This window comes from Streptomyces sp. NBC_00207 (genome assembly GCF_045160965.1).
GTDB lineage: Bacteria > Actinomycetota > Actinomycetes > Streptomycetales > Streptomycetaceae > Streptomyces.
On the sequence record NZ_CP130715.1, the window covers coordinates 4,302,703 to 4,358,467 of the forward strand.

The 55,765-nt window shown below is 72.6% G+C and carries 51 protein-coding genes (2 of these 51 running past the window's edge); 28 read left to right on the forward strand and 23 right to left on the reverse strand.

Going from position 1 to position 55,765, the window contains the following annotated elements:
- Positions 1-1,534, reverse strand: partial view of an APC family permease gene (locus OG472_RS20295; protein ID WP_401608402.1) — the 5' portion only. 32 nt of this gene lie to the left of the window's left edge; only the first 1,534 of its 1,566 coding nucleotides appear in the window; its start codon is at positions 1,532-1,534; its stop codon lies off the left edge, out of view.
- Positions 1,535-1,846: 312 nt separating this feature from the next.
- Here OG472_RS20295 and OG472_RS20300 point away from each other — a divergent pair, with 312 nt between their 5' ends.
- The 3 genes from OG472_RS20300 (at position 1,847) to OG472_RS20310 (ending at position 5,609) form a co-directional block, all read left to right on the forward strand.
- Entirely contained in the window at positions 1,847-2,533 is a 687-nt protein-coding gene (locus tag OG472_RS20300) for a hypothetical protein (RefSeq protein WP_405830603.1), read from the forward strand.
- A gap of 94 nt (positions 2,534-2,627) precedes the next feature.
- Entirely contained in the window at positions 2,628-3,716 is a 1,089-nt protein-coding gene (locus OG472_RS20305; protein WP_405830605.1) for a DNA alkylation repair protein, read from the forward strand.
- A 54-nt stretch (positions 3,717-3,770) separates the two neighbouring features.
- Positions 3,771-5,609: a hypothetical protein gene (locus OG472_RS20310; RefSeq protein ID WP_405830607.1), complete on the forward strand. Its 1,839-nt coding sequence runs from the start codon at positions 3,771-3,773 to the stop codon at positions 5,607-5,609.
- Between the two features lie 70 nt (positions 5,610-5,679).
- On the opposite strand, the gene OG472_RS20315 is transcribed toward OG472_RS20310, so the two are convergent.
- The 5 genes from OG472_RS20315 to OG472_RS20335 all read right to left on the reverse strand — a co-directional run bounded on the left by OG472_RS20315 (position 5,680) and on the right by OG472_RS20335 (position 12,196).
- Positions 5,680-7,146: an aldehyde dehydrogenase family protein gene (locus tag OG472_RS20315; RefSeq protein ID WP_405830609.1), complete on the reverse strand. Its 1,467-nt coding sequence runs from the start codon at positions 7,144-7,146 to the stop codon at positions 5,680-5,682.
- Positions 7,143-8,882 (reverse strand): amidohydrolase family protein, encoded by a 1,740-nt coding sequence (locus OG472_RS20320; RefSeq protein WP_401608391.1) that lies wholly within the window; start codon positions 8,880-8,882, stop codon positions 7,143-7,145. The genes OG472_RS20315 and OG472_RS20320 overlap by 4 nt, the downstream gene beginning before the upstream one ends.
- A gap of 312 nt (positions 8,883-9,194) precedes the next feature.
- On the reverse strand, positions 9,195-10,316 hold the full coding sequence (locus OG472_RS20325) for an LLM class flavin-dependent oxidoreductase (RefSeq protein WP_030706821.1): 1,122 nt from the start codon (positions 10,314-10,316) through the stop codon (positions 9,195-9,197).
- 122 nt (positions 10,317-10,438) lie between these two features.
- Positions 10,439-11,224, reverse strand: coding sequence for an SDR family NAD(P)-dependent oxidoreductase (locus tag OG472_RS20330; RefSeq protein ID WP_401608859.1), 786 nt, complete (start codon positions 11,222-11,224; stop codon positions 10,439-10,441).
- A gap of 24 nt (positions 11,225-11,248) precedes the next feature.
- Complete coding sequence (locus OG472_RS20335; RefSeq protein ID WP_405830611.1) at positions 11,249-12,196, reverse strand: LLM class F420-dependent oxidoreductase; 948 nt, start codon at positions 12,194-12,196, stop codon at positions 11,249-11,251.
- A 146-nt stretch (positions 12,197-12,342) separates the two neighbouring features.
- On the opposite strand from OG472_RS20335, the gene OG472_RS20340 reads away from it, so the two are divergent.
- The 3 genes from OG472_RS20340 to OG472_RS20350 all read left to right on the forward strand — a co-directional run bounded on the left by OG472_RS20340 (position 12,343) and on the right by OG472_RS20350 (position 14,597).
- Positions 12,343-13,257 carry a hypothetical protein gene (locus tag OG472_RS20340; RefSeq protein ID WP_405830613.1) on the forward strand — a complete coding sequence of 305 codons (915 nt, stop codon included), beginning with the start codon at positions 12,343-12,345 and terminating at the stop codon, positions 13,255-13,257.
- Between the two features lie 55 nt (positions 13,258-13,312).
- Positions 13,313-13,855, forward strand: coding sequence for a DapH/DapD/GlmU-related protein (locus OG472_RS20345; RefSeq protein ID WP_405834890.1), 543 nt, complete (start codon positions 13,313-13,315; stop codon positions 13,853-13,855).
- Positions 13,856-13,919: 64 nt separating this feature from the next.
- Positions 13,920-14,597 (forward strand): hypothetical protein, encoded by a 678-nt coding sequence (locus OG472_RS20350; RefSeq protein ID WP_405830615.1) that lies wholly within the window; start codon positions 13,920-13,922, stop codon positions 14,595-14,597.
- Here the strand turns inward: OG472_RS20350 and OG472_RS20355 are convergent.
- Genes OG472_RS20355 through OG472_RS20365 form a run of 3 tightly spaced genes read right to left on the reverse strand, consistent with a single transcriptional unit; the run spans position 14,569 to position 17,383 of the window.
- The gene (locus OG472_RS20355; protein WP_405830617.1) at positions 14,569-15,366 is read right to left on the reverse strand and encodes a L,D-transpeptidase family protein; all 798 of its coding nucleotides are present in this window, start codon (positions 15,364-15,366) and stop codon (positions 14,569-14,571) included. The genes OG472_RS20350 and OG472_RS20355 overlap by 29 nt on opposite strands.
- A gap of 26 nt (positions 15,367-15,392) precedes the next feature.
- Complete coding sequence (locus OG472_RS20360) at positions 15,393-16,721, reverse strand: sensor histidine kinase (RefSeq protein WP_405834892.1); 1,329 nt, start codon at positions 16,719-16,721, stop codon at positions 15,393-15,395.
- On the reverse strand, positions 16,721-17,383 hold the full coding sequence (locus tag OG472_RS20365; RefSeq protein WP_401608372.1) for a response regulator transcription factor: 663 nt from the start codon (positions 17,381-17,383) through the stop codon (positions 16,721-16,723). Before OG472_RS20365 ends, OG472_RS20360 begins: the two co-directional genes overlap by 1 nt.
- A gap of 90 nt (positions 17,384-17,473) precedes the next feature.
- On the opposite strand from OG472_RS20365, the gene OG472_RS20370 reads away from it, so the two are divergent.
- The 5 genes from OG472_RS20370 (at position 17,474) to OG472_RS20390 (ending at position 21,630) form a co-directional block, all read left to right on the forward strand.
- The gene (locus tag OG472_RS20370) at positions 17,474-17,968 is read left to right on the forward strand and encodes a hypothetical protein (protein ID WP_401608370.1); all 495 of its coding nucleotides are present in this window, start codon (positions 17,474-17,476) and stop codon (positions 17,966-17,968) included.
- Positions 17,965-19,071, forward strand: coding sequence for a peptidoglycan-binding protein (locus OG472_RS20375; protein WP_405830619.1), 1,107 nt, complete (start codon positions 17,965-17,967; stop codon positions 19,069-19,071). The genes OG472_RS20370 and OG472_RS20375 overlap by 4 nt, the downstream gene beginning before the upstream one ends.
- 5 nt (positions 19,072-19,076) lie before the next feature.
- On the forward strand, positions 19,077-19,769 hold the full coding sequence (locus tag OG472_RS20380; protein ID WP_405830621.1) for an ABC transporter ATP-binding protein: 693 nt from the start codon (positions 19,077-19,079) through the stop codon (positions 19,767-19,769).
- Positions 19,769-21,031 (forward strand): ABC transporter permease, encoded by a 1,263-nt coding sequence (locus OG472_RS20385; RefSeq protein ID WP_405941847.1) that lies wholly within the window; start codon positions 19,769-19,771, stop codon positions 21,029-21,031. The genes OG472_RS20380 and OG472_RS20385 overlap by 1 nt, the downstream gene beginning before the upstream one ends.
- Before the next feature lie 155 nt (positions 21,032-21,186).
- Positions 21,187-21,630 (forward strand): NUDIX hydrolase, encoded by a 444-nt coding sequence (locus tag OG472_RS20390; RefSeq protein ID WP_383571251.1) that lies wholly within the window; start codon positions 21,187-21,189, stop codon positions 21,628-21,630.
- Between the two features lie 144 nt (positions 21,631-21,774).
- On the opposite strand, the gene OG472_RS20395 is transcribed toward OG472_RS20390, so the two are convergent.
- Positions 21,775-22,635, reverse strand: coding sequence for a trypsin-like serine protease (locus OG472_RS20395; protein WP_401608360.1), 861 nt, complete (start codon positions 22,633-22,635; stop codon positions 21,775-21,777).
- A 161-nt stretch (positions 22,636-22,796) separates the two neighbouring features.
- On the opposite strand from OG472_RS20395, the gene OG472_RS20400 reads away from it, so the two are divergent.
- Positions 22,797-23,075, forward strand: a complete 279-nt coding sequence (locus tag OG472_RS20400; RefSeq protein ID WP_401608357.1) for a hypothetical protein — start codon at positions 22,797-22,799, stop codon at positions 23,073-23,075.
- Positions 23,076-23,080: 5 nt separating this feature from the next.
- On the opposite strand, the gene OG472_RS20405 is transcribed toward OG472_RS20400, so the two are convergent.
- A complete protein-coding gene (locus OG472_RS20405) occupies positions 23,081-23,581 on the reverse strand; it encodes a GNAT family N-acetyltransferase (RefSeq protein ID WP_405830626.1) in 501 nt (166 codons plus the stop codon).
- Between the two features lie 106 nt (positions 23,582-23,687).
- On the opposite strand from OG472_RS20405, the gene OG472_RS20410 reads away from it, so the two are divergent.
- Complete coding sequence (locus tag OG472_RS20410) at positions 23,688-25,016, forward strand: ricin-type beta-trefoil lectin domain protein (RefSeq protein ID WP_405941848.1); 1,329 nt, start codon at positions 23,688-23,690, stop codon at positions 25,014-25,016.
- Between the two features lie 60 nt (positions 25,017-25,076).
- Here the strand turns inward: OG472_RS20410 and OG472_RS20415 are convergent, their stop codons facing one another.
- A complete protein-coding gene (locus tag OG472_RS20415) occupies positions 25,077-25,634 on the reverse strand; it encodes a DUF3995 domain-containing protein (RefSeq protein ID WP_405830629.1) in 558 nt (185 codons plus the stop codon).
- A 207-nt stretch (positions 25,635-25,841) separates the two neighbouring features.
- On the opposite strand from OG472_RS20415, the gene OG472_RS20420 reads away from it, so the two are divergent.
- Entirely contained in the window at positions 25,842-27,083 is a 1,242-nt protein-coding gene (locus tag OG472_RS20420) for an MFS transporter (protein ID WP_405830630.1), read from the forward strand.
- 37 nt (positions 27,084-27,120) lie between these two features.
- Here OG472_RS20420 and OG472_RS20425 read toward each other — a convergent pair whose 3' ends face one another.
- Positions 27,121-28,347, reverse strand: coding sequence for an amidohydrolase family protein (locus OG472_RS20425; RefSeq protein ID WP_405830632.1), 1,227 nt, complete (start codon positions 28,345-28,347; stop codon positions 27,121-27,123).
- A 132-nt stretch (positions 28,348-28,479) separates the two neighbouring features.
- On the opposite strand from OG472_RS20425, the gene OG472_RS20430 reads away from it, so the two are divergent.
- From OG472_RS20430 to OG472_RS20445, 4 genes are all read left to right on the forward strand, one after another.
- Entirely contained in the window at positions 28,480-31,536 is a 3,057-nt protein-coding gene (locus OG472_RS20430) for a BTAD domain-containing putative transcriptional regulator (protein ID WP_401608343.1), read from the forward strand.
- Between the two features lie 173 nt (positions 31,537-31,709).
- On the forward strand, positions 31,710-31,928 hold the full coding sequence (locus OG472_RS20435) for a hypothetical protein (RefSeq protein ID WP_401608341.1): 219 nt from the start codon (positions 31,710-31,712) through the stop codon (positions 31,926-31,928).
- Positions 31,929-32,082: 154 nt separating this feature from the next.
- Positions 32,083-32,808 (forward strand): methyltransferase domain-containing protein, encoded by a 726-nt coding sequence (locus OG472_RS20440; RefSeq protein WP_405941849.1) that lies wholly within the window; start codon positions 32,083-32,085, stop codon positions 32,806-32,808.
- Between the two features lie 96 nt (positions 32,809-32,904).
- Positions 32,905-33,693 carry a hypothetical protein gene (locus OG472_RS20445; RefSeq protein ID WP_401608337.1) on the forward strand — a complete coding sequence of 263 codons (789 nt, stop codon included), beginning with the start codon at positions 32,905-32,907 and terminating at the stop codon, positions 33,691-33,693.
- A 24-nt stretch (positions 33,694-33,717) separates the two neighbouring features.
- Here the strand turns inward: OG472_RS20445 and OG472_RS20450 are convergent, their stop codons facing one another.
- On the reverse strand, positions 33,718-35,364 hold the full coding sequence (locus tag OG472_RS20450) for a FadD3 family acyl-CoA ligase (protein ID WP_405941850.1): 1,647 nt from the start codon (positions 35,362-35,364) through the stop codon (positions 33,718-33,720).
- Positions 35,365-35,458: 94 nt separating this feature from the next.
- Here OG472_RS20450 and OG472_RS20455 point away from each other — a divergent pair, with 94 nt between their 5' ends.
- The 3 genes from OG472_RS20455 (at position 35,459) to OG472_RS20465 (ending at position 37,881) form a co-directional block, all read left to right on the forward strand.
- Positions 35,459-36,610, forward strand: a complete 1,152-nt coding sequence (locus OG472_RS20455; RefSeq protein WP_401608333.1) for a lipid-transfer protein — start codon at positions 35,459-35,461, stop codon at positions 36,608-36,610.
- Positions 36,611-36,682: 72 nt separating this feature from the next.
- Entirely contained in the window at positions 36,683-37,108 is a 426-nt protein-coding gene (locus tag OG472_RS20460; RefSeq protein ID WP_401608857.1) for a Zn-ribbon domain-containing OB-fold protein, read from the forward strand.
- On the forward strand, positions 37,105-37,881 hold the full coding sequence (locus tag OG472_RS20465; protein ID WP_405830639.1) for an enoyl-CoA hydratase/isomerase family protein: 777 nt from the start codon (positions 37,105-37,107) through the stop codon (positions 37,879-37,881). The genes OG472_RS20460 and OG472_RS20465 overlap by 4 nt, the downstream gene beginning before the upstream one ends.
- Here the strand turns inward: OG472_RS20465 and OG472_RS20470 are convergent, their stop codons facing one another.
- Positions 37,882-38,484, reverse strand: a complete 603-nt coding sequence (locus OG472_RS20470) for a hypothetical protein (RefSeq protein ID WP_405941851.1) — start codon at positions 38,482-38,484, stop codon at positions 37,882-37,884.
- Positions 38,485-38,767: 283 nt separating this feature from the next.
- Here OG472_RS20470 and OG472_RS20475 point away from each other — a divergent pair, with 283 nt between their 5' ends.
- A complete protein-coding gene (locus OG472_RS20475; protein ID WP_405941852.1) occupies positions 38,768-39,292 on the forward strand; it encodes a hypothetical protein in 525 nt (174 codons plus the stop codon).
- A 105-nt stretch (positions 39,293-39,397) separates the two neighbouring features.
- On the opposite strand, the gene OG472_RS20480 is transcribed toward OG472_RS20475, so the two are convergent.
- The 3 genes from OG472_RS20480 to OG472_RS20490 form a co-directional block, all read right to left on the reverse strand.
- Positions 39,398-39,895, reverse strand: coding sequence for a peptidylprolyl isomerase (locus tag OG472_RS20480; protein WP_382541910.1), 498 nt, complete (start codon positions 39,893-39,895; stop codon positions 39,398-39,400).
- Between the two features lie 68 nt (positions 39,896-39,963).
- On the reverse strand, positions 39,964-42,363 hold the full coding sequence (locus OG472_RS20485; RefSeq protein WP_401608323.1) for a PQQ-binding-like beta-propeller repeat protein: 2,400 nt from the start codon (positions 42,361-42,363) through the stop codon (positions 39,964-39,966).
- A 193-nt stretch (positions 42,364-42,556) separates the two neighbouring features.
- Positions 42,557-43,351, reverse strand: a complete 795-nt coding sequence (locus OG472_RS20490; RefSeq protein ID WP_405830644.1) for a VOC family protein — start codon at positions 43,349-43,351, stop codon at positions 42,557-42,559.
- A 284-nt stretch (positions 43,352-43,635) separates the two neighbouring features.
- Between OG472_RS20490 and OG472_RS20495 the strand changes: the two genes are divergently transcribed.
- On the forward strand, positions 43,636-44,283 hold the full coding sequence (locus OG472_RS20495; protein WP_150257890.1) for a TetR family transcriptional regulator: 648 nt from the start codon (positions 43,636-43,638) through the stop codon (positions 44,281-44,283).
- Between the two features lie 67 nt (positions 44,284-44,350).
- Here OG472_RS20495 and OG472_RS20500 read toward each other — a convergent pair whose 3' ends face one another.
- Both OG472_RS20500 and OG472_RS20505 read right to left on the reverse strand, forming a co-directional pair.
- Complete coding sequence (locus tag OG472_RS20500; protein ID WP_361764214.1) at positions 44,351-44,833, reverse strand: nitroreductase family deazaflavin-dependent oxidoreductase; 483 nt, start codon at positions 44,831-44,833, stop codon at positions 44,351-44,353.
- Positions 44,833-46,095: an acyl-CoA dehydrogenase family protein gene (locus tag OG472_RS20505; RefSeq protein ID WP_405941853.1), complete on the reverse strand. Its 1,263-nt coding sequence runs from the start codon at positions 46,093-46,095 to the stop codon at positions 44,833-44,835. The genes OG472_RS20500 and OG472_RS20505 overlap by 1 nt, the downstream gene beginning before the upstream one ends.
- 194 nt (positions 46,096-46,289) lie before the next feature.
- Between OG472_RS20505 and OG472_RS20510 the strand changes: the two genes are divergently transcribed.
- The 4 genes from OG472_RS20510 to OG472_RS20525 all read left to right on the forward strand — a co-directional run bounded on the left by OG472_RS20510 (position 46,290) and on the right by OG472_RS20525 (position 53,086).
- On the forward strand, positions 46,290-47,483 hold the full coding sequence (locus tag OG472_RS20510) for a thiolase C-terminal domain-containing protein (RefSeq protein ID WP_405941854.1): 1,194 nt from the start codon (positions 46,290-46,292) through the stop codon (positions 47,481-47,483).
- Positions 47,484-47,746: 263 nt separating this feature from the next.
- Positions 47,747-48,067 carry a CU044_2847 family protein gene (locus tag OG472_RS20515; protein ID WP_405941855.1) on the forward strand — a complete coding sequence of 107 codons (321 nt, stop codon included), beginning with the start codon at positions 47,747-47,749 and terminating at the stop codon, positions 48,065-48,067.
- The gene (locus OG472_RS20520; RefSeq protein ID WP_405941856.1) at positions 48,064-52,323 is read left to right on the forward strand and encodes a trypsin-like peptidase domain-containing protein; all 4,260 of its coding nucleotides are present in this window, start codon (positions 48,064-48,066) and stop codon (positions 52,321-52,323) included. The genes OG472_RS20515 and OG472_RS20520 overlap by 4 nt, the downstream gene beginning before the upstream one ends.
- A gap of 31 nt (positions 52,324-52,354) precedes the next feature.
- Positions 52,355-53,086 carry a pyridoxal 5'-phosphate synthase gene (locus OG472_RS20525; protein ID WP_405941857.1) on the forward strand — a complete coding sequence of 244 codons (732 nt, stop codon included), beginning with the start codon at positions 52,355-52,357 and terminating at the stop codon, positions 53,084-53,086.
- Here OG472_RS20525 and OG472_RS20530 read toward each other — a convergent pair.
- The 3 genes from OG472_RS20530 to OG472_RS20540 all read right to left on the reverse strand — a co-directional run bounded on the left by OG472_RS20530 (position 52,981) and on the right by OG472_RS20540 (position 54,805).
- Complete coding sequence (locus OG472_RS20530; protein ID WP_405941858.1) at positions 52,981-53,502, reverse strand: Zn-ribbon domain-containing OB-fold protein; 522 nt, start codon at positions 53,500-53,502, stop codon at positions 52,981-52,983. The genes OG472_RS20525 and OG472_RS20530 overlap by 106 nt on opposite strands.
- The gene (locus OG472_RS20535; RefSeq protein WP_319726867.1) at positions 53,499-53,951 is read right to left on the reverse strand and encodes a DoxX family protein; all 453 of its coding nucleotides are present in this window, start codon (positions 53,949-53,951) and stop codon (positions 53,499-53,501) included. Before OG472_RS20535 ends, OG472_RS20530 begins: the two co-directional genes overlap by 4 nt.
- Positions 53,952-54,034: 83 nt before the next feature.
- Positions 54,035-54,805, reverse strand: a complete 771-nt coding sequence (locus tag OG472_RS20540) for a maleate cis-trans isomerase (RefSeq protein ID WP_405830654.1) — start codon at positions 54,803-54,805, stop codon at positions 54,035-54,037.
- 147 nt (positions 54,806-54,952) lie between these two features.
- On the opposite strand from OG472_RS20540, the gene OG472_RS20545 reads away from it, so the two are divergent.
- Positions 54,953-55,765, forward strand: the 5' portion of a protein-coding gene (locus tag OG472_RS20545) for a flavin-containing monooxygenase (protein ID WP_405941859.1). Its footprint extends 366 nt past the window's final position; 813 of the gene's 1,179 nt are visible here — the first part of the coding sequence; it begins with the start codon at positions 54,953-54,955; its stop codon lies beyond the right edge, outside the window.

The window sequence follows — 55,765 nt, forward strand, 5'->3', positions numbered from 1 at the left end:
TCGTCAGGACCTCGCCGCGGAAGAAGGCGGGGCTGCGGCGCTCGGTGACGAACATGACGACCAGGCCGAGGGCCAGCAGGCCGACGCCGATGACGAAGACGTTGCCGACGCCGAGGCCCGGGATGGTGGAGCCGGAGCCGTAGGACGGGTCCCAGGCGTCGTAGAGGGTCTTGAAGAAGACCGCGGCCAGCAGCAGACCGCCCAGGACCGGGAAGACGCCCTTGAAGAGCAGGTCGCGGGTGGAGCGGCGCAGCTCGGCGCGGAAGTACCAGGCGCAGGCGAAGGCCGTCAGTGAGTAGTAGAAGCAGATCATCAGGCCGAGCGCGAAGATCGTGTCGGTCAGGACGTTCTCGCTGACCAGGGTCATCACCGTGTAGAACGCGCCGGTGGCGACGCCCGCCATGACGGTGGCGCGGCCCGGGGTCTTGAACTTCGGGTGGACCTTGGCGTAGGAGGGCGGCAGGGCCTCGTACGTCGACATGGCGAGGACCGTGCGGGCCACCGGGATGAAGGTGGTCTGCAGGGAGGCGGCGGCGGAGGCCAGGACGGCCACGAAGAGCAGGATGCCGAGGACCGGGCCCATCACGGGGCCGGCGAGGGCCGCGAAGACGTTGCCGGAGGTCTCCTCGTTGGCGAGGCCGAGGCCCTCGCCGCCGGAGCCGACGGCCATCTGGGCGGCGACGCCGGTGGCCAGGTAGGAGCCGACCAGGACGACCATCGCGATGAGCGAGGCACGGCCGGGGGTCTTCGTGGAGCCGGTGGTCTCCTCGTTGGTGGCCAGGCACGCGTCCCAGCCCCAGTACATGAAGATCGAGAGCGAGAGTCCGGCGGTGAAGGCCGCCATGGACTCGACCGCGAAGGGGTTCATCCAGGACCAGGAGAAGTCCAGGCCGGTGTCGAAGGTGCCGGCGGAGGCCTTCTGGAAGGCCATCGCGACGAAGATCGCGAGCACGAGGAGCTGGAGGCCGACCAGCGCGTACTGGACGCCCTTGGTGGCGGTCATGCCCCGGTAGCTGATGGCGGTCGCGACGGCGATCAGCGTCAGGCAGGTGGTGATGTGGACGAGCTTGTTGTCGTCCAGGGCCGCGATCGACTCGTTGCCGGTGATCTCGCCGGCCAGCAGCCAGAAGTACGAGGTGGCGACGCCCGCGAGGTTGGAGAGGACGATGATCGTGGCGATCACCAGGCCCCAGCCGCACATCCAGCCGATCCGCGGGCCGAAGGCCTTGACGGTCCAGGTGAAGGAGGTGCCGCAGTCCGGCATGGCCTTGTTGAGCTCGCGGTAGGCGAAGGCGACCAGGAGCATCGGGAGGAAGCCGGCGAGGAAGATGGCCGGCATCTGCAGGCCGACCTCGCCGGCGGTCGAGCCGAGGGTCGAGGTCAGGCAGTAGACGGGGGCGACGGTGGAGATGCCGATGACGGCGCTTCCCACGAGGCCGACGGAGCCCTTGCCGAGGCCCTTGCCGCGAACGTCGCCCTCGGCGACGCCGCTTACCGTGTCTCCGGCCCGAGGCCGAACGTCCAGCTGAGTCATGAGTCAGGACGTTAGATGGTGCGTTTTCCACATCTGGAGGATCGAAGTCCGGAATCCGACCACCTCGAACGCCTTCGAATCCCGAGGTCCGGACCGTTCACAAACGCTTAATACAAGGTTCATCTCTCCCTCGAACCACGCTTCAGCAGGCTCCCGGGGAAAGCTTTCGGCATGCGGAAACCGCAGCCATGTCCGTTTTGAGCGTTTTCAAACTTTCCCGTGCGAGTTTTCCGCCACCTGGTTTGCCGCGGACATGATCACCGCCCTAGAGTCGCCGCCGTTCAAGGTCATTTACCGGGGGATACAGCACACATGCGTTTCAAGCCACTGATCATCACCGTCACGGCCGCCACGGCCCTGCTCTCGCTCACCGGCTGCGGAGGCGGCGACAACCCGACGCTCGGCGGCATCGGCGGGGATTCCGTCGCGACGGGCGGAGACAACGCCTACAACGGCACCGGCGACGGCGGCCCCAACGAGGGCACGCTGGAGAACCCGACGAAGAACGGCGGCGTCAACGGCAACGCCCCCAAGGACGGGACCGCGTTCCAGAAGCTCCCCAAGGCGGCGACCATGGCCGCCGCGGCCCGCTTCGTCGACCGGTTCACCGACTGCGACCCGATCAAGCCCATCACCCCGGGCAGCAGCGGATCGAGCACGGGCCCGGACGAGAAGTTCATCAAGTCCGCCACCGTCATCGAGCGCGGAGGCTGCGACGGCGGCCGCACCACGATCTACATGATCAAGGACGCGAAGGCCTTCCAGACCGCCTTCAAGGCCGAGACCGCCGCGCACGGCGGGAACCCCAACGGCGGCATCGTGATCGGGCAGGACTTCGCCATGGGATCCGTGGACTCGGACTCCATGAGCGCCCTGCTGAAACCGCAGGCCGGACTCCTGATGCTGAACTGCCACGAGGGCTTCACCGCACCGAGCGGCTACCGGAAGGAACCGGCCCTGGTGAAGGGCTGCGTCCTCACCGACTACTACGTGGACTGAGCGGGCGCCCCGGCACGACCGGGCTTCCGGGCGCGGCGGCGACCGCCGCGCCCGGAAGCCCCCGGACCGGGCCGGCATCCGCAAGACTGTCCCCATGCCCACGGCCGATGAGCTCCTCAGCGCGGAAACCGTCAGCACCCTGGCCCGGCTGCTCGCCCGGGCGGGCGGCCGGGCGTCCTCGCCCGCCCTGCGCGCCCGCGCCGGCGCGCTCGACGGACTCACGTTCAGCGGGCGCGTCGGCGCCGTCCGCGACGCCGTGCTCGCCGACCTCCCCGAGGACTGGCCCGGCTTCGAGGCCGTCGTGCGCACCGCCCTCGCCGACCCCGGCTTCGAGGGCTGGATGACCTTCCCCGTCAACGAGGCCGTCGCCGTCCGCGGGCTGGAGGCGTTCGAGCCCGGGCTGGCCCTGCTGCACGACCTCACCTCCCGGCTGACCGCCGAATCCGCCGTACGGCCCTTCCTGCGCGCCGACCCGGCCCGCGCCCTGGCCGTCGTACAGAAGTGGACGGACGACCCGGACCCGCACGTACGGCGCCTCGCCAGCGAGGGCACCCGGCCCCGGCTGCCCTGGGCCCCGCAACTGCCCGCCTTCGTCGCCGACCCGCGCCCGGCCCTGCCGGTACTGGACGCCCTCTACCGCGACGAGTCCGAGTACGTCCGCCGCTCCGTCTCCAACCACCTCAACGACATCAGCCGCGACCACCCCGCCCTCGCCGTCGAGACCGCGGCCCGCTGGCTGGCCGGGCCCACGGGCACGACGGACCGCGTCGTACGGCACGGCCTGCGCACCCTGATCAAGGCCGGGCGGCCCGAGGCGCTGACCCTGCTCGGGCACTCCCCCGACGTGCCGGTCACCGTGCGCGGGCCCGAGGTCACCACCCCGCGGGTCGCCGTCGGCGAGTACCTCGTCTTCGACTACGCGGTCACCAACACCGGCACGCTCCCGGCCGAGCTCGTCGTCGACTACGTCGTGCACCACACGAAGGCGAACGGCACCCGCACCCCCAAGGTCTTCAAACTCCTCACCCGCGCCCTGGCCCCCGGCGAAACCCTCGGCGGCACCAAGCGGCACTCCTTCAAGCCGATCACCACCCGCCGCTACCACTCGGGCGAGCACCTGGTGCAGCTCCAGGTCAACGGCCGGGTCCGCGGCGAGGCCGGATTTTCGTTGGACGCCGGATGATCACTGCGGCATGCTGCCCGTCATGACCTACGGAATCGAGTCCCACCCCGCCCGATGAGCGTCCGCGACGAGCGCGAGCCGCTCGCCCCCCGGACGACGTCCCTGTACGACTACGCCCTCTTCCGCCACGGCATCGAGCCGGACGGCCGGGTCCCGCGCCGCGGCTACCCGCTGCCCGAGGGATCCCCGCCGGAACCCGGCCGCCCGCGCCTGACCTGGAAACAGGTGCAGGCCGAAGTGAGGGCCGCGCTCACCCCCCTGCTGGCCGACCCCGACCCGGTACGGGCCGCCGAGGCCGTCCACCGGTGGGCCGACTCGCTCGACCTGCCCTCCCGCACCCTGCAGGCGGCCGCCGCACTGCTGCCGAGCACGGACGACGAGGACGCAGCCCGGCGCACCGCCCGGCAGCTGACCCGTACCGGCACCACCCCGGCCGCCGTCAGCGTCGGCCTCGGCCTCCTGACCCGCCTCGGCGAACCCGAGGACGTGCCCTGCCTGAAGGTCCTCGGCATGCTGAGCAGCTTCGCGCCGGCGGCTGCCGACGCGCTCGACCCGCTCGACCGGCAGGCGGCCGCCCTGCTGGCCCTCGCCTACCGCAGCAGGGACGACGCGCTGACCCCGCTGATCGACGCCGCCGCCGGCGGCGACCAGGAAGCGGTGCGGACCGCGCTGATCGGCCTGGCGGACCAGCCACGGGTGATGTGGCTCGGCCGGCGGATCGCCGAGGCCGCGGACCTGCACGGGCTGCTGCGCGCCCGCCCCGTGGACCCCGAACTCCTGGCCCTGACGGGCCGCCTGCTGCACCGGATGTCCCGTGACGTGGGGCGCCGGGCCGAGATCCTCGACTACCTGCCCGCGAGGTCCGTTTACGCGCACTTCGTCGGGTACGCCGACCGGCTGCCGCCGACCCCGGAGCTCCACGAGCTGCTCCTCTCGATCGCCCTCGACCTGCACAGCGGGCCGGCCGCACTGCTGAACTGGCGGCCCCACCGGCGGGAGGCGCTGCTCGGCGGCCTGGAGCGGCTGCTGGCCGGGCCCGCGTGGGCCCTCGCGCCCGACGCACCGCCCGGGAGCGAGGGCACCGCTCCGGCAGTGGAGCGGCGCCGCGCGGACTGGATCCGGCGTACCACCCGCAAGCCGTTCGCCGGTACGTCGGCCACGGACCCGCACCCGCGCTGGGAGGTGGTCGTGGTCCACGACGCCGCGGATTCGAACTCCGTCGAGACCCGGATCCTGGTGGACGGGCTCCCGCTGCTGCCCGCGCTGTTCGCGAAGGGACCGGGCCTGCCTCCCGAGTCCCTGGTCGACGGCGGCGAACTGCGCGCCGGACCGGAGCCCCGGGAGGTGCAGCTCGCCGAGGCGGAGTGCACCGAAGGCTGCTGCGGGGCGCTGTACGTGACGGTCCGCCGGGACGGCGACGAGGTCGTGTGGGACGGCTGGCGCGGGGCGGTCGGACCGCCGCCACCCGCGTACCGCTTCGACGCCGCCGCCTACGACGCCGAGGTCGACCGCGCCGAGCGGGACCACTCCTGGTGCTGGCCGGCCCGGCGCACGGCACGGCTGATCGCCGCCGGTCTGCGGGAGCGGCCGGAGCTGCTGCGGCGGTGGGACCTCGGCCTCATCTGGGTCGGGACCGACTGGGGTGAGCCGCACACGACGGTGGCGCGGTTCGTGTTCTCGCCCCCGGGCGGCGCCGAGGACCCGCACGGGCAGCCGCTGCGGCTGTACTTCGACTGGCGGCTGCCCGACGAGGACGACGTCCTACCGCAGGAGCGGGCGGCCGCCGCGCTGGAACGGATCGCGAGGTCCGACCCGAAGGGCTTCGCCCAACTCCAGCGCGGCAGCAGCGAACTCGCCGCGTCCCTCGGCTACAGCTGGGGGCAAGCCGGGTAGGCAGGCAAGTCCGGGGTCCGGCCGGGGAGTTCCCCCCGGCCGGACCCCGGACCGCCGTACCCGCCGGGCCTCAGCCCGTCCAGACGATCGACTGGATCTCGCTGTACGCGTGCAGCGCGTACGAGCCCACGTCACGGCCCACCCCGCTGCGCTTGAAGCCGCCGAACGGGGCCTCCATGTTGCGGCCGATGGTGTTCACGCCCACCCCGCCCGCCCGCAGCCGCCGCGCCACGCGGAACGCGCGCGCCGAGTCCCCGGACCACACGTAACTCAGCAGGCCGAAGTCGCTGTCGTTGGCCAGCCGGACCGCCTCGTCCTCGTCCCCGTCGAAGGGGACGACCACGACCACCGGGCCGAAGATCTCCTCGCGGACCACCCGCATGTCGTTCGTGCAGTCGACGAGGAGGGTCGGGGCCGCGTAGAAGCCCTTGCCGCCCTCCCCCACCACCGGGCGCTCGCCGCCGTACGCGACCCGCGCGCCCTCCTTCTTCCCCAGCTCGACGTACGACTCCACGCGGTCCCGGTGCGCCGCCGAGATCACCGGGCCCACCACCGTGCCGGCCGCCGCCGGGTCGCCGACCTTCATGAAGGCGAGGTAGCCGGTGAGCTTCTCGATCAGCCGGTCGTAGACGGAGCGGTGCGCGATCACCCGGGTCGGGGCGGTGCAGATCTGGCCGGAGTAGAAGGAGAAGGTGGTGCCGATGCCCATGACGGCCGCGTCCAGGTCGGCGTCCCCGAAGACGATCGCCGCGCCCTTGCCGCCGAGCTCCATCAGCTGCCGTTTCATGGTGCGGCCGCAGACCTCCGCGATGCGCTGCCCGACGGCCGTGGAACCGGTGAAGGACACCATGTCCACGTGCGGGGAGTCCACGGCTGCCTCGCCGACCTCCACCGACCGGCCGCCCACGACGTTCACCACGCCCGCCGGCACCCCGGCCTCGTGCAGGGCGTCCGCCATCCTGAACACCGACAGCGGGTCCTGCGGGGCCGGCTTGACGACCACCGTGTTCCCCATGGCCAGGGCCGGGGCCACCTTGCCGGCCGGGTTCGCCCACGGGTTGTTGTACGAGGTGATGCAGGTGACCACGCCGACCGGCTGGCGCACCTCCAGCGCGCCCAGGATGCTCGCCCGCCCCATCGGGCCGGCCTCCGTGACCTGCGGCGGGAGGCCCTTCTCGACGGGTTCGAGGGCCCCGCGCGCGTACCGGCGGAAGCGGGCCACCCCGACGCCGACCTGCATGCCGCGCGCGATCCCCGTGGGCGCGCCCGTCTCCGCTTGGGCCAGGGCCGTCCACGGCTCGAACTCCCGCTGCATGATGTCCGCGGCCCGGTCGAGGATCGCCGCCCGTTCCTCGGGCTTCGTACGGGACCAGCCTTCGAAGGCCTCGGCCGCGGCGCGGGCCGCTTCCTCGACCTGCCCGCGCGAGGCCTCGGGGGCGAGCCCGACCACCGACTCGTCCGCCGGGTTGACCACGTCGTAGTGGCCGCCGGCCGGCTCCACCCACTCGCCGCCGATGTACAGGGGTTGTGCGTTCAACGGGTGCTCACCGTCCTCGTGTCCCGGCCGGACCGGAGCACGATGCCCGGAACGGCCCCCGTCACCTGGTCGTCGCGGATGGTCTCCACGCCGTTGACCCGTACCGAGACGATGCCGATGGCCCGCGCGTCCAGCCGCGGGCTGTCCCCGGGCAGGTCGTGGACGAGCGTCGCCGGGCCCGCCTCGATGCGTTCGGGGTCGAAGAGGACCAGGTCCGCGTGGTAGCCCTCGGCGACTCGGCCGCGCTCGCGCAGCCCGAACAGCCGGGCCGGGTCGTCGGTGAGCATGCGTACGGCCTGCTCCAGCGGCACCAGCTTGCGGCCGCGCAGGCAGTCGCCGAGGAAGCGCGTCGTGTACGGGGCCCCGCACATCCGGTCCAGGTGGGCGCCGGCGTCGGAGCCGCCGAGCATGACGTCCTCGTGCTGCCAGGTCTCGGCGCGCAGCGCCCAGCTGGCCGGGTCGTTGTCGGTGGGCATCGGCCACAGGACCGTGCGCAGGTCGTCGTTGGCGCAGATCTCCACCAGGCAGTGGAACGGGTCCTGGCCGCGCTCGGCCGCTATGTCGTTGACGACGCGTCCGGACAGGCCCTCGTTCTCCTTGCTGTACGTGTCGCCGATGACGTACCGGCCGAAGTTCGCGAGGCGCCGGAAGACGCCGGCCTCCTTGCTGTCGGCACGGCGCAGCATCTCGGCGCGTACGCCGGCGTCGCGGAGCTTCTCGATCCGCTCGGGGACGGGCAGGCCGAGGATCTCGCCCCAGCCGGGAATGAGGTTGAGCGCGCAGAAGGTCCCCAGGGACATGTTCATGGGGGTGAGGATCGGCATCGTCAGCGCGACGATGCGGCCGCCGGCCTTGCGGGCGCGCTCGCTGGGGATCAGCTGGCGCGGGACCCGCTCGGGGACGGAGGCGTCGATGGTGAGGACGTTCCAGTTCAGGGGGCGGCCGGCGGCCGCGCTCATGTCGACGAAGAGGTCGATCTCGTCGTCCGAGAACTGGTCGAGGCAGCCGGCGACGATCGCTTCGAGCTGGGTGCCCTCGTGTTCGGCGACGGCCTCGGAGAGCGCGAGGAGCTCGGCGGGCCTGGCGTGCCGGGAGGCGACGGGGGCGCCGGAGCCGTCGGAGTGGGTGGAGGACTGGGTGGTGGACAGGCCCCAGGCGCCGGCGTTCATGGCGTCGTGGAAGAGAGCGAGCATCTGCTGCATCTGCTCGGGGGTGGGCTGCCCGCCGACGGCGTCCTCGCCCATGACGTGGCGGCGCAGGGCGCAGTGGCCGACCATGAACCCGGCGTTGACGGCGATCCGGCCCTCCAGCGCGTCGAGGTACTCGCCGAAGGTGGACCAGGTCCAGTCGACGCCCTCCTCCAGGGCCTTGAGGGCCATGCCCTCGACCTTGCTCATCATGCGGCGCGTGTAGTCGGCGTCTTCCGGGCGGGCCGGGTTGAGCGGCGCCAGGGTGAAGCCGCAGTTGCCACCCGCGATGGTGGTCACGCCGTGGTTCATGGAGGGCGTGGCGTAGGGGTCCCAGAAGAGCTGGGCGTCGTAGTGCGTGTGGGGGTCGACGAAGCCGGGGGTGAGGACCAGGCCGGTGGCGTCCTCGCCGGTACGGGCCTCTTCGGTGACGCTGCCGGGCGCGGCGATCACGGCTATCCGGCCGTCGCGTATCCCCACGTCTGCGACGCGGGCGGGGGCGCCGGTGCCGTCCACGACGGTCGCGCCCTTGATCAGGTGGTCGAGCATGACGTCCCTTCTGCCGGTGTTCGCGTTGCGGCCGTACTGGATCCGCCTCAAGCGTCGGCGGGGCTGTGCCTGCCGGCGCGCACGGCGCCGTTGCGGGGGCTCCGCCCCCGAGCCTCAAACGCCGGCGGGGCTGAATTACCCAGCCCCGCCGGCGTTTGAGGCGCGGGGTGTGGGGCGGAGCCCCACGAGACGGCGCCGCGCCCGCGTGCCCCGGCCGGAGGCCGCCGGGCGGCCGCGGCCTCGGCATGACCTCCGGCCGGGGCCGGTGCGGGACGGCGGTCCGGGAAGACGCCGTCCCCGTTTCCCCGCCGGTCAGACGGCCTGGCGGAAGCGGGTCGTGCGGTGCACCGGGTCCGTGTCTATTTCCGGGATCACGTGCTCGCCGATGAGCTTGATCGTGGTCATCGTGTCCTCGTACGAGACCCCGGTCGGCAGACCGAAGGAGAGCTGGTCCGCGCCCGCCTGCTCCCAGCGCTTGCACTGGGCGCGGACCTCCGACGGGTCACCGCAGATGAGCAGTTCCTCCGCGATGAGCAGCTCGATGATCTCCGCGTTGTACTCCGGCAGGGTCTCGGGCCACTGCGGGATCGCCTCCGGCCGCGGGAAGGTGTCGTGGTAGCGGAAGACCAGCGACTGGAAGCGGTTCATGTTCGCGTTGACCGCGATCTCCACCGCCTTGTCGTGCGTCTCCGCACAGATCGCGGTCGACGTGACCATCACGTTGTCGTTGACGAAGGCGCCGATCGCCTTGGCCTCCCGGATCGCCGTCTTGTACTGGTCGAGGACCCACTCCATGTCCGAGACCTTCTGGACGCTGAAGCCGAGGACGCCCAGGCCCTTCTTCGCCGCCATCGCGTACGAGGACGGGGACCCGGCGGCGTACCACATGGCCGGGTGCGCCTTCCCGTACGGCTTGGGGAAGATCTTCCGCGGCGGCAGGGACCAGTGCTTGCCCTGGAACCCCTCGTACTCCTCCTGGAGGAACATCTTGGGGAATTCCGCGATGGTCTCCTCCCAGATCTCCTTGGTGCCGTTCATGTCCTCGATGCCGGGAAGGAAGCCGAGGATCTCGTGGCTGCCCGCACCGCGGCCGGTGCCGAATTCGAAGCGGCCCTTGGAGAGGTGGTCGAGCATGGCGACCTTCTCGGCCACCTTGACCGGGTGGTTCACCGGGGCGAGCGGGTTGAAGATGCCGGAGCCGAGGTGGATGCGCTCGGTGGCGTGGGCGAGGTACCCGAGGAACACCTCGTTCGCCGACAGGTGCGAGTACTCCTCCAGGAAGTGGTGCTCGGAGGCCCAGGCGTACTTGAAGCCGGACTTGTCCGCCTGGATGACGTACTCGGTCTCCTCGATCAGCGCCTTGTGCTCTGCCTCGGGGTCGACCTTGGACCGCGCCTCAGGCACGTATCCCTGCACAAAGAGCCCGAATTCCAAGGGGTTCACCGTCCTTTGGTTTCTGACGTTGCGTCAGATTCGATGTCTCGACTGTTCCATCGCGGGGGCGGGAGCGTCAATACCTGACGCTCCATCAGATAGACCGGCAGCCCGGCAGACCGCTACAGGATGCTGACGCCCGCCATCCAGCCACCGTCGATGACGAACGGCTGGCCGGTGATGTACGAGGAGTCCTCGCCGGTCAGGAAGAGCGCCAGCTTGGCGATCTCCTCCGGCTGCCCGACCCGCCCCATCGGGACCACCCGCTTGTAGAGCTCCGCCATCGCGTCCCTGGCCTCGTCGGTCATGTTCGCCGGGTCCAGCAGCCCCGGATTGGCCATCGGGGTGTCCACCGCGCCCGGGCACATCGCGTTGACCCGGATCCCCTTGGCCGCCAGCTCCAGCGCGGCCACCCGGGTGAGGCCGAGGATGGCCGCCTTGGTGGCGGCGTAGGTGCCGACGTACGCCATGCCCGTCAGGCCCGTGTACGAGGAGGTGTTGACGATGGTGCCGCCGCCGGCCGCCTCGATCTCGGGGGCCACCGTCTTGATGCCGAGGAAGGCGCCGACCTGGTTGACCTGGACCACCTGCTGGAACTCCTCCAGCGGGGTCGAGGTCAGCTCGTTGAAGCGCAGGATGCCCGCGTTGTTGACCAGCCCGTCGATCCGGCCGAAGGCCTCCTTCGCCGCGGCGACCGCGGCCTCCCAGTCCTCCTCGCGGCTCACGTCCATCCGCACGTACCGGGCCCGGTCCTCGCCTATGTCCTTGGCCACCGCCGCGCCCTGCTCGTCCAGCACGTCACCGAGGAGCACCTTGGCGCCCTCGGCGGCGAAGAGCCGGGCCTCCTGCTCGCCCTGGCCGCGTGCCGCGCCGGTGATGATGACGACGCGCCCGTCCAGCTTGCCCATGGTCATGCTCCTGATCGTCTCGGCCTAGTCGTTGAGGAGGGGGCCGACCTCGGCCCCGAAAGCGGTGATCTGGTCGGTCAGTTCGGTGCGGTCGCGGCTGCGGAAGCGCACCTGGATCTGGTCCACGCCGAGCGCCTTGTACTCCCGCAGGGACTCCGCGAGCGCCTCCGCCTTGCCCGTGAGGGTCCGGCGGCCGGTGTCCCAGCCGGGCTCGCCCACGTACAGCGCCTCGGTGATCGCGCCGATCTCGCAGGGGCCGGCAACCCCGGCCCCGGCGCGCAGTTCCCTGATCCGGGCGATCTGCGCGGGGAGCTTGTCGCGCGGGTCCCCCTGCGGGAGCCAGCCGTCCCCGCGGACCGCGGCCCGGCGGACGGCGGCGGGCGAGGAACCGCCGACCCACACGGGGATCCGCTCCTGCGCGGGCCGGGGCAGCTGGCCGAGGTCCCTGAAGGAGAACAGCTCGCCCTCGAACTCCGGGTACTCCTCGGGCCCCAGCGCCGCCCGCAGCGCGTCCAGGGTCTCGTCGAGCACGGCCCCGCGGCGGGCGAAGTCCACGCCGAGGATCTCGAACTCCTCCTGGACGTGCCCCGCGCCGACGCCGAGGATCAGCCGGCCGCCGGAGAGGTGGTCGAGGGTGGCGTACTGCTTGGCGCTGATCAGCGGGTGGCGCAGGCCGAGGATGGCGACGTGGCTGAGGAGCCGGACGTTCTCGGTGATGCCGGCGAGGAAGGAGAGGGTGGCCACGGGGTCGTACCAGATGGTGCTCATGGGGCCGGCGAGCCGCCGCGGGATGGCCACGTGGTCGCAGGTGGCCACGTACCCGAAGCCGGACCGGTCGGCGGCGCGCGCCACCTCGGCGAGATCCGCGGCGGTGGCCGTCGCCTCCCAGGGCTCGGCGTAGATGGTGCTCTGCGACTGGATCGGGAGCTGCATCCCGTAGACCAGCCGACCTTCAGGAAATACGCGCGCCATGGCGGGCCCGCCTCGCCTTCGTCTGCCGATTCGTCATATCGGTGCCGGGCCATCGTCGTAGCTGACGGTCCGTCAGGCAAGGGGGCGGACGTCGGGGCCCGGCCTGCGCCGGGCCGATGTCGGTGGCGTCCGCTTCAATGCCTGCCATGGACGAACAGGAAGAACTCCTCTCGGCCGTCCACCACCTGGCCTGGCCGGGTACGGGCGATCTGCAGTGTGACGAGCCAGGACATCCGGCGGGCCACGTGTGCCTGGCGCCTTCGGAGGCGTGCGACCTCGACGCGCTCCAGGAGGCACTCGGCGGACGGTACGGACGCCCGCGCAATCTCGCCATGGACGGGTACGCCGATCCGACCGTGACCGGGCGGACCGGACTGCCGCTGCTGACCCCGTTCGGCGACCGCATCGTGGAGATGCGCGCCTGGGCGCACGCAGGCCGCTGGATCGGCTGCGGCACCGCCCGCTTCGACGACGGCGTACGGCTGGTGGCGCTGGTCGCGGAACGGGAGGATCCCTCCGCGGACATGGCGGAGGTGACGTCCTGGGTGGACGGGGTCGTCGCCGTCACGGGATGGGACACGGCCCGCGCCCGCACGATCGACTGGGCTTCGGTCGAGACCCGGATCGGGACCGCGCTGCCCGGCGACTACAAGCAGCTCGCGGAGCTGTTCGGGCACGGCGCCTTCGACGGCTACCTCCAGCTGCACACACCCGACGCCCGTTTCAAGAGCGACGACATCGTCCTGCACACCGAGTGGCTGGGCGAGTGGGCCAGGACGCACCGCAGCGGCCTGTGGGAGCCGTACGAGGTCTACCCCGCGCCCGGCGGGCTGCTGGAGTGGGCCGGCTCCGAGCAGGCGGACCAGTTCTACTGGCTGACCGAGGGCCCGGACCCCGACAGGTGGCCCATCCTGGTGAAGGAGGACATCCCCGACTCGTGGCAGCGGTTCGACGGGACGACCGCCGAGTTCGTCTACCGCCTGCTCACCGACCGGCAGCATCCCTTCTCGACGGCCCGGTACTTCGACATCCACTGGTTCGAGAGCCACGGGACCCCCTAGATGATTGAATCCGGCGAGTCCTGTTCAGCCACCGGCACGCAGAAAGGATCGCGGCATGTCCGGCGACCGTCTCATGCGCATCCAAAGCGCCGAGTTCCGGGCCATGGCCGAGCGGGTCCTGCGGGTCACCGAGCTCACCTCCCGCCTGAACGTCCTGCCCTTCGACGACGAAGCGGGCAAGGCGGAACTGTTCGAACAGATCCTCGGCAAGCCACTGCCGCCGAGAGTCACGATCTATCCGCCCTTCTTCACGGACCACGGCCTGAACCTCGACCTCGCCGAGCGCGTCTTCATCAACCAGAACTGCACGTTCCTGGACTATGCCGGCATCCGTCTCGGCGAGCGCGTGATGATCGGACCGAAGGTCACGTTCATCACCAGTGGCCACCCTGTTGATCCCGGAGAGCGGCGCCTGTACCTCACCGGCGCGCCCATCGACGTGGCGGAGAACGTGTGGATCGGTGCCGGTGCCACGATCCTGCCCGGCGTCAGCATCGGCCGTGACGCCGTGATCGCCGCCGGCGCGGTCGTGGCCGATGACGTTCCGCCGGCAAGCCTGGTGACCGGGGGCAAGGCAACCGTGCGCCGAACGTGGTGACGGCCTCTTCGGAGCCACGCCGCGAGCCTGGCACGATCGGCAGGACACCCCTAGGGTGCGGCGGATGGACCTGATGCTCACGCTGGTCAGCGGGATCGCCTGGACGGTCGTGTACGTGGAGGCGATCCGCGTCGGGTTGCGGGACCGGACGTACGCGATGCCCGTCGCCGCGCTCGCGCTGAACTTCGCCTGGGAGTCGACCTACGCGTTCCACGAGTTCACGGCCGGGATCTCCGCGCAGGGCGTGGTGAACGTGGTGTGGGCGGCGGCCGACTTGGTGATCGTCTACACCTACCTGCGGTTCGGCCGGGCCGAGCTGCCGGACTTCGTGACCCGGCCGCTCTTCGCCGCCTGGTCGGTCCTGGTGTTCGGTACCGGATTCGCCGTGCAGTGGCTGTTCCTCGCGCACTTCGGGATGCACGACGCGACCCGGTACTCGGCCTTCCTGCAGAACTTGCTGATGTCCGGCCTGTTCATCGCCCTGTACGCCGCCCGGCAGGGGCCGCGCGGGCAGTCCCTGACCATCGCCGTCGCCAAGTGGCTGGGGACGCTGGCCCCGACCCTGCTGTTCGGGGTGGTGGAGGACTCCCCGTTCATCCTCGGCCTGGGGATCCTGTGCAGCGTCTTCGACCTCGCCTACATCGGGCTGCTGCTGCGGCCCCGGCCCGGCGGCGAGCCCGGTGACCGGAACCCGAACCGGTTCCGGCCCGGGGTCAGAAGCCTTCCGGACCCATCACGATGACCGGCTTCGCCGCCGGGTCGAGGGTCTCCAGGACCTTCTTCATGGCCTCCTTGGGGATGCCGACGCAGCCCTGCGAGGGTCCGTCGTGGTCCACGTGGAGCCAGATGTTGCCGCCCTTGTCCTCGCCCTCCGGCATGACCGGGTCCAGCGGGGACTTGCCCGGCCTGCGGTTGAAGTCGATGGCGACGACGTAGTCGAAGGAGCCCGCCAGGGACTCGCCGTTCACCCCGCGGCCCGAGGCGACGAAGGCCCGGTTCTTGTCGTACGGGAGCCGGGTGCCCGGCGGCTTCGGCAGCAGGCCGCCCGCGTCGGTGAGCGGGAAGACGCCCTGCGGGGAGGTCAGGTCCCCGTACGTGCGCTCCGCGGACCAGCCCTTGGCCCCGTTGCGCGCCGGCCACCGCTCGGCCTGCACCCAGTCGGCGCCGGCGGCCGGGCGGGTGTAGAGCGCGGCGGTGGACTCCGAGGAGTCGCCGGCCTTGCCGGTGACCAGGATGAGCTGGCGGGAATCGGCCGGGATCCGGGCCCGGGTCTGCTCGCTGATGCCGGTCAGGCCCTGCAGGGCGGAGCGCTGGACGTCGCGGGCGGCGCGCTCCGCGCCCTGCGGGCGGGCGTCCGTGCGCGCCTGCGGCGCGGCCTCGGCGGACGTGTCCGGGTCCTGGGCGACGTACACCCAGCCGACCGCGAAGGTCGCGAGACCGAGCGTGGCGGCCAGGGCCAGACGGCGGGGCGTACGGGGGGCGCGGGAGCGGGCTCGGGCGTGCTTGCTCATTAAACCGACCGTACAGCAGGCGGTCTTCAGAGGCGGGGTGCCTGCGGTGTGCATGTGCCGCCGGACACCGGGAAGCGGACACGGACCGTCAGACCGCCGTCCGGGCCCGGGTTGGCCTCGGCCATCAGCTCCGCCCCGTGCGCCCGCACGATCGACGCCGCGATCGAGAGGCCCAACCCGGCGCCCTCACCTGCGGTGTGCTGCCGCTCGGCGCGCCTGCGGAAGGGCTCCAGGAGGCCCGGCACGTCCGCCGGGTCGATCACCGGACCCGTGTTCGAGACCGTCAGTTCCCCCTCCGGGGAGGTCGCCACGGTCATCCGGCCTCCGTCCCGGTTGTGACGTACTGCATTGATCATCAGGTTCCGCAGGAGGTGGCCGAGCAGTGCCCGGTCGCCCGTCACGGTCAGCGGTGCGAGGGTCCGTACGACGGTCAGCCCCTGCTGCGGGCAGGCCGCCAGCTCGGCCGCCGCGAGCGCCGCCAGGTCCACCTGCCCGGTCGTCTCCAGCCCCTGTTCCGACACGGCGAGCAGCAGCAGCGACTCGATGAGGTGCTCGCTGGAGTCCGCGACGCCGATGAGCTTCTCGCGGATCCGGGCGACCTTCTCCGGCGGCGGGTCCCCGGCCAGCCCGATCTCGGCGGCCGCCCGCTGCACGGCCAGCGGGGTGCGCAGTTCGTGCGCCGCGTTGGCAGCGAACCGCCGTTGGGCGGAGACCAGTTGCTCCATCCGCCCCAGCATCGCGTCGAAGGTGTCGGCCAGCTCCTTGAGCTCGCCGGGCGGGGCGTCGAGGGAGATCCGCTCGTCGAGGTTCTCCCCGGACAGGCGGCGCGCGGTCCCGGTGATCACGCCGACGGGGCGCAGCACCCGGCCGGCCATCCACCAGGCGAGCCAGATCGACAGCACGGCGAAGACGGCCAGGGCGAGGAGGGAGTACGTCAGCAGCCGGTGCCGGGTGGCATCGGTGACGGCGTCCGAGAGGTTCTGGGTGAACGCGTAGCCCTTGAGCTCCTCGGGGGTGGGCGGCTCGCCCGGGGGCCGCCGCTGCGCCGGTTCCCAGCTGCGGCCGACGTCGGCCCGCGGGCCGGGCGAGGCCGTACCGGGCGCGGCACCCGGTGAGGTCCCGGGCGAGGGGAGGACGTAGGCCGGGCTGACCGTGCGGACGGCCCCGCTGACACTCGCGTAGAGGCCCTGGCCGACCAGGACGTAGACCAGCGCCACCAGTCCGCCGCCCGCGAGGAGCAGCAGCGAGCCGTAGAGGGCGGTGAGGCGGCCGCGCTCGGTGCGCAGGACTCCCCCGGCCGGGCGACGATTCTTCGGGCGACGGCTCGTCGGGCGAGGGGTCTTCGGGCGGCGCATCACGACGCGGCGATCCGGTAACCGGCGCCCGGCACCGTCTCGATCAGCGGCGGCTCGCCCAGCTTGGCGCGGAGCTTGCTGAGGGTGACGCGGACGGCGTTGGTGGAGTAGCTGGTGTCCTCCTCCCACACCTGCTCGATCAGGTCGTCGTTGCCGACGACGGCGCCCTCGGCGCGCAGCAGGGCCTCCAGTACGGCGAACTCCTTGCGGGACAGCGCGAGCCGGTGCCCGTCGCGGGTGGCGCTGCGCCGGGCGGTGTCGACCGCGATCCCGGCGCGCTCCAGTACGGGCGGCAGGGCGGGGCGGGCGCGCCGGCCGAGGGCCAGCACGCGGGCGAGGAGCTCGTCGTAGGCGAAGGGTTTGGTGAGGTAGTCGTCGGCGCCGAGCCCGAGGCCCTCCACGCGGTCCCGTACGGTCCCGGAGGCGGTCAGCATCAGGACGCGGGTCAGCAGCCGCTCGCGCACCACCTGCCGGCAGACCTCGTCGCCGTGCAGGCCGGGCAGGTCGCGGTCCAGGACCATGACGTCGTACTCGCCCAGGCGCAGGCGCCGCAGGGCCTCCAGGCCGTCGCTCGCCTCGTCGACGGCGAGCGCGTCGCGGCGCAGCCCCTCGGCGATCATCTCCCGGAGGAATTCCTCGTCCTCCACCACCAGTACGCGCATGGCGTCCTCTTTACCGGAGGGCGGTGTTTCGCCGTCGTAAGCAGGGTGCGAGAGGGAAGCGAAAGGCCCTTTCACCGCAGGCTCGGGCCCATGAAGCGATCCCTGATCATGACCACGGCCGCGGTCGTCACCGGGCTGACCCTGTTCGCCACCGCCTGCGCGAACGACTCGCCGGCGGGGAAGAACGACGCCTCCGCAGGCGGTGGCGGCGGGAACAGCGGCGGCGCCGGCGCGGACGCCGACCGGGCCGTGAAGATGCGCCAGTGCCTGCGCGACCACGGGATAGAGGTGCCCGACCCCGAGCCCGGCCAGGACCCGCGCGGGATGACGCTCGGCGGGGGCGCCGACCCGCAGAAGATGCAGGAGGCCATGAAGGCCTGCGGGATGGGCGGACCGGGGTCGGGCAAGGAGCCCACGCAGGAGGAGAAGGACCAGGAGCTCAAGTGGATCCGGTGCATGCGCGAGAACGGGGTCGCCCTCAAGGACCCTGAGTACAACGGCGGCATGAAGAGCGCCACCGAGATCCCCAAGGGTCAGGAGAAGGCCTTCGAGGAGGCCCAGAAGAAGTGCGAAACGGCCCGATGAGGAAGCGCGCCACGTGGCTGCTGGGGTCACTGGCCGCCGTCCTGGCCGTCTCGGGCGCCGGCTACGCCGTGATCGCCCAGCCGCAGCGCGGCGCCGGCGGGCAGGAACAGCGCGAGGCCGGCGGCCTGCCGCCGGCCACGGCGCCGGTGCAGCGCGGAGACCTGAGCTCGGGCCTCCAGGTGGAGGGCACCCTCGGCTACGCGCAGGAGCGCAAGCTGAACGCGGGCGGGCCGGGCGTGCTGACGTGGGTCGCCGCCGAGGGCTCGGCGGTCGAGCGGGACGGGAAGCTGTACGAGGTCAACGGCAGGGCGGTGCGGCTCATGTACGGGTCCACGCCGATGTACCGGCCGCTGAAGAGCGGCGACAAGGGCGAGGACGTCAAGCAGCTCAAGCGGAACCTGCAGGCGCTGGGGTACGGGACCGGGCTCGACCCGGAGGACGGCGTCTTCACGGCGGGCACGGCGACGGCGGTCAAGCGGTGGCAGAAGGCGCACAAGACGGCGGAGACGGGCGAGGTCGCCAAGGAGGACATTGCCTTCGCGTCGGGGCCGCAGCGGGTGCGCAAGGGCGACTCGGCGGTCGGTGACGAGCCGGGCCCCGGCAAGCCGGTGCTGACGGTGACGGGCACCGAGCGGATCGTCCGCTTCCAGATCGACGCGGCGAAGGCGGGAGCGGCTAAGCCCGGCGACCTGGTGACCGTACGGCTGCCGGGAGGTGCCACCGCCACCGGGAGGATCGATTCCGTGGGCGGGACGGCCGCTCCGGACGACAAGAACGGCGGCGCGGGCGGCGGAGGAGGCGGCGGCGGCGATCAGAAGGCCAAGGTCGAGGTGTCCGTCACCTTCGACAAGCCGGCCGAGGTCAACGCCCCCGACCGGTCCCCGGTGACCGTCGGCCTCACCGGCGAGACCCGCAGGGGCGTGCTCTCCGTACCGGTCAACGCCCTGCTCGCCCTCGCGGGCGGCGGCTTCGGCGTCCAGGTCGTGGAGGACGGCAGGGCCCGCGAGGTCCAGGTCGAGCTGGGCATGTTCGGCAACGGCCGGGTCGAGGTGACCGGCGGCGCCCTCAAGGAGGGCATGCAGGTGGGGATCCCGACGCTGTGACGCACATGGAGACAGTGGTGGAGCTGACCGGCGTCACCAAGGAGTACCCCGGCGGGGTCACCGCCCTGCGCGCGGTCGACCTCACCGTCACCGCCGGCGAACTCCTCGCCATCGTCGGCCCGTCGGGCTCCGGCAAGTCCACCCTGCTGCACATCGTCGGCACCCTGGACCGCCCGACGGCGGGCGGCGTGCGGATCGCCGGGCACGACATCGCGGCCCTCTCGGACCGATCGCTGTCGGCGCTGCGGTCCCGGCACGTCGGCTTCGTCTTCCAGTCCTTCCACCTGGTGCCGGGCATCAGCGCACGGGCCAACGTCGCCGAAGGGCTGCTCTACAGCGGCCTCTCGCGCGCCGAGCGCGGCCGCCGGGCGGCGCAGGCCCTGGAACGGGTCGGCCTCGGGGACCGGATGGACCACCGGCCGCACGAGCTGTCCGGCGGGCAGAAGCAGCGCATCGCCATCGCCCGGGCGGTGGCGGGCGCACCGGACCTGCTGCTCGCCGACGAGCCGACGGGCGCACTGGACACGGCGTCCGGGGAATCGGTGATGGAGCTGCTGCACGAGCTGAACCGGGAAGGGGCCACGATCGCCGTGATCACCCACGACAACGAGATCGCGGCAAGCCTGCCGCGGCAGGTGCGGATCCGCGACGGGCAGATCGTCGCGGACGTACGGAACCGGGCGGGGGCGGGGGCGTGATGGGCCGCACCAGGACACGTACGGACGCGGGTACGGGTACGGGCGCAGGCGCGGGCAGGGGCAGGCGGGCGCGGAAGCCGACCCCGCCGAGGCTCTCCCCGCGGGACGTCCTGCACGTCGGATCGGCGGGCCTGCGCTCGCGCCCGATGCGGGTGTTCCTGTCCGCGCTCGGCATCGCCATCGGCATCGCGACGATGATCGCGGTGGTCGGCATCTCCTCCTCCAGCCAGGCCAAGCTGCTGCGCGAACTCGACGCCCTCGGCACGAACATGCTGGTCGCGACGCCCGGCAAGGGGATGTTCAGCGGCCAGGACACCAAGCTGCCCAAGGACGCCCCCGGCATGGTCTCCCGGATCGCGGGGGTCGAGTCGGTGGGCACCACCGGTGACGTGGCCGAGTCCGTCCGCCGCTCGGAGAACATCCCGAAGGAGGAGACGGGCGGGGTCGTCCTCAAGGCGGCCAAGGACGACCTGCTGGGCACCCTGCGCGCCGGGATGGCCGACGGAACCTGGCTCAACGGGGCCACCGGCCGCTACCCGTCGGTGGTCCTCGGGCACGTCTCCGCGCGCCGGCTCGGCATCACCGGACCGGGCCGGCAGGTCTTCATCGGCGGCCGGTACTTCACGGTGATCGGCATCCTGAAGCCGGTCCCGCTGGCCCCGGAGATCGAGCGCTCCGCGCTGATCGGCTGGGACGCGGCCGAGCAGCTGCTGGGCTTCGACGGCCACCCGACGGCCGTGTACGAACGGTCGGCGGACGACCGGGTGGCGGCGGTCAGGAAGCTCATCGCCCAGACGGCCAACCCGCAGACGCCGAGCGCGGTCGCGGTCACCGACCCCTCGGCGGCGCTGCAGGCGAAGGCGGCCACGGAGGGCGCGTTCAGCACCCTGCTGCTGGGACTGGGCGGGATCGCCCTGCTGGTGGGCGGGGTCGGCGTCGCCAACACCATGATCATCTCGGTGCTGGAGCGGCGCCATGAGATCGGCCTGCGCCGGTCCCTGGGCGGAACGAAGGGGCAGATCCGGATCCAGTTCGTGACGGAGTCACTGCTGCTGTCCGGCCTCGGCGGCCTGGCCGGCATCGTCCTCGGCGGCGCGGCCACGGCGGTCTACGCCCGCGCCGGCGACCTGCCCTGGGTGGTCCCGCTCTGGGCGGTGACCGGCGGCTTCGCCTGCACCCTGGCGATCGGCACCCTGGCCGGTCTCTACCCGGCGGTGCGGGCGGCCCGCCTGTCGCCGACGCTGGCGCTGGCGGCGGCGTAGGGCGGCGGTTCCGGGTGGTGGCGGGTGGTGGCGGGTGGTTCCAGGTCGTGGCGGGTGGGGAGCCACGGCCCGGGGGACGGGTGGCGGAGGAGCGGGGGAAAGACGGTGACGCCGAGCCCGTCCCCCGGAGCCGATCACCGACGTACCCTGAGTCGATGAGACGAACTCCACGTCACGCGGCGCGCGTTGTCATCCTGTCCCCGGCCGGATCGGTGTTCCTCTTCCGCGAGGACAACGTGGAGGTCGGCATCCACTGGCTGCCGCCCGGCGGCGGCATCGATCCCGGCGAGAGCCCCGAGGAGTGCGTGCGGCGCGAGCTGCGCGAGGAGACCGGCTGGACGGACCTGGAGCCGGAACGGCTGCTGTGCACCTGGGAGCACGACTTCACCCACCAGGGCATCCCGGTCCGCCAGCACGAGCACATCTACCTCGCCCGCGGACCCCACCGCGAACCGGTCCTGGAGGCCCCGGGAATCCACTGGCAGTGGCTCCCCGCGGACCGCCTCGCCACCCTGGGCGAACCCCTGTGGCCCCCGCGCCTCCCGGACCTCCTGGCGAACGCCCCGGCGGAACCGGTCCACCTGGGCCTGCTGGCCTGACCGGCGGCGTCAGCCGGTACCGAGCGGTCCCAGCGGCCCGGCCTGCCCGGTGTCGAGCCGGTGGCCGGCCCGGATGCAGCCCTCCGGAAGCAGCCCGGCGAGGGGAACGATCCGGGCTGCATGGTCGTCTCCTGCGCCTTCGTCCTAGCGGGCGGCCGGGGCCTTGGCCGTGGCCTTCCCGTACAGCGAGGCCGCGTATTCGCCGAGGACCGTGCTGGTCGACACGTCGTCGGTGTCGCCGCCCGTGAGGATGCCGATGATCTTGCCGTCCCGGGCGATCCACGCGCTGCCGCTCGTGCCGCCGGGGAAGTCGGCGCAGTCGAAGCGCTGTTGGGTCGGGCTCTCGCGGACGGCGACCGCCGTGCAGGTGCGGGGGATCTTGCGGTCGGCGGGATAACCGGTGACCGTGACCTCCTCGCCCGCGCGCCCGCTGGTGTCGAGCACGGCCGCGCCGGTCACGTCCTCGATCGTGCGGCCCTTGGCATCGGGGGCGAGGCGGGCGAAGGCGAGGTCGTAGTCGTCGTCGGTGCCCTCCGCCCAGCGGTCGTCCTCGAAGACCTGCTCGATCTTCCAGGTGCCGTACGGGGCCATGCCGTTGGCGTACGCAGGTGCGAAGACGGCGGTTCCGTCGCCCTGGTCGCCTTCGAGCAGACAGTGCCCGGCAGTGATGATCATGTTCCGGCCGGGGCTGTGCACCACGGTGGCCGTACAGAAGTGATCACTGTCCAGTCCGTCCGTGAACAGGGCCCCGGTGAAGGCCGCGGGACCACCGGGCGGGGGCGTGACGGCAGGCGGCAGGGTGGCTCCGGGCGGGGTCGAAAGCTGCGGCTTCGCCGCTTGCGATCGCGATGTGGCCGTCGGCGACGCCGTCGGCCCGGCCTTCGCGCGCACGGGCGCGGCCGCCCCCTCGGGCGGCGGCACAAGCTCGGCCACCGCGGCGGAGGCCCCAAGAGCCGCCACCGCACACAGCACCGCCGTCACGACGGTCCGCTTGTCCACCGGCATGATGATCCTTCCGATTTGCCCTGGCGAAGCATGCCTTGGGGGCAGGGCCGGGTGCAAGGGGCGGGGTGTCGCGGGAGCCTGCGTCCGCCCCGGCGGGGACCGGGCTTGGACGTCGGTTACTGTGACCCGCCGACAGCACGGGGCACCCGGGAGGAAACACGGTGAAGACCAGACGATGGCTCGGCGGCATGGTGGCGCTGCTCGCCCTCACCGCCTGTGCCGGCGAACAGGCGGTCGACGAGACCAGCTACAAGGACGGCTACGCGTACATCGGGACGCTGGGCGAGACCCTTTCCGTGAAGGACCGGGAATCCGCCGAGGCGTCCTGCAAGAACGCGCTGCCGTCCTACGAACTCGCCAATCCTGAACCCGGGCGCGTCGCGGCGGACTGGATCGCCGGCTGTACGGACGCCGCCCTCGCCCACAAAGCCCGCTTCTGATCCGTTCACAGGCGTCGTGCGTACGCCCCGAGGTCGCACGCGAAGCGCAGGCCGGGGCGGCCGTCGAGCTGGATTCCGCCGGTGGGCACGAAGCCCGTGCGGGCCAGTACGGCCCGGGAACCGGGGTTGTCGAGCGTCGTGACCGCCCGCAGCCCGGTCAGGCCGTACTCCGTGACCGCGAGGCCGCACGCCTCGCGCACGGCCGCCGTGGCCAGGCCCCGCCCGGCGGCCTTCTCGGCGATCCGGTAACCGAGCTCGGCCGAACCCTGCGCCACGTCGACGAGGTTGACCCGCCCCACCACCTCGCCGCCGTCCTCCACCAGTACGTGGAAGTGGCACAGCCCCGCGTCCTGCTCGGCCATCAGCGCCCGGTGCCGCTCGTCGAAGTGGGCGAAGTACTCGTCGCCGCGGTCGGGAACGGATGCCGCGAAGTACGCCCGGTTCTCCCGCTCGAACGCGAGCAGGGCCGGGGCGTGGTCGAAGCGCAGGGGCTGGAGACGAGGCATGCCCCGATGCTAGTCCGATCACCAACTCGGAAGTTTGCACGGTCATTTGGCCTCTTGGTCTAATCGTCGCTCCGATTCCTGATGAGAGGGCGACGAACACTTGCGTTTGACAGGCAAGCACCGGATATCCATGGTGGCCGCGGCGGCCGCGGCGGCGATCGTGGGAAGTCTGCAGCTCTCCCCCACCGCGTTCGGCACCGAGGACACCGGCGAGACGGCCCCGCCCGCGGCGGGGGCACCGGATTCCCCCGGCTCCATCGACGCGCACGACTCCCACGCGGAGGACTCCGCCACCCACGGCTCCGACGGCACCGTCTTCAGGGACGGCGTCATGTCGTTCGGGACGGAGCCTCCGAAGGCCGCCGCGAGGTCGGCCGCAGCGGCCGCTCCCACACCGCCGTCGGGCGAAGGGTGGAAGCTGAGCGGCGCCACCAAGTGGCTGCAGACCGGCTACACGATCAGGTTCTACGACCAGAAGTCCGCCGACTGGCTGGCCCCGTACGTGCAGGCCTCCGCCGCGGACCTGCGCCGCATCACGAACCTGCCGGTCTCCGTCGACACCAGGCCGGTCGGCTGGGACTACGTCCGCCCCAAGGGCGAGGTGGTCGTCGGCGTCGCCCACCGTCCGTGCGTGCCCCCCGCAGGCGAGGGCAGCATGGGCAGCACGGGCTGGAAGGTGGTCCGCGACGGCTCGGGCACCGCCAACCTCAGCTGCGGCTTCACCAGCTCGTCCGTGGCCGAGACCGTGACCAGCGGCCACGCCTACATAGACGACGAGTTCTTCACGGCGGCCGGCAAGCCGACCGCCGCCATGGGCGAGACGTACATGCGCAACCACGTCAGCCACGAGCTCGGGCACACGCTGGGCCTGACGCACGCCAACCGCAGCCTGGACAAGGGCGACTGCGTGAAGGGCACCGACTCGGGCCAGTTCCCGGTCATGTGCTCGCCCACGTACGCGTACCAGGACAAGCGGGCGGGCACCTACGTCCAGCAGTTCGACGTCCAGGGCCTGCGCCGGCTCGCGGCCGGCGCCGGCGCCGCGCTGTCCCCGCAGGGCCGGGTGACCGGGATCGGCTCCAAGTGCCTGGACGTCAAGGGCGGCAAGGCGGCCAACGGGACGCAGATCCAGCTCTACACGTGCAACGGCTCCGCCGCGCAGTCGTGGATCCTGGGCAAGGACGGCACGTTCCGCGCCTTCGGCAAGTGCCTGGACAACGCGCGCAACGCGAGCACCAACGGCAACAAGATCAGCCTCTACGACTGCAACGGCACGGCGGCCCAGCGCTGGTCCGTCAACGCCAAGGGGCAGATCGTCCACGTGGCGTCCGGCAAGGTCCTCGACGTGACCGGCGGCGCGACCGCCAACGGCACCGTGGTCCAGCTCTACACGGCGAACACGAACAAGCGCCAGGTCTGGGTCACCCCGAAGTAGCTCCGCCCCGCACCCACGGCACAGGCCGCCCCGCGTCACCGCGGGCGGCCTGTCCTGCTGTCAGGAGGTGCGGGAGTCCGGGGTGCCGGGCACGCGGTCGCGCAGGCGCTGCCACGCCGCGATGCCGAGCGTGATCCCCCAGAGGAGGAAGAGGGTGTACCAGAAGAGCCCCCAGGCGGCCTGGGGATGGGCGTCCTTGGCGGCGAAGGCGGGTGCGGAAACCACGCGGCCGGCGGCGAGCAGGTACTGCATCGCGAAGTACGTGAAGCCCCACAGGGTCATTCCGATCGAGGCGAGCCCCGCCGGTACGGCGGTCAGGGCGGCCGGGATGCGCCGACCCCACGGGCTGACCAGGGCGAGGGAGAGGACCGCGCCGAACACCGCGACCGCGCCCATCACCCAGTAGCCGATCGCGGCCTCCATGTTGTCCCTCGGGGCCGAGGCGAAGTCGCCGGGGAACATGGCCGCCACCCCGGCGCCCCACCAGAAGTGCGGGGCCGCGTAGCCGAGTGCGGCGACGGCGGCCGTGTAGCCGGGCCAGGTGCGCCGCCGGGCGGGCGGCGAGGCCTTCGCCGCGGTCGTCGCGGTGGTGGCGAAGCCGGCGGTCACGGTCTCCATGAGGTCCCCCGGGGGTGCTCGGTTCGGTGGGGCGGTCCAGGTTTCCCCGCCTGGATCCAGCTTCTCCGCACGGGCACCCTCCGCGGATCGCGCGGCGGCACGACCCCGCTCTCCCCCGTGCGGGGGAGCCCCTTCCCCTGAACGGGGTACGGGAAATAGGGCGGTTGCCCGATCCCGGCACCCCCTCCTCAGACGCACGCTGGTCCGGTGAGCAGTCGGGGAGCGGGACGGGTCCTGCGGGACCGCAATGCGGGGCTGTACCTCGCCGGGGTGGTGGTCTCGGGGTTCGGCACGACCTCGATGTGGCTGGTGGCCGGGGTCTGGGTGAAATCGCTGACCGGGTCGGACGCCCTCGCGGCGCTGACGGTGTTCGCCCTGTGGGCGCCGGTGCTGGCCGGGCCGGCCCTGGGGGTGCTCGCCGACCGGCTGCCGCGGCGGCCGGTGCTGGTCGGCGCCTGCCTCGTGATGGCCGCGGTGCTGCCCGTGCTGCTCCTGCTCGATTCGGCGGACCGGGTGTGGCTGCTGTTCGCCGTCCTGCTGGTGTACGGGGTCTGCGGCACCCTCCACGAAGCGGCGGAGGCGGCCCTGGTGCCGCAGGCCGTCGACGGCCGGCTGCTCGGGGACTTCAACGGGCTGCGGATGACGGCGAACGAGGGCGTGAAGCTGCTCGCGCCGCTGCTGGGCGCGGGCCTGTTCGTCCGCTGCGGCGGGGCGTCGGTGGCACTGCTCGACGCGGTGACGTTCGCGCTGGCGGCGGGCATCTTCGCGCTGCTGCGGGTCCCGGAGGAGAAGCCGGAGCGGATCACGGGACCCGGCGGTTTCGCGGCGCTGCTGGAGGGCGGGCGGCAGCTGTGGGGCTCGCACGTGCTGCGGCCCCTGGTGCTGGCCGGCGCCGCGGTGATGTTCCTGGCGGGTCTGAACGGGGCGGTGATCTACGCGGTCGCCGACGGCGTGCTGGGGCGCGCACCCACCTACGTCGGGGTGCTGTACGCGGTGCAGGGCGCCGGTTCCGTCCTGAGCGGCCTGGCGGCGGGCCCGCTCCTGCGGCGGCTGCCGGACCGGGTGTTCACGGCCGCGGGAGCGGCCGTGTTCGCACTGGGCGTCGGGGCGAGGGCGCTGCCGTACGACGCGGCGGCGCTTGCGGGCAGTGCGGCGATCGGCGCGGGGCTGCCGTGCGTGCTGGTCGCCGTGCTGACCGCGGTGCAGCGCGAGGTCCCGAACGCCGTCCTGGGCCGCGCGGCCGCCACGGCCAACACCCTGGTCTTCGTACCGAACGCGCTGGCCCTGGCACTGGGGGCCGCACTGGTGGCCCTCGTGGACGTACGGGTGCTGCTGCCGGTGCTCACGGTGGCGGGCCTGGCCGTGGCGCTGCTGCTGGTGGCCGCGCGGCCGGGGGCGGGGGCGGAGCCGCGCGGCGCCGGTGCGCGCCGTGCGGCCGGTCGGTCCTAGCGGCCGGCCGCTCCCGACGGCCGGCCGGTCCCGGGGGTCACGCCCCGGGTCCCGCCCACAGGCCGTCCGCCGTGAGCCCGAGGAGGACGATCGCGTTGCCGCGCACGATGCGGTCGACCACGTCCGGTGCCAGGTGGCCCATCTGCGCCTCGCCGACCTCGCGGGACTTCGGCCAGGTCGAGTCGGAGTGGGGGTAGTCCGTCTCGTAGAGGACGTTGCCGACGCCGATCGAGTCGAGGTTCTTCAGGCCGAAGGCGTCGTCGAAGAAGCAGCCGAAGACGTGCTCCGCGAAGAGCTCCGACGGCGGGCGCAGCACCTTGTCCGCGACTCCGCCCCAGCCCCGGTTCTCCTCCCAGACCACGTTCGCCCGTTCGAGGATGTACGGGATCCAGCCGATCTGGCCCTCCGCGTACATGATCTTCAGGTTGGGGAAGCGCTCGAACTTGCCACTCATCAGCCAGTCGACCATCGAGAAGCAGCAGTTGGCGAAGGTGATGGTGGAGCCGACCGCCGGCGGGGCGTCCGCGGACGTGGACGGCATGCGGGAGGAGGAGCCGATGTGCATGGCGATGACCGTGCCGGTCTCGTTGCACGCCTCCAGGAAGGGGTCCCAGTCGTCCGTGTGGATGGACGGGAGGCCCAGGTGCGGGGGTATCTCCGAGAAGGCGACGGCGCGCACGCCGCGCGCAGCGTTGCGGCGGACCTCCGCGGCGGCCAGGCGGGCGTCCCAGAGCGGGATCAGGGTGAGGGGGATGAGGCGGCCGCGGGCGTCGGGGCCGCACCACTCCTCGACCATCCAGTCGTTGTAGGCCCGTACGCCGAGCAGTCCCAGCTCACGGTCCTTGGCCTCGGTGAAGGTCTGGCCGCAGAAGCGGGGGAAGGTCGGGAAGCACAGGGCCGACTGGACGTGGTTGACGTCCATGTCGGCGAGGCGGTCGGGAACCGAGAAGGACCCCGGGCGCATCTGCTCGTAGGTGATGACTTCCAGTTTGATCTCGTCGCGGTCGTACCCGACGGCCGTGTCGAGGCGGGTGAGCGGCCGGTGCAGGTCCTCGTACACCCACCAGTCGCCGATCGGGCCGTCGTCGCCCTTGGCACCCATGACGGGGGCGAACTTGCCGCCGAGGAAGGTCATTTCCTTCAAGGGGGCGCGGACGACGCGGGGGCCGGTGTCCTGGTACTTGGACGGGAGCCGGTCCCGCCAGACGTGGGGGGGCTCAACCGTGTGGTCGTCCACCGAGATGATCTTCGGGAAGGTCTCCATGGCTCATACGGTAGCGCCGATCTGACGAACCGTCAGCTAGTTGGTCCGTGATCGGCCATGGACGGGCTGACGTGTACGCGCAAGACAGGGCAGACTGACCCTTACAACGAACGGAAGGCAGGGGGACGACAGATGGACGGCGTACCGGCCATCCCGCACCCGCGGAAGCATCCCGAGGGAGCCCGGCCCACCAGCACGTCCAAACACCCGGCGCCGAGCCCGGCCCCGGACTCCGCCCCGGCCGCCACCGCCCCCGCCGCAGCCGCCTCCCACGCCGCCCCGGCCGAGTCCCGCTTCGCCGTCCTCGGCCCCGTCCGCGCCTGGCGCGGCGCCGAGCTCCTGCCCTCCGGCACCCCCCAGCAGCGCGCCCTGCTCGCCGTCCTGCTGCTGCGCGACGGCCGCACCGCCACCGCGCCCGAGCTCATCGACGCCATCTGGGGCGAGGACCCGCCGCAGCAGGCCCTCGCCACCATCCGCACGTACGCCTCCCGCCTGCGCAAGGTCGTCGCCCCCGGGCTGCTCGTCACCGAGTCCGGCGGCTACGCCATCCGGCTGCGCTCCGCCGCCACCCTCGACCTCGGCGTCGCCCGCAGCCTCGCCGCCGACGCCGACGCCGCCCGGGCCGCCGGCGACCGCTCCCTCGCCCGTACGCTCCTCGCCCGCGCCCTCGACCTCTGGGAGGGCGAGCCCCTCGCCGGGATCCCCGGCCCGCACGCCGAGACCGAGCGCACCCGGCTCGCCGAATGGCGCCTCCAGCTGCTGGAGACCCGCCTCGATCTCGACCTGGAGGTCGGCCACCACGCCGAGGCCGTCTCCGAGCTCACCGCCCTCACCGCCGCCCACCCGCTGCAGGAACGCCTGCGCGAGCTGCTCATGCTCGCCCTCTACCGCAGCGGCCGGCAGGCCGAGGCCCTCGCCGTCTACGCCGACACCCGCCGCCTCCTCGCCGACGAACTCGGCGTCGACCCGCGCCCCGAACTCTCCGCGCTCCAGCAGCGCATCCTGAACGCCGATGCCGATCTCGCCCGCGCGGAAGACCCGGCCCCGGCCGCCGCGACCGTCCACGTGAGGCCCGCCCAGTTGCCCGCGACCGTTCCCGACTTCACCGGCCGATCCAGCTTCGTCGACGAGCTCGGCAGCATCCTGTCCGGCGGCGCCCAGGACCAGGTCATGGCCGTCTCCGCGCTCGCCGGCATCGGCGGCGTCGGCAAGACCACCCTCGCCGTGCACGTCGCCCACGCCGCCCGCCCGCACTTCCCCGACGGACAGCTCTACGTCGACCTCCAGGGCACCGAGGCACGCCCGGCGGAACCGGAGGCCGTCCTCGGCTCCTTCCTGCGCGCGCTCGGCACCCCCGACACCGCCATCCCCGACTCCCCCGCCGACCGGGCCGCGCTCTACCGCTCCACCCTCGACGGGCGCCGCGTCCTGGTCCTGCTCGACAACGCCCGCGACGCCGCCCAGGTCCGCCCGCTGCTGCCCGGCACCGCCGGCTGCGCCGCCCTCGTCACCAGCCGGGTCCGCATGGCGGGCCTCGCCGGGGCCCATCTCGTCGACCTCGACGTGATGAGCCCCGAGGAGGCCCTCCAACTGTTCACCCGGATCGTCGGCGAGGAGCGCGTCCGCGCCGAACGCCAGGCCGCCCTCGACGTCGTCGGCGCCTGCGGCTTCCTGCCGCTCGCCATCCGCATCGCCGCCTCCCGGCTCGCCGCCCGCCGCACCTGGACCGTCTCCGTCCTCGCCGCCAAGCTGGGCGACGAGCGCCGCCGCCTCGACGAGCTCCAGGCCGGCGACCTCGCCGTCAAAGCCACCTTCGAGCTCGGCTACGGCCAGCTGGAACCCGCCCAGCAGCGCGCCTTCCGTCTCCTCGGCCTCGCCGACGGCCCCGACATCTCCCTCTCGGCGGCCGCTGCCGTCCTCGACCTCCCCGAGTACGACACCGAGGACCTCCTCGAAGCCTTAGTCGACTGCTCCCTGCTCGAATCCGCCGCCCCCGGCCGCTACCGCTTCCACGACCTCGTACGCCTCTACGCGCGTGCCTGCGCCGAACGCGACGAGCAGCCCCCGGGCGGGCGCGAGGCGGCCCTGGACCGGCTGCTGGACTTCTACCTGGCCACGGCCTCCGGGGTGTACGCCCTGGAGCGCCCCGGCGACCGGCTGCCCGCCCACCTGTCCGACACCCACTACCCCGGGCTGGTCTTCGCCGAGCCGCGCGCCGCCCTGGACTGGCTGTACGCCGAGGCCGACCCGCTGCTGGCGTGCGTACGGCAGGCAGCCGTACGGGGCGGCGAGACGCTGGTCCTGCGGCGGGCCGTGGACCTGCTGTGGGCGGCCAAGGACCTCGCCGAGTCGGGGGCCAACTCCAAGCAGTACGAGTCGGCCGCCGTCGCCCTGCGCGACGCCGGCCAGGCCGCCAAGGACCCGTACGCGGAGGGCCGCGCCCGCACCACCCTCACCAACGTCCACCTGGTCGCCGGCCGGTTCACCGCGGCCGACGACGAGGCCCGCCAGGCCACCGCGCTCGCCCGCGAGGCCGGCGACCCGCTGCCCAGCTGCTGGGCGCCCAACGACCGCGGGATCATCGCCCTGTACGAGGGGCGGCACGCGGACGGCGAGCGGTACCTGCTGGAGGCCATCGAGAACTTCCGCGCCGACGCCAACAACGTCGGCGAGGCCAGCGCCCTGTGCAACCTGTCCCGCATCCACGTGGAACTGGGCCGCCTCACCAGCGCCATAGACCTCGCCCAGCAGGGCATCGCCATCTACGACCGGATGGGCCTGACCCTGCGCCTGGCCAACGGCCGCTACGCGCTGGGCATCGCGCTCACCCAGGCGGGCCGCCTCGGCGAGGCCCTCGCCCAGCTCACCGAGGCGCTGTCCCTCTTCCACGAGAACCGGCAGCCGCTGTGGGAGGGCGTGACCCACTTCCGGCTCGCCGTGGCCCACCTGGCGGCCCGCCGTCCCACCCTGGCCGCCTCGCACGCCGAGCAGGCGATCGCGCTGCGCGGCATCGGCGGGGAGTGGCGCCGGGCGACCGTGCTGACGGTGCTGGGCAAGGCGCTGCGGCGGCTGGGGCAGACGGACCGGGCGCGGGCGTGCTGGCGCGACGCGGAGGCCGTCTTCCGGCAGCTGGGGTCCACCGAACTGGCCGAGGTACAAGCCCTGCTAGCCTCGGAGATCGCGGCCTGACCTGCGGCGATCCCCGTTGAACGAGGCGTTCATCGTTCGTTTATCGCCCTTCGGCACGATAGGTGCATCGACCCGGCGCGTCGGGGGGGCACCCGGGCCGGTTGGAGGACTACCCGCTCGGCGGTCATCGGGGGAATCGCCGAGCGGGCCCTACCCATCCATCAGGAGAACCGATGACGACGAACGAGAACATCCTGCCGGCCGACGGTGACAGCAAGTCGCTCGACAACCACGCCCCGGGCGTCGACGTCGAGACTCTGGACAACCACGCCTCGGGCATCGAGATCAAGCCGCTCGACCCGGCTCCGGCTCCGGCTCCCGTGCCGATCCCGGCGACGCCGGCCGAGGAGATCCAGACGCTGGACAACCACGCGTCCGGTCCGCGCCCGTAACACGCACACCGCACCACGCAAGAACGCAAGACGTACGGGGGATTCAACGGGGGAACGGCGGTCGCGGTGGCCCGGAGGGGGAGCCACCGCGACCGCCGCACGTCTGCGTCCGGTCGTCCGCACCGGGCTCCGGCCCGCGGCATACGCTGGGGGTGTGTTCTCCTCCCACGGACCGAGCGTCCGCGAACTCGCCGTGCAGGGCCTCTCCTCGATCGAGCGCGGCTACGACCTGCTCGCGCCGAAATTCGACCGGACGCCCTTCCGCACCCCTGACCGCATGCTCGACGCCGTGGAGGAGACCCTCGCCCAGCGGGAGGGATCCTTCGGCGCCGGGCTCGACGTCTGCTGCGGCACCGGCGCCGCGATCGGCATGCTGCGAAGGCTGTGCCGGGACCGGGTGACCGGGGTGGACCTCAGCGCGGGCATGCTGGCCGAGGCCGGACGCGCCCACCCGGACGAGCGCGTGGACTTCGTACGGGCCGACGCGCGGGCGCTGCCGCCCGCGCTCGCGGACACGTACGACCTGGCGGTCAGCTTCGGCGCCTTCGGGCACTTCCTCCCGGCCGAGCGGCCCGCCCTCTTCTCCGGGGTGCACCGCGCGCTGCGCCCCGGCGGGGTGTTCGCCTTCCCGATCGGCGCCCCGATCCCGCCGAGCTCCCCCGTGTGGTGGGCGGCGGCGGGCTTCGACGCGGCGATGCGGGTGCGCAACGCGGTGTGGCGGCCGTCCTTCGTCATGTACTACCGGACCTTCCCGCTCAGCGGGGTCCGCCGCGACCTGGAGGCGGCCGGCTTCACCGTGGAGACCGTGCCGCTGGACCACTTCGGGCGGCAGGCCGGGGGCGCCCCCCGCTGGCGGCTGGTGCTGGCCCGGCGTACCTAGCGGAATCACTGCGTCACCGCCGGTGCACGGGACACAATCGATGAGGGTTCGTCAGGCAGCTCGCTTCCGCACCACCCTCACCCTTTGGAGCAGCCGGTGTCGTCGCAGGAAATGCCCATAACGATCACCCCCCAGCAGGCCGCCCACGGTGTCATCCTCCCCGTTCTGCTGGCGAACGGCCCGGCCCGGCTGCGCATCCCTGCCTGCCGGAACGGCGATCTCATCCGGGCCCGCGTCGGGGACCAGGAGTTACTGCTGCGCATCCGCGTCCAAGGGGCCGGAGCGGGAGCCGCGTTCGCGACCGGCGCCGTCGGCGCGACCGGCGGAGCGGGTGCGGGCGTGCCGGTGTCCAACCCGTCCTCCATGGCGAACGGCCGCGGGTGCATCGCCGCGGTCCTGGTCGCCGCCGTGGTCGCCGTCGTCCTCATCGCGGTGAACAACGGGCACGACGACGGCAAGAACTCCGCCTCCCCGACCCCGACCTACTCGTCGGGCGCGTTGTCGCCCCCCTCCTCCACCCCGTGGACGGCGGAACCCACCACCGCCCCGAACCCCGTGCCCACCCGGTACAGCCCGGAACCCGCCCCGGCGCCGACCCCGGAGTCCACCCCGGAGCCGAGCCCCTTCGACCGGGGCACCTGTCTCAACGGACAGCTGCCGGACTCGACGACGCCGCAGAGCGTCAGCGGCGTGGACGAGGTCTCCTGCTCGGCGTCCGACGCGCACTACAAGGTGATCGAGAGCATCCCCGGCACCTCGGACATGGACCGCTGCAATTCCAACCCCAAGACGCAGTACGCGTTCTCCTACCGCTACATGCGCGGCGCCACCGTCCTCATCCAGTACGTGTACTGCCTGGTCGGCCTCGGCTCGTACGCCCGCTGAGCGGCGGGCCCCGGATCCCGGGCGCTAGCGGGCGCGCAGCTCGCGCTTGAGGACCTTGCCGCTCGCGTTGCGCGGCAGCTCGGAGACGAACTCCACCGCGCGCGGCACCTTGTAGTTGGCCATCTCCCGCCGTGACCAGGCGATCAGGTCGTCGGCGGTGAGCGTGGAGCCGGGTCGGCGGACCGCGTACGCCTTGCCGACCTCGCCGAGGCGCGGATCGGGGACGCCGACGACCGCGACGTCCGCGATGTCCGGGTGCAGGCCGAGGAGTTGCTCGATCTCGGCGGGGTAGGCGTTGAAGCCGCCGACGATGAACATGTCCTTGATCCGGTCGGTGATGCGCAGGTTGCCGTGCGCGTCCTTGAACCCGACGTCGCCGGTGTGCAGCCAGCCGTCCCGGGTGATCGCCCTGGCGGTCTCGTCGGGGTCCTCGAAGTAGCCCTGCATGACGTGGTAGCCGCGGACCAGGATCTCGCCGGCCTCGCCCGGCGGCCGCGGCGTCCCGCCCGCGTCCACGATCATCACCTCGGTGTCCGGGATGGCCCGCCCCGAGGTCTCGGAGATGATCTCCGCGGGGTCGCCCCGCCGGCACATGGTGACGATGCCGCTGGCCTCGGAGAGCCCGTACGCGGTGAGGACGGTGGCGATGTGCAGCTCGCCGCGCAGCCGCTCGACGAGCCGCAGCGGGACCACGGCCGCGCCGGTGACGACCAGGCGCAGGGCGGACAGGTCGTGGTGGTCGCGCTGGGGGTGGTCGAGGAGGGACTGGTGGAGGGTGGGCGGCCCGGGGAGTACGGAGATCCGCTCGGCGGCGACGTTGGCGAGGACGGTGTCCACGTTGAAGACGGGCTGCGGGACCATCGTGGCCCCGCGCATCAGACAGGCGATGATCCCGGCCTTGTAGCCGAAGGTGTGGAAGAAGGGGTTCACGATCAGGTAGCGGTCGCCCTCGCGGAGTCCGGCGAGCTCGCACCACACGTCGTAGCAGCGCAGGGACTGGGCGTGGGTGATCACGGCGCCCTTGGGGCTGCCGGTGGTGCCCGAGGTGAAGATGATGTCGGAGGGGGCGCCGGAGGGGATGGACGCGGCGCGTTCGCGCACGGCTTCGGCCGGTATGCGGTCCCCGCCCGCCAGGAAGTCCTTCCAGGTACGGAAGGACTCGGGTGCGTCCTCGGCGAGGACGACGACCTGCTCCAGGTGCGGGAGCCCGCGCAGCGGCCCGGCGCCGGGGCCCTCGCCCGCGGCCCGGCGCAGGGAGGCGACGTAGGAGGTGCCCAGGAAGGTGCCGGTGACGAAGAGCAGCCGCGCCCGGCTGCGCTGGAGGACGTACGCCGCTTCCGCGCCCTTGAAACGGGTGTTGAGGGGGACGAGCACCGCGCCCGCCGAGACGGCGCCGAGCGCGGAGACGATCCACTCCAGGGTGTTGGGGGCCCAGACGGCGACCCGGTCGCCGGGCTCGACCCCGGCGGCGATGCAGGCGGCCGCGGCGCGCTCGACGCGTTCGCCGAGCTGCGCGTAGCTGATGCGGACGCGGCCTTCGACGACGGCCTCCCGGTCGGCGTACCGTTCGGCTGCCGATTGGACGAGCCCCGCGATGCTGCCCCAGCGCAGGTCTGCGCGTACGTGGTCGCTCACGTCGTCGCGTACGGCCCCGCGTGCGTCGTCGCCCATGCGTGTCATCCTCCCGCGAACCCAGTAGCTGACTATCCGTCAGATTAGCTGTAGCCTTCGCGGCTGTCAGTACTGGCGCACCCCGGAGGTGGCGATGGCGGCAACGCTCAAGGACGCTACGGCGATAGTGGGCATCGGGCAGACCGCCTTTGCCAAACGACTGCCGCAGTCCGAAAAGGAGTTGGCCTGCCGGGCCATCCTGGCGGCCCTCGCCGACGCCGGCATCGAGCCCTCCGAGGTCGACGCCTTCTCCTCCTACACCATGGAGGAGACCGACGAGGTCGAGGTCGCCAAGGCCATCGGCGCCGGAGACGTCACCTTCTTCTCCAAGATCGGCTACGGCGGCGGCGGTTCCTGCGCCACCGTCGGCCACCTGGCCTCGGCGATAGCGACCGGCCAGGCCACCGTCGGCGTCGCCTGGCGCTCCCGCAAACGCGGCTCCGGCCCGCGCCCCTGGAAGAACACCGCCGTCCAGCTCCCCACCCCCGGCCAGTGGACCCGACCCTTCGGGCTGCTGCGCCCCGCCGACGAGATCGGCATGCTGGCCCGCCGCTACATGCACGAGTACGGCGCCACCCGCGACCACCTCTTCAACGTGGCCATGGCCTGCCGCAACCGGGCCAACGCCAACCCGGCCGCGATGATGTACGAGCGCCCGCTGACCCGCGAGATGTACATGACCTCCCGCATGATCAGCGACCCGCTCTGCCTCTTCGACAACTGCCTGGAGACCGACGGGGCGCTGGCCTGCGTGATCGTCTCCGCCGAGCGGGCCCGGGACTGCCGCCAGAAGCCCGTCTACGTGCACTCCGTCGCCCAGGGCCTGCCCTCCCAGCACCACGGCATGGTCAACTACTGGAACGACGACCCGCTCTCCGGACCCGCCTGGACCGCCGCCCGCCACCTCTGGAAGCAGGCCGACTTCGGGCCTCAGGACGTGGACGTCGCCCAGATCTACGACGCCTTCACCCCGCTGATCCCGCTCTCGCTGGAGGGCTACGGCTTCTGCGGGCGCGGCGAGGGCGCCGCCTTCACCGAGGGCGGCGCCCTGGAGATGGGCGGCCGGCTCCCGATCAACACCGGGGGCGGCGGCCTGTCCGAGGCGTACGTGCACGGCTTCAACCTGATCAACGAGGGCGTCAAGCAGCTGCGCGGCATCTCCACCGCCCAGGTGCCGGACGCCGCGACCTGCCTGGTGACGGCGGGCGAGGGAGTCCCGACGTCCGCGATCCTGCTGAGGAGCTGACCGATGACCGCCACGTCCGCTGCGTCCGCCGCATCCGCCACGTCCGAGGCGTCCGCCGCACCCGCGGACGCACTGCTCCTGCCGGTTCCCGACGAGGACGGCGCCCCCTTCTGGGAGTACGCCGCACGGGGCGAGCTCCGCATCCAGGCCTGCGCCGCCTGCGGCCGGCTGCGCTTCCCGCCCCGCCCCTGCTGCCCGCACTGCAGATCCTTCGACAGCGAGTGGCGCCGGATGAGCGGCCGCGGCCGCATCTGGTCCTACGTCCGGCCGCACCCGCCGCTGCTGCCCGCCTACGCCGCGCAGGCCCCGTACAACGTGGTCCTCGTGGAGCTCGCCGACGCCCCGGACATCCGGCTCGCCGGGAACCTGGTGACCTCGCCCGACGCCCCGCTGGACTCGATGGACCCGGCCCGGCTGCGCATCGGCACGCGGGTCCAGGTGGCCTTCACCGAGATCGGCGGGATGGCCGTGCCGCGCTGGCTCCTGGAGAAGTCGTGACCGTACGGGTGGAGCGGGACAAGGCGACCGGGGTCGCGGTCGTCACCCTGGACCGGGAGCGCCGGCACAATGCGATCGACCTGGCGACCGCGGACGAACTGAGCGCGGTGTGGCGGGAGCTCCGGTTCGCCGAGGAGGTGCGGTCGGTGGTGCTCACGGGCGCCGGCACGGCCGCGTTCTGCACCGGCATCGACCGCGGTGCCGACGTGCCGCAGCCCCCCTCCCCGTACTCGGCCGACGATCCGCTCATCGCGATCGGCCCCAAGGCGGGCGACCTGTGGAAGCCGGTCGTCGCCGCCGTCAACGGCATGGCCTGCGGCGGGGCCTTCTACCTGCTGGGCGAGGCCGAGTTCCTGATCGCCTCCGAGACGGCGACCTTCTTCGACCCGCACACGACGTACGGGATGGTCAGCGCCTACGAGGCCGTCTACATGGCGCAGCGCATGCCCTTCGGCGAGGCCGCCCGGATGTCCCTGATGGGCACGGCCGAACGGCTCTCCGCGCACCGGGCCCACGAGATCGGGCTCGTCTCGGAGCTGGCCGCGCCCGACGGGCTGCTCCCGGCGGCCCTGCGGGCGGCGGAGACGCTGGCCGGCTTCCCGACGGAGGCCGTGCAGGGCACCGTACGGGCCCTGTGGTCGGCGAAGCAGGCCGCGCTCCAGCAGGCCCTGGCCCAGGCCCCGGCGCTGATCGCGCTGGGGAACCTGGCGCCGGAGCGGCAGGCGGAACTGTTCGCGGGGCGGCGGCCGGGGACGGAGTTCCGGCTGCGCTGATCAGCGCTTGGCCGTGGACTTGCTCGGCTTCGGCGTCGCCTTGGGCCTGGACGTGGAGATGCCGCCGTCGGGTCCGTCGGCCGGGGTGGGGCCGGCGGTGGTGGTGTCGGTCTCGGGTGCGGCGAGACGGCAGTTCTTGACGTCGGCGGCGTGCGCCGGGTCTTCCAGGGCGACATCGACCGCGCGGGTCTCGCGGGCTTCCAGGGTCACGCGGACGACGGACGATTCGAGGATCGTCCCGGCCGCGTTCTCGCGGTGGAGGGTGACCTTGACGGTCGCCCTGCGGTCGAGCCGCGAGGTGAACCTGACGGTGGTGGCGGCCTGCTGGGGCCCCGCGCACGTCACGACGACGGCGGTGGCCGGGTCGCCCGTCGGGTCGGCGGAGGGCGAGGCGGAGGCCGTGCTCCCCTTGCTCCCGCTGTGGCTCTTCTTCTTGCTCTTCGAGCTGGAGCAGCCGCCCCCGCTGCTGCTCTTGCTCTTGCTCTTCCCGCTGCTTCCGCTGCTTCCGCTGCTGCTGCTTCCGCCGTGCGACGAGAACCCGGTCAGCGCGAACACGACGGCCACCAGCACCGCGGTGAACCTCATGCGACGTCCAGCCACCATGGCCCGAACTCCTCCCCCTGGACAACGGCGGGCCACGCTATCAGCGCGCCACCGTGCGGGTAACGGCCCGGAAGACATCGGCTCCGTCCGGCCGCTCCCGCATGCGCGGCGCAGACGCCGGGCGTAGCGACCCCTCCCCGACGCACCCCTCGCACGCCTCGGCCCCGGAGGGCCTCTGCGGCTTCGGACCGCTGGGCCGGACTCCGTCCGGCCGCTCCCGCATGCGCGGCGCAGATGCCGGGCGTAGCGTCGGGATCGAGACCCCTACCGCGAAGGGCCGGGCATGATCCGCAACGTACTCGGCTCGCTGATGGGTCTGATCGGAGCGGCGGCCGCCGTCTGGAGCCCCTTCCGTGCCTGGTACGACGGCCGTCACGGACGCGACTACCGCGTCCAGGAGCTCTTCACCGCCGCCGGGATCACCGATCACAAGGCCGCCCTGCTGGGCTCGCTCCTGCTCCCCTTCGTCTTCGCCGCCGCCCTCACGCTGGCCGCGGTCGTGCTCCGCTCGCGGCTGCTCATGGCGCTGGCGGGGGTCATCGTCCTCGGCTTCGCCGTCCTGTGGACGGTCCGCCAGGGGCAGGCGGCCGGGGTCCTCTCGGTGGGCGGCGACGGCCGGGGCCTCGGTGACGGCCTCGCCAACGCCTTCGGCGCGGGCGCGCTGATCCTCCTGGGCGCCGTCGTCATGCGCGGCCGCCCCGCCCGCCGCGTCCGCCCCCTCCCCCCGACGAGCAGCGGCCCGGAGCCGTACCCGGTCGCCCCGGCGAACGAGCCGTGGCCGCCGGCCCCGCCCCGGGACCACGCGTAGCCCGGGCGACGGACCTCACCGCAGCGGGCACGGACGGCGTGGAAATGGCGGCGGCCCCGGCCCCCGGGTGGGGGCGGGGCCGACCGGCCGTTCAGGCGGGTGGGATCAGGCGGCGTCGACGACGCCGGAGGCCGCGATCTCGACCTTGCCCTTGGGTGCGCCGGACTGGGAGCCCAGGGCCTCGATCTGGTCCACGAGCTCCTGGCCCGAGACGACCTCGCCGAAGACGACGTGCTTGCCGTCGAGCCACGGGGTGAGGACGGTGGTGATGAAGAACTGCGAGCCGTTGGTGTTGCGGCCGGCGTTCGCCATCGACAGCAGGTACGGGCGGTCGTGCTTCAGCTGGAAGTTCTCGTCCTCGAACTTCTCGCCGTAGATGGACTTGCCGCCGGTGCCGTTGTGGTTGGTGAAGTCACCGCCCTGCAGCATGAACTGGGGGATGACGCGGTGGAAGCCCGAGCCGGCGTAGCCGTAGCCGTTCTGGCCGGTGGCCAGCTCACGGAAGTTGCGCGCCGTCTTCGGGACGACCTCGTCGAAGAGGTTGAAGACGATGCGGCCGGCGGGGGCGCCGTTGATGGTGATGTCGAAGTAGACGTTGCTCATGGGGTCCATCCTGTCACTCCCGGTGCGGTGCGCTACCCGGCGGGGCCGCAGCCCCGCCTCCGGGCAGGTCAACCGCTCGTACGGGTGCCCGTGCCCTTCGCCGCGTCCAGGGCGTACACGCAGCGGTCCTTGCTGCACGCGTACACCACGCCCGCCTCGGCCACCGGCGCACCCGTGATCTCGCCGCCCGTGGCCAGCTTCCAGCGGAGCTGGCCGCCCGCCGCGTCCAGGGTGTAGAGGCAGTGGTCGGCCGAACCGAAGTGCACCCGGCCGTCCGCGACCGCCGGCAGGCCGGTGATCTCGCCGCCCGCCGCGAAGCGCCACTTCGGGGTGCCGGTGACCGCGTCGAGCGTGTACAGGGCACTGCCCGCGCCCAGGTGCACGTTGCCGTTCGCGACCACCACCGGGTCCGGGGACTGCCGTCCCTCCGTCGCGATCCGCCAGCGGTCCTGGCCGGTGGCCGCGTCGAGGGCGTAGACGGTGCCCAGGTAGTCCACGAGGTAGACCCCGCCGCCGGTGACGGCCGCGCCCGGCGCGAAGGCCGGGGCGGCCAGGAACACCGCGGGGGCCTCGAAGTGCCAGCGGACCCGGCCCGAGGCCCGGTCCACGGAGAGCACCCGGGTGCCGGCCGCGATGTAGACGTTGCCGTCGGGGGCGGGGGTGACCCGCACGGGCACGTTCCCGCAGGAGGCCGCGTCGCCGACCGGGTACGACCAGGACTCGCGGCCGCTGCGGGCGTCGAGCGCGCGCAGCCGGGCGTCCTGCCACACGTAGACGGTGCCGTCGTGGAGGACGGGGGCCGCCTCCGGGGTCTCGAAGTCGCTCTGCGCGCCGGTCAGCTCCCACAGCTTCTGGCCGTTGGAGGCCTCCCAGCCCTGTACGCCGCCGCCGCGCGTGGCGGTGACGACCGTGCCGCGGTCGGCGCGCAGGGCGTACACCCAGGCGTCGGCGGACAGCCGCCACCGCTCGGAGCCGTCGGAGGCGTCGAGCGCGTAGAGGGAGGGGCCGTCGGAGGCGTGGATCCGGCCGTCGGAGACCGCCATGGACCAGGCGACGTCGCGGGTCTTGAACTGGCGGCGGCCGCTCGCCACGTCCAGCGCGTGGACCTCGAAGGAGGTGACGTAGAGCAGGTTGCCGGCGACGGTCGGGGTGCCCCAGACCTCGTTGGACATGCGGAAGCGCCACGGGCGCCAGCGGCCGCTGTCCGGGGCCGGGCCGGGGCTCGGTACCGCCACGGCGGAGGGGGTGACCGCCGCCGCCCCGCCGGGCGGGCGGACCCAGCCGGTCGCCGAGTCCGCGGCGGAGGCGTGCGCGGCCGGGGCCGCGGCGCTCACGCGCGGACCGGGCCCGATCGGCACCGGCGAGCCGCCCAGGCGCACCGGCTCGCCCGAGGGCGCCGACATCGGCGGGCGGTGCGGGCGCGGCGGTACGGCCTGGCCGGTACGCGGGTCCACCCACGGGTCGGCGCCGCCGCGCGGGCGGCGGTGCGTGGCGGGCCCGGAGGCCGGGCCGCCGGAGCCGGAGTCCCGGCCGGGGCCGGGGACGGGCGCGGGAACCGCGGCGGCGGGCGTACGGTTGCCGGCGCGCCGGGCCTCGATCATCGCGACGGCCCGCGCGGGCAGCCACGCCGAGGCGGTGCCGCTGTCGTCGCCGCCGTCGAACAGGTGCGGGGCGAGCTGCGCCTGCAGGTCGGCCGGGGTCGGCCGCTGCGTGGCGTCCATCTGCATGCAGGAGTCGATCAGCGGCCGCAGCTCCTCGGGGAGCCCGTCCAGGTTGGGCCCCTCGCGCAGCAGCATGAAGACCGTCTCCACCGGGTTCGCCCCGTGGTACGGCGGGTGCCCGGTGGCGGCGAAGACGAGGGTGGAGCCGAGCGAGAAGACGTCGCTGGCGCCCTTGACGCTGCGGGAGTCCTTCGCCTGCTCGGGCGACATGTAGGCGGGGGTGCCGACGGCGACGTTCGTCATGGTCAGGCGGGTGTTGGAGACCCCGCTGGCGATGCCGAAGTCGATCACGCGCGGGCCGTCCTCGACGACGAGCACGTTGGACGGCTTCAGGTCGCGGTGGACCAGGCCGGCGCCGTGGATGGACTGCAGGGCCTCGGCGATGCCGGCCGCGAGCCACCGTACGGCCTGGGCGGGCATGGGCCCGCACTCGTTGACGATCTCCTCCAGGGAGGGCGCCGGGACGTACGCGGTGGCCAGCCACGGCACGGCGGCGCGCGGGTCGGCGTCGACCACGGCCGCGGTGTAGAAGCCGGACACGGCGCGGGCCGCCTCCACCTCGCGGGTGAAGCGCACCCGGAAGAGCTGGTCCTCGGCGAGCTCGGTCCGCACCGTCTTGATCGCGACCCGCCGTCCGGACGCGGACCGCGCGAGATAGACCAGCCCCATGCCGCCGGCGCCGAGCCGTCCGAGCACCTCGAAGGGGCCGATCCGTCTCGGGTCGTGCTGCGTCAGCTGCTCCACCACTCGCCTCCACACCTCCCCGTACGGGCCCTCGCCGGGCCCGCTTCCACCGGCACGGGGCCGTGGGCCCCGTGCAGCGTCTCACTCCGGGCGCCGCCCGGGTCGCGCAACCCCGATTCTGTCAGGCCCGGGCCGGGTCCGGCCCCGGCACGTCGAGCAGCGCGGTGTGATCTGCTCGGCGAACCGTCTGCGGGTCCTACCCGTCCGCCTTGGTGCGGGGTTCCGAGAGCAGTCCGAAGACGGCCCCCTGATTGTCGGCGACGACCGCGATCCGCCCGTAGGGGGTGTCGAAGGGATCGGCGGTGACCCGGCCGCCGAGCCGCCGCGCCGTAACCACGGACTGGTCGCAGTCCGGGACGGCGAAGTAGACGAGGAAGTGTGCGGGCATGATCTCCGGGAAGGCGTCGGTGATCAGGCTGCGGCCGAGGACGGCGGTGTCCGTGCCGGGCGCGGTCCCGGGCGGGGACCAGATGCGGTATTCGACGCCGGCGTCGTCCTGGTCCTGCGGGACGTAGCCGAAGACCTTGGCGTAGAAGACGTCGACGGCGTCGCGGGCCCGCGTGTAGACCTCGCTCCAGCAGTACGTGTAGGGCTCCTGCTGGGCCTCGAAGCCGTCGTGGGTGCCGGGCTGCCACAGGCCGAAGACGGCCCCGCCGGGGTCGGCGGCCATCGCGGCGGTGCCGTAGGGGCCCACCGGCATCGGATCCATGACCATCTGGCCGCCTGCGGCGCGGATGCGCTGGGCGCAGGCGTAGGCGTCCCTCGTGTAGAGGTAGACGCCCCAGACGGTGGGCATCCGGCCGTCCGGTTTGGGGGCGAGGGCGGCCACGTTGCGGCCGCGGCTGTAGGCCTGCGTGTAGTGGCCGTACTCGGCTCCCGCACTGTCCGCGAAGGTCCACCCGAACAGCTCGCCGTAGAAGCGCTTGCCCGCCTCGACGTCCGGAAGCGAGGCGTCCACCCAGCAGGGTGCGCCTTCCGCGAATGCGGCCATGGGCCCGGTTCCTTCCGTTGTGCGGGGGTGTGTACCCTCTCACCTCTCTCAGCCATGATCCGTCCGAAAACTTGTCCACAGCCTGTTGATAAGACTATTCGGGGGAAACCTTGCGGAACCGGGCGACACGCCCGGCCTGCGACTACGCGGCGTACCGGGGCGCGCCCGGCCGGAAATCCGCCCCCGCGACCCCGCGGACCGCCTCCCGCCCAGGCCAGGGACCCCGTAACCCCATTTGCAGGCGGCCGAATAGCGCGCCGATCACCCCTCGGTAAGCTGACGGCATGACAGGACAAGTACGCACCGTCGACGGGCGTGTCGCCGGCCGGCGCGGCCAGGCGACGCGGCAGAAGCTGCTCGACTGCCTCAGCGAGATGCTCAGCTCCTCGCCGTACCGCGACGTCAAAGTAATCGACGTCGCCCGCAAGGCCGGTACCTCCCCCGCGACCTTCTACCAGTACTTCCCGGACGTCGAGGGCGCCGTCCTGGAGATCGCCGAGCAAATGGCCACCGAGGGCGCGCAGTTGACGTCGCTCGTCGAGGGCCGGACCTGGGTCGGCAAGTCCGGTTGGGCCGCCGCCGAGGAACTCGTCGAGGGCTTCCTCGAGTTCTGGCGCCGCAACGACGCGATCCTGCGGGTCGTCGACCTCGGTGCGGCCGAGGGCGACAAGCGCTTCTACAAGATCCGCATGAAGATCCTGAACTCGGTCACCAACTCCCTGACGGAGTCCATGAAGGAGCTCCAGGCCAAGGGCAAGGTCGACAAGGACGTCAGTCCCGCGGCGATGGCCGGTTCGCTGGTCGCGATGCTGGCCGCGGTCGCCTCGCACCAGAAGGGCTTCCAGACCTGGGGCGTCAAGCAGGCCGAGCTCAAGCCGAACCTGGCGCTGCTCGTCCACCTCGGCATCACGGGCAAGAAGCCCACGAAGTAACGGCGGATCCCTTGCGGGGTCCGCCGTCCCGGGCGGCTCCGTGCCGGCGTGTACGACCCGCCTGAGATCAGCGACGCTCCAGGCGGAACAACCGGATCTCGCGCTCGATGCGCGCCTGGTACGTCGCGTACGGCGGCCAGAACCTCAGCACCGCCTGCCACGCCGCAGCGCGTTCCTCCCCCGCCAGCAGCCGGGCCCGTACGGGGATGTCCCGGCCTTGCCAACTCACGTCCGCGTCCGGGTGCTTGAGCAGATTCCCGGTCCATGCCGGGTGCCCGGGCCGGCCGAAGTTGGAGCCGATCAGGACCCAGCTCGTGCCGCCGTTCTCCGGCATGCAGGCGAGCGGGGTGGTGCGCGGCTCGCCCGTCTTGGCGCCCTTGGCGGTCAGGATCACGCCCGGCAGCATCTGGGCGCTGAGCATGACCTTGCCGCGGGTGAGCTTGTGCACCGCCTTGTCCAGGGCGGGGATGAAGTGCGGTGCGATCTTGGCGAAGAGCATGGTCGAGGAGACCTTCTGCATCAGCTTGACGCCGGGAGCCACGCGAGCCATCAGACGGCCACCTTCTCTTGGGCGGGCGGGGTGTGGGGCGCAGCCGCGGCGGGAGCCGTGGCTGCAGCCGCCGTGGGCGCGGCAGGGGCCGCGGCCGGGGCGGCGAACAGGCCCGCGCGGTCCGCGGCGTGCGCCCGCAGCCGGTGGACGGGCCCGAAGAGCAGCTCGTCGGCCGCCGCCCGCTTGAAGTAGAGGTGCGCGTCGTGCTCCCAGGTGAAGCCGATGCCGCCGTGCAGCTGGATCGCCTCGCCGGCGGTCACCCGCAGGGCTTCGAGTGCCTGGGCGAGGGCGAGGCCGCCCTGGTCCGGGTCCCAGGCGGCGTAGTAGGCCGCCGAGCGGGCCGCCTGCACCTGGACGTAGAGGTCGGCGAGCCGGTGCTTGACGGCCTGGAAGGAGCCGATCGCCCGGCCGAACTGCTCGCGCTGGCGCACGTACTCGACGGTGCGGGCGAGCGCCTGCCCGGCCGCGCCGACCGCCTCGGCGGCGAGCACGGCGGAGGCGGTGCGCCCGGTGGCGGCGAGGGCGCCCGGTACGTCGCCCTCTTCGTCACCGAGCAACTCGGCGGGAACGTTCCGCAGTTGGATCCTGGCCTGCGGGCGGGTCTCGTCCAGCACGGCCTGCCGGGACCGTACGAGCCCGGGCGCGTCCTCCCGTACGAGGAACAGCAGCGTACGGCTGCGGGCGAAGCCGCCGGCGTGCGCGGCGACCAGCAGCAGCGGGGCGCTGTGCCCGTCGAGCACCTGGGCGGCCTCCCCGTAGAGCCGCCAGCCGCCGCCCGCGGCGTCGGCGCGGGCCTGGACCCCGCCCGCGCGGCCGCCGCCGGACCACTGCCCGGCGCTGTCGTCGCCGGTCAGCGCGAGCGCCGTGGCCAGCGCCGGGCCCGGGACGGCGAGGGCGGCGGTCAGTCCGCCGGCCGCCAGCGGCGGGAGCAGTGCGGAGCGCTGGGCGCCGGTGCCGAGGGCGGCGATCAGCGGCGCGCAGAGCACGGCGGTGGCCAGCAGCGGCGAGGCCAGCAGCGCCCGCCCGGTCTCCTCGCAGGCCAGGGCCAGGTCGGCGGGGGCGCAGCCGACGCCGCCGTACTCCTCGGCGATGGCGAGGCCGGGCAGCCCGAGCCGCTCGGCGAGCTGCTGCCACAGCTCGCGGTCGTGCCCGGCAGCGGTACGGACGGCGGTCTTGACCTCGTCGGGGCCGCAGCGTTTGCCCAGGATCTCGCGCAGGGTACGGCGTATCTCGGCCTGCTCCGCGGTGAAGGCGGCATCCATCGTCTGGCTCCTCCTGGGGGCACCTCCCGGCGGTGGCCGGGGGGCTGATCTGACGGGCCGTCATGTTAGGCCCGGCGGCGGCAGATGCACAGGGGGCGGCGAGGGCGGGTTGCGGGCGGGGCGGGGCCGGAGCGAGGGCGGACGGGGTCCGACCCCCTAGCATCTGACGATACGTCAGATGTACCGTCCTTCCCATGCCTGGACTCACACCTGGAACCGTGTCCCGTGGCCGCCGGAGGGTCGCGGTCGTCGGCGTCGCCCTCTCCGACTGCGGCCGGGTGGACGGCCCCACCCCCTACGCGCTGCACGCGCAGGCCGCCCGGCGCGCCCTGGCCGACTCCGGCCTGGACCGCTCCGTCATCGACGGCCTCGCCTCGGCCGGCCTCGGCACGCTCGCGCCGGTCGAAGTGGCCGAGTACCTCGGCCTGCGCCCCACCTGGGTCGACTCCACCTCCGTGGGCGGCTCGACCTGGGAGGTCATGGCCGCCCACGCGGCGGACGCCATCGCCGCGGGACACGCCAACGCCGTCCTGCTGGTCTACGGTTCCACGGCGCGCGCCGACATCAAGGCCCGCCGGCGCACCTCGAACCTCTCCTTCGGGGCCCGTGGACCGCTCCAGTTCGAGGTCCCGTACGGGCACACGCTGATCTCCAAGTACGCGATGGCCGCCCGCCGGCACATGCACGAGTACGGCACCACACTGGAGCAGCTCGCCGCCGTGGCCGTACAGGCCCGGGCGAACGCGGCCACCAACCCCGACGCCATGTTCCGGGACCCGATCACGGTGGACGAGGTCCTGTCCTCCGACATGATCGCGGACCCCTTCACGAAGCTGCACTGCTGCATCCGCTCGGACGGCGGCTGCGCCGTGCTGCTGGCGGCGGAGGACTACGTACCGGACACGGCGAAGGCTCCGGTCTGGGTCCTCGGCTCGGGCACCTCCGTCTCCCACACCACCATGTCCGGGTGGGAGGACTTCACCGTGTCCCCGGCGGCCGTCTCGGGCCGCATCGCCTTCGAGCGGGCCGGCCTCACCCCGGCGGACGTGGACCTCGCCGAGATCTACGACGCCTTCACGTACATGACCCTGGTGACCCTGGAGGACCTCGGCTTCTGCGCGAAGGGCGAGGGCGGGGCCTTCGTGGAGAAGGACCGCCTGCTGCGCGACGGGGAACTCCCGGTCAACACCGACGGCGGCGGCCTCTCGGCCTGCCACCCCGGCATGCGCGGCCTGTTCCTGCTGGTCGAGGCGGTCCGCCAGCTCCGCGGCGAGGCGGGCCCGGGCCAGGTCACCAAACGCGGCGGCCGCCTCCCGGAGATCGCCCTGGCCTCGGGCACGGGCGGCTGGTTCTGCTCCTCGGGCACGGTCCTCCTGGGCCGCGACTGACCGGGCCGACGCGGGGGCCGCCTGCGCGCCCTCGCCACCGGATGCGGTGCGCGCCCGATGGGACGACGATCGATGTGTACGGCCCCGGCGTCCGCGTCTGCGGTGCCATCGGGGCCGTTGGAGGGCTCCCGTCCGGCGTGGTTCCCCTGCGCGAGTCCGTCCGTACCGCTTACCTCGTGCCGCCCGTCGCGCCGTCCGCGCGCCGGCCTTTCGCGGATGCCGTATCCCGAGGGCCCCGGCGTACGGCGAGCGAAGGAGAAGTCATGACGCAACTCGCCCGGATCCCCCTGGAAGGCGGCGGCTCCATCCTCGTCGAGGCCAAGGCGGCCGACGGCCCGGTGAAGGCGGGTCGCATCGGCGATGCCATCCACGAACTGCCGGGAAATCTGCAGGAGGCCATGGGATCGGTCGCCGACGCCGCCCGTGCCGTACTCGACGAGCTGCGCAAGGCGGGCCCCGACGCGATCTCGGTCGAGTTCGGGGTCAACCTCGCGGTCGAGGCCGGGGTCGTCATCACCCGCAGCAGCGTCGACTGCCATCTGAAGGTGACCATGACCTGGAAGAACGACGGGCCAGGCACGTGAACTCCACCGCCGGGCCGACCGGCGACGGAACCTCGGAACTCCTCCCCGCCGTGGCCCAGATCGTAGGACCGGACGACCAGGTGGCCGGGGCGGGTTTCCTCGTCGCCGAGAACATCCTGGTCACCTGCGCCCACGTCGTACGCGCCGCCGAGAGCGGTCCCGGCGGGACCGTGCGCGTGGACTTCCCCCACGTGGAGGGCGTACCCCGCGCCGAGGGGCTGGTCCTGGACGCACCGTGGCGGGACCCCGAGGACGACGACGTGGCCGTCGTACGCCTCAGCGGTACGAGCGGTACTCCGGCGGCCGGCGTAGGCGGGCTGCCCCTGGGCTCTGCGTCGGGCTCCCGGGGCCACCAGGTGCGTTCGTTCGGTTTCCCCGCCCAGGCCCCGGCCGGCGGCCACTTCGGCTTCGGTGTGGCCGGCGACCTGATTCCCGCCTCCGAGAACAGGGGCCTGTACCTCCAGCTGACCGCCGCCAACGACCTGACCACCGGATTCAGCGGAGGCCCGGTCGTGGACGAGGTCACCGGCCTCGTCATCGGCATGCTCACCGAGATCACCGCCCCCGACGACCACGAACGGGGCCAGGGCATCGCCTACGTCACCCCCACCGAGGTACTCCGGGAAGCCTGGCCCGACCTGACCGAGCAGGACGTGTGCCCCTACCGGGGACTGGACTCGTTCACCGCGGACGAGGCCCAGTGGTTCGAGGGCCGCACTGACGCGGTACGGCAGGTGCTGGCGAGCCTGGCCGACCACCGCGTCACCCTGCTCCTGGGACCCTCCGGCTCGGGCAAGTCCTCCCTGGTCCAGGCCGGCGTCCTGCCCGCCCTGGCCGCCGGCGGGCTGCCGGGCAGCGACACGTGGCTGCCGGTGCTCGTGCGGCCGAGGCAGGACCTGCTGAACGAACTCGAACGCGGTGGGCTGCCCGGGGTGGAGAGCGACGGGATCGTCGCCGCGGTCAGTCACAGGCTCGCCCTCGAACCGGGCCGTCAGCGCCTCGTGCTGATCGTCGACCAGTTCGAGGAACTGCTCACCCAGCCCTCCACCGGGCGGCAGCGCAAACGCCGCTTGGCCGCCACGGAGCAGATCACCATCGCGGTCAGATCACACGCCCGGGTGAGCGTGCTCCTGATCATGCGCGACGACTTCTACCCGCAGCAGGCGGCCCTGGCCCCCAAGCTGCTGGAAGCCGCGATGCCAGGGCTCCTCAACATCCCGGGCACCTTGAGCGAGGAAGACCTGTACGCCATCATCACCCGGCCCGCCCAGAACGCGGGCGCCCACTTCGAGCGCGGGCTGCCGGAACAGATCGTCAGCGATGTCCTGGCCACCAATCCCAATCCCGAGGGAACCACGACCCGCCGTGCCCCCGTCACGGTGCTCCCGCTCCTGGAACTGGCCCTCAGCCAGCTCTGGCAGCGTCGTCACGACGGCTACCTGACCCACGACGCCTACCGCCGTATCGGCGGCGTCACCGGCAGCCTGACCACATGGTGCGACACGGCCCTGGAACAGCTGCCCTCTGAGCACCTCCCCGTCGCCCGGCGCATCCTGACTTCCCTGGTGCGTCCCGCCGACCCCGAACGCAACATCCCCGCCGTCCGTGCCCAGGTCTCACTGAAGGAACTACGCGACCTGGCCAACGCTGTGGACCCGGCCGGCGGGGATGCGGGCGGGGGGACCGGCCCGGAACCCGGCGGGGCGAACCACAAGAAGAAGGAGATCGACGAGGTCCTCGCCGCCCTCACGCGTCATCGCATCATCACCACCCACACGCCCCGGATCTCCCCCCACCACAACACCCCTCCCGAGCTGCCGGTGGCCGAACTGATCCATGACGCCCTCATCCGCGACTGGGGCACGCTGCGCGAATGGGTCAGCCAGGATCACCGCTTCCACAAGTGGCTCGACCAGCTCCGCATCCGTCACGTCCGCTACGAGGAAGGCAACGACCCGGGCGACCTGCTCGGAGGTACCGCCCTCGCGGAAGGCCTGGAGTGGTCCGAACAACGCCGTCTGCCGAGCGACATCGCCGGCTTCGTGAACGCCAGCAAGCACCACCAGCAGAGCGCCATCCGGCGCAGCAGGCGCCTGAACGCCATTCTGGCGGCGCTGCTCGTCCTCGCGCTGGCCGCGGTGGTAGGAGTCTTTCTCCAAGCGCAGGAAGTGGAATCCCAACGACAGGAAGCGGAATCTCAACGAAAGGTGGCCGTCGCCGGGCGGCAGGAGTCCCTCTCCCGCGAACTCGCCCTCCAGTCGAACAGGCTCACCCGTGCGAACCCCGACCTCGCCGCGCTCCTGGCCGTCCAGGCCTTCACGACCAGCCAAACTCCCGAGTCCAAGGAGAGCCTGGCAAACGCGGCAGCACTTCCGCTGAAACGGCGCTTCGTCCTCACCAACACAGTGTGGAAAGTCGCCTTCAGTCCTGATGGGAAGACGTTTGCCACCGCCGACGGCACCACCTCCGTGATCCTTTGGAACACGGACACCGGCACGATCCACAGCACCCTGAAAGGCGCCACAGGGCCCGTGTACGCCGTGGCGTTCAGCCCGGACGGCAAAAGGCTCGCTGCCAGCAGCACAGACACCACAGTGTGGGACGTCCATAACGGCACGATCCTCACCACCTTGAAAGGCCATACCGAGCCGGTCGACTCGGTGGCGTTCAGCCCGGACGGCAAAACCCTCGCCACCGGCGGCGAGGACAACACCGCGCGACTGTGGAATGCGGACACCGGTGCACCGCGCGCCACTCTGACCGGCCACAGGGGCTGGATATGGTGGGTGGCGTTCAGCCCGGACGGCAAAACCCTCGCCACCGGTGGTGAGGACAACACCGCGCGACTGTGGAACGTGGACACCCGCGCCACGCGAGCCACTCTGGGTGGCCACACCGCGCGGGTGTATGCGGTGGCCTTCAGCCCGGATGGGAAAACGCTCGCCACCGGCAGCGCCGACCACACTGTGCGGCTGTGGGACGTAGCCGCACGCACGACCCGCACCACCTTGACCGGCCACGCCGATATGGTGACCTCGGTCGCGTTCAGCCCTGATGGAAACACCCTCGCCACCGGCAGCGACGACACCAGCGTGTTGTTGTCGGACGTAGCCACCGGAACGAGCCATACCGTCCTGAACGGCCACACGGACACCGTGTTCGGGATGGCGTTCAGTCCTGATGGGAAGACGCTGGCCACCGGCAGCGAGGACAAGACCGCGCGACTGTGGAAGGTGGACACCGGTAAGAATCTCACCACCCTGATCGGACACACCGGCTCGGTTAACTCCGTCGCGTTCAGCCCCGATGGCAAGACCCTCGCCACCGGCAGCGCCGACAACACCGTGCGACTGTGGGACCTGGACACCCGCACGGCTCTCCCTCCTCTGAAAGGACACACCAGCTGGGTTCACTCCGTCGCGTTCAGCCCCGATGGCAAGACCCTCGCCACCGGCAGCGACGACCACACCGCGCGACTGTGGGACGTGGACGCCCGCACGAGTTTCCCTCCTTTGAAAGGACACACCAGCTCGGTTAACTCCGTCGCGTTCAGCCCCGATGGCAAGACCCTCGCCACCGGCAGCGACGACCACACCGTGCGTCTGTGGAACGTGGCCAAGCGAACGAGCCGCGCTACCCTGAAAGGTCACAGCGACACCGTGCAGCAATTGGCTTTCAGCCCTGACGGCAAGACCCTCGCCAGTGGCGCCCTGGACCATGAGGTCAGGCTCTGGACCGTCGACCCCGGAGCGCCCCGAGCCGTCCTGAAAGGCCACAACCGAGCGGTGAATGCAGTGCCCTTCAGCCCTGACGGCAAGACCCTCGCCACCGGCAGCGCCGACCACACCGTGCGGCTGTGGAACCTGGACATCCGTACCACCCGCACCACCCACACCACCCTGACCGGCCACACCGGAGTGGTGTTTTCGGTGGCGTTCAGCCCTGACAGGAAGACCCTCGCCACCGGCAGCGGCGACAGCACCGTGCGGCTGTGGGATCTGGACACCCGCACCACCCGCACCACCCTGACCGGCCACACCGGACTGGTGTATTCGGTGGCGTTCAGCCCTGACAGGAAGACCCTCGCCACCGGCAGCGACGACAACACCGTGCGGCTGTGGGATGCCACACCGCTCCCGCCCCGCGAGGAAATCCAAAAGATCTGTCAGGCCGTCGACCGTCGTGGCTTCACCCAGGAGGAGCGGGAAGCGTACCTCGCCGGCCGTTCCGTCGGCCCCGTGTGCCCGGCCCCCTGAGCCTCGCCGGCCACAGCACTAGGCTCACGCCATGACCAGCGAGACCGCACGTGACGACGACTTCCACGCCACCCTGCACTCCCTGCGCGTGTGGGACTCCCCGCTTCCCGGCTTCGACACCGGGGCCGCGCCCGCCGAGCCGCTCCCGCTGTTCCGGGAGTGGTTCGTGCACGCCGCCCGGGCCGGGCAGTTGGAGCCGCACACGATGAGCCTGGCGACGGTGGACGGCGCGGGGCGGCCCGATGTGCGGACGCTGATGCTGCACGACGCCGACGCGCGGGGCTGGCACTTCGCCTCGCATGCCACCAGCGCCAAGGGGGTGCAGCTGGCCGCGCGGCCGCGGGCGGCGCTCGGGTTCTACTGGCCGACCGTGGCCCGGCAGATCCGGATCCGCGGCCGGGTCACCGCCTGCGGGCCCGAGGAGAGCCGCGCGGACCTGGCGGTCCGCTCGCGCGGGGCGCTCGCCGCCGCGCTCACCGGGCGCCAGAGCGAGGTGCTGGAGTCGGCCGAGGACCTGGTCCGGGCCTCGGAGCAGGCCTGGGAACGGGCCGGGGCCGAGCCGGACGCACCGGCTCCGACCTGGACGCGGTACGTACTGGACGCCGACGAGGTGGAGTTCTTCCAGGGCGACCCCGCCCGCCGCCACATCCGCCTGCGCTACCGCCGCACCACCGACGCAGGCACCGACGCAGGCACCGGCGCCGACACCGGAACCGGCACCGACGCAGGCAGCTCCTGGGTCCGCGAGCTGCTCTGGCCCTGATCCGGCCGGAAGACCGCCACCCACACCCCGTCCGCCGCCTCGCGGAAGGTGACCGTCAGGGGCATGCCGATGCGCAGGTCCGCCGCCTCGCAGGACACCACCTCGGTCATCATCCGCGGGCCTTCCGCCAGGTCGACCACGGCCGCCGTGTACGGGACGCGCGTGCCGAAGGGCGGGAGGTCGTTGCGGTGGATCACCGACCAGGTGTAGAGGGTCGCCCGGCCGCTCGTCGGCTCCCACGTCACGCGGTCCTCGCCGGCCCAGCAGTACGGGCAGAACTCGCGCGGGTAGTGGTGCGCCCGCCCGCAGTCCCCGCAGCGGCGCAGCAGGAGCCGGCCTTCCGCCGCCGCGTCCCAGTAGGTGCGGGTGAAGTCGTCGGTCTCCGGGAGGTCGTAGCGCGCCGTGCCGCCGCTCACAGGAAGAGTCCGATCGCCGCGTCGAGGGACCAGGTCTGCCAGGACATGGCGAGGAGCGCGACGAGCGAGATGAGCGCCATCATCGCGTTCTGGCCCTGCTCGGCCCAGTCGTGGATCATCAGCACCAGGTAGAGCAGGTTCAGCAGCAGCCCGCCGACCAGGGCGACCGGGGTCAGGAAGCCGAGCACCAGGCCCAGCCCGAGCGCGAGTTCCGCGTAGACGACGATGTACGCCATCGCCTTCGGGCGCGGCGCGACGACCAGTTCGAAGCCGCCCTTGACGAAGGTCCAGCGGTGCTTGTTCGCGACGTCGGCGGCCCACGCGATGCCGGTGCCGCGTTCGAACCAGCCCTTCTTGTCCTTGTGCCGCCAGCTCTCCAGCCACCACAGGCCGAGGCCTATCCGGAGCACGGCGAGCCATTCGGCCCCACTGAGCCAGATGGTCTGCATCGGCAGCCCCCACCCCTCTCATCACTGATCTGACGGTACGTCAGTTCAGCGGATGCGGGGCGATCCCGCAAGGCCCCGGCCGGCTACGGGTTGGCGAAGAGCCTCCCGTATCCCGCGATCCCGTCGGTGGCGGCGCCCGCCGCGCGCAGGGCGGCCCACAGCAGGACCTGGTTCGCGGTGAGGACGGGACGGCCGAGGGCCGCCTCCAGGGCCTCGATCACACCGACCGCACGGAAGCCGTTGCCGCCGATGACCACGGCCTCCGCCTCGTCCGGCGCGAAGGACACCACCCGGTCCAGCAGGGCTTCGGGCCGGATGCGGCTCTGGTCGCTGGGCAGGGCGCACGGGGCCGCGCGCACCACCGCGAAGCCGGCGTCCTCGTAGTAGGTGCGGCCCAGATCGTTCAGGGCGGTGTCGAACCACGGCGGATCCACCAGGCAGATCCGGCCGGCGCCCAGGATCCGCAGTGCCTCGGCCGTCGCGGCGCACGGGGCGACGACCGGCAGCCCGTGGGCGCGCGCCGAGAGGCGGGCCAGCATCCGCGCCTCGCCCTGCGCCCCGATCGCGTACGCGGAGCTGGTGAAGGCGAAGCCGATCGCCGCCACCGGCGCCGCCGCCAGCAGCTCGGCGGCCTCGTCGACGTGCGGCGGCTCGGCGAAGGCCCGTACCGGAGCCAGCGCGATGGTCGGATCCATCGCACCGCCGCGGCCCATCGCGCCGAACGGCACCCGCGCGGCGTGCAGGCCCACGTCCGCCGGGGCCATGGCGCGCAGTTCCGACTCGGGTCCGACATCGGCGTGCGGGGTGAGGACACCCAGGCGGACGCGCACGTCCCAGCCGTCGGGTCGCCACATCGGTCACTCCAGACTCTCCGGAAGCGGGGGTTTCACCCTGCCACCGGGGAGGACGCGCGGCCCGCCGCCCCGCCCGTGACCGATCCGCAATCGATTCCCTCCTTGTCCGAGACCCATCAACCCAGCGTGGCGATACGATCACACCTCATGCCTGGAGTCCCCGCAGCACCCGACATGACCACCCAGCCCCGCCCCGTGTACGTCATCGGGGCCGGCCCCGGCGGCCTCGCCGTGGCCGCCGCGCTGCGCGCCCGCGGAGTCCGCGCGGTGGTCGTCGAGAAGTCCGACGCGGTCGGTTCGTCCTGGCGCCGGCACTACGACCGGCTGCGCCTGCACACCACGCGCCGGCTCTCCGCCCTCCCGGGCCTGCCGATGCCGCGCCGCTTCGGGCGCTGGGTCTCCCGTAACAACGTCGTGCGCTACCTGGAGAAGTACGCCGAGTTCCACGAGCTGGAGCTCGTGACCGGCGTCGAGGTGACCCGGATCGAGCCCGCCCCCGAAGGCGAGGACGGCTGGACCCTGCACGCCAGCGGCGGGCGGGTGCTGACCGCCGCGGCCGTCGTCGTCGCCACCGGGTACAACCACACTCCGGCCATCCCCGACTGGCCCGGCCTGGACACGTACGGCGGCCGACTGCTGCACGCCGCCGACTACCGCAACCCCGAGCCGTACGCCGGCCAGGACGTCCTCGTCGTCGGCGTCGGCAACACCGGCGCCGAGATAGCCGTCGACCTCGTCGAGGGCGGGGCGGCGCGGGTGCGGCTCGCCGTGCGCACCGCCCCGCACATCATGCGCCGCTCCACCGCCGGCTGGCCGGCCCAGCGCAGCGGGATCCTCGTCCGCCGGCTGCCCGTGCGGCTCGTGGACGGCCTGGGCCGGATCGTCACCAGGGCCTCGGTCCCGGACCTGTCGGCGTACGGGCTTCCGCGCCCCGCCACCGGCCTGTACAGCCGGGTCAAG

What these genes read in the sequence shown, in the direction of transcription:
- OG472_RS20300 (WP_405830603.1), top strand. Translation starts at nt 1,847, where the DNA reads ATGCGTTTCAAGCCACTGATCATCACCGTCACGGCCGCCACGGCCCTG.
- OG472_RS20305 (WP_405830605.1), top strand. Translation starts at nt 2,628, where the DNA reads ATGCCCACGGCCGATGAGCTCCTCAGCGCGGAAACCGTCAGCACCCTG.
- OG472_RS20310 (WP_405830607.1), top strand. Translation starts at nt 3,771, where the DNA reads ATGAGCGTCCGCGACGAGCGCGAGCCGCTCGCCCCCCGGACGACGTCC.
- OG472_RS20320 (WP_401608391.1), bottom strand. Translation starts at nt 8,882, where the DNA reads ATGCTCGACCACCTGATCAAGGGCGCGACCGTCGTGGACGGCACCGGC.
- OG472_RS20330 (WP_401608859.1), bottom strand. Translation starts at nt 11,224, where the DNA reads ATGGGCAAGCTGGACGGGCGCGTCGTCATCATCACCGGCGCGGCACGC.
- OG472_RS20335 (WP_405830611.1), bottom strand. Translation starts at nt 12,196, where the DNA reads ATGGCGCGCGTATTTCCTGAAGGTCGGCTGGTCTACGGGATGCAGCTC.
- OG472_RS20340 (WP_405830613.1), top strand. Translation starts at nt 12,343, where the DNA reads ATGGACGAACAGGAAGAACTCCTCTCGGCCGTCCACCACCTGGCCTGG.
- OG472_RS20345 (WP_405834890.1), top strand. Translation starts at nt 13,313, where the DNA reads ATGTCCGGCGACCGTCTCATGCGCATCCAAAGCGCCGAGTTCCGGGCC.
- OG472_RS20350 (WP_405830615.1), top strand. Translation starts at nt 13,920, where the DNA reads ATGGACCTGATGCTCACGCTGGTCAGCGGGATCGCCTGGACGGTCGTG.
- OG472_RS20355 (WP_405830617.1), bottom strand. Translation starts at nt 15,366, where the DNA reads ATGAGCAAGCACGCCCGAGCCCGCTCCCGCGCCCCCCGTACGCCCCGC.
- OG472_RS20360 (WP_405834892.1), bottom strand. Translation starts at nt 16,721, where the DNA reads ATGCGCCGCCCGAAGACCCCTCGCCCGACGAGCCGTCGCCCGAAGAAT.
- OG472_RS20365 (WP_401608372.1), bottom strand. Translation starts at nt 17,383, where the DNA reads ATGCGCGTACTGGTGGTGGAGGACGAGGAATTCCTCCGGGAGATGATC.
- OG472_RS20370 (WP_401608370.1), top strand. Translation starts at nt 17,474, where the DNA reads ATGAAGCGATCCCTGATCATGACCACGGCCGCGGTCGTCACCGGGCTG.
- OG472_RS20375 (WP_405830619.1), top strand. Translation starts at nt 17,965, where the DNA reads ATGAGGAAGCGCGCCACGTGGCTGCTGGGGTCACTGGCCGCCGTCCTG.
- OG472_RS20380 (WP_405830621.1), top strand. Translation starts at nt 19,077, where the DNA reads ATGGAGACAGTGGTGGAGCTGACCGGCGTCACCAAGGAGTACCCCGGC.
- OG472_RS20385 (WP_405941847.1), top strand. Translation starts at nt 19,769, where the DNA reads ATGGGCCGCACCAGGACACGTACGGACGCGGGTACGGGTACGGGCGCA.
- OG472_RS20390 (WP_383571251.1), top strand. Translation starts at nt 21,187, where the DNA reads ATGAGACGAACTCCACGTCACGCGGCGCGCGTTGTCATCCTGTCCCCG.
- OG472_RS20395 (WP_401608360.1), bottom strand. Translation starts at nt 22,635, where the DNA reads ATGCCGGTGGACAAGCGGACCGTCGTGACGGCGGTGCTGTGTGCGGTG.
- OG472_RS20405 (WP_405830626.1), bottom strand. Translation starts at nt 23,581, where the DNA reads ATGCCTCGTCTCCAGCCCCTGCGCTTCGACCACGCCCCGGCCCTGCTC.
- OG472_RS20415 (WP_405830629.1), bottom strand. Translation starts at nt 25,634, where the DNA reads ATGGAGACCGTGACCGCCGGCTTCGCCACCACCGCGACGACCGCGGCG.
- OG472_RS20425 (WP_405830632.1), bottom strand. Translation starts at nt 28,347, where the DNA reads ATGGAGACCTTCCCGAAGATCATCTCGGTGGACGACCACACGGTTGAG.
- OG472_RS20430 (WP_401608343.1), top strand. Translation starts at nt 28,480, where the DNA reads ATGGACGGCGTACCGGCCATCCCGCACCCGCGGAAGCATCCCGAGGGA.
- OG472_RS20435 (WP_401608341.1), top strand. Translation starts at nt 31,710, where the DNA reads ATGACGACGAACGAGAACATCCTGCCGGCCGACGGTGACAGCAAGTCG.
- OG472_RS20450 (WP_405941850.1), bottom strand. Translation starts at nt 35,364, where the DNA reads ATGGGCGACGACGCACGCGGGGCCGTACGCGACGACGTGAGCGACCAC.
- OG472_RS20455 (WP_401608333.1), top strand. Translation starts at nt 35,459, where the DNA reads ATGGCGGCAACGCTCAAGGACGCTACGGCGATAGTGGGCATCGGGCAG.
- OG472_RS20470 (WP_405941851.1), bottom strand. Translation starts at nt 38,484, where the DNA reads ATGGTGGCTGGACGTCGCATGAGGTTCACCGCGGTGCTGGTGGCCGTC.
- OG472_RS20475 (WP_405941852.1), top strand. Translation starts at nt 38,768, where the DNA reads ATGATCCGCAACGTACTCGGCTCGCTGATGGGTCTGATCGGAGCGGCG.
- OG472_RS20480 (WP_382541910.1), bottom strand. Translation starts at nt 39,895, where the DNA reads ATGAGCAACGTCTACTTCGACATCACCATCAACGGCGCCCCCGCCGGC.
- OG472_RS20490 (WP_405830644.1), bottom strand. Translation starts at nt 43,351, where the DNA reads ATGGCCGCATTCGCGGAAGGCGCACCCTGCTGGGTGGACGCCTCGCTT.
- OG472_RS20495 (WP_150257890.1), top strand. Translation starts at nt 43,636, where the DNA reads ATGACAGGACAAGTACGCACCGTCGACGGGCGTGTCGCCGGCCGGCGC.
- OG472_RS20500 (WP_361764214.1), bottom strand. Translation starts at nt 44,833, where the DNA reads ATGGCTCGCGTGGCTCCCGGCGTCAAGCTGATGCAGAAGGTCTCCTCG.
- OG472_RS20505 (WP_405941853.1), bottom strand. Translation starts at nt 46,095, where the DNA reads ATGGATGCCGCCTTCACCGCGGAGCAGGCCGAGATACGCCGTACCCTG.
- OG472_RS20510 (WP_405941854.1), top strand. Translation starts at nt 46,290, where the DNA reads ATGCCTGGACTCACACCTGGAACCGTGTCCCGTGGCCGCCGGAGGGTC.
- OG472_RS20515 (WP_405941855.1), top strand. Translation starts at nt 47,747, where the DNA reads ATGACGCAACTCGCCCGGATCCCCCTGGAAGGCGGCGGCTCCATCCTC.
- OG472_RS20525 (WP_405941857.1), top strand. Translation starts at nt 52,355, where the DNA reads ATGACCAGCGAGACCGCACGTGACGACGACTTCCACGCCACCCTGCAC.
- OG472_RS20535 (WP_319726867.1), bottom strand. Translation starts at nt 53,951, where the DNA reads ATGCAGACCATCTGGCTCAGTGGGGCCGAATGGCTCGCCGTGCTCCGG.
- OG472_RS20540 (WP_405830654.1), bottom strand. Translation starts at nt 54,805, where the DNA reads ATGTGGCGACCCGACGGCTGGGACGTGCGCGTCCGCCTGGGTGTCCTC.